57 protein-coding genes (2 of these 57 running past the window's edge) are annotated in these 57671 nt (G+C 39.1%); 44 read left to right on the forward strand and 13 right to left on the reverse strand.

Annotation, left to right across the window (positions count from 1 at the left end):
• The 7 genes from FZF09_RS06930 to FZF09_RS06960 form a co-directional block, all read left to right on the forward strand.
• Nucleotides 1-1069 carry the 3' portion of an AMP-binding protein gene (locus FZF09_RS06930; protein ID WP_158735850.1) on the forward strand. 566 nt of this gene lie to the left of the window's left edge, so only the last 1069 of its 1635 coding nucleotides appear in the window; its start codon lies off the left edge, out of view; the stop codon is at nt 1067-1069.
• Nucleotides 1070-1090: 21 nt separating this feature from the next.
• Nucleotides 1091-1801 carry a FadR/GntR family transcriptional regulator gene (locus FZF09_RS06935; protein ID WP_158735851.1) on the forward strand — a complete coding sequence of 237 codons (711 nt, stop codon included), beginning with the start codon at nt 1091-1093 and terminating at the stop codon, nt 1799-1801.
• A gap of 16 nt (nt 1802-1817) precedes the next feature.
• Nucleotides 1818-2759 carry a methylmalonyl Co-A mutase-associated GTPase MeaB gene (gene meaB, locus FZF09_RS06940; protein ID WP_158735852.1) on the forward strand — a complete coding sequence of 314 codons (942 nt, stop codon included), beginning with the start codon at nt 1818-1820 and terminating at the stop codon, nt 2757-2759.
• A gap of 17 nt (nt 2760-2776) precedes the next feature.
• Complete coding sequence (locus FZF09_RS06945) at nt 2777-4459, forward strand: acyl-CoA mutase large subunit family protein (protein WP_158735853.1); 1683 nt, start codon at nt 2777-2779, stop codon at nt 4457-4459.
• An 18-nt stretch (nt 4460-4477) separates the two neighbouring features.
• Nucleotides 4478-4882 (forward strand): cobalamin B12-binding domain-containing protein, encoded by a 405-nt coding sequence (locus FZF09_RS06950; protein WP_199256757.1) that lies wholly within the window; start codon nt 4478-4480, stop codon nt 4880-4882.
• A gap of 75 nt (nt 4883-4957) precedes the next feature.
• Entirely contained in the window at nt 4958-5695 is a 738-nt protein-coding gene (fabG, locus tag FZF09_RS06955; protein WP_158735854.1) for a 3-oxoacyl-ACP reductase FabG, read from the forward strand.
• A 210-nt stretch (nt 5696-5905) separates the two neighbouring features.
• Nucleotides 5906-7714 (forward strand): L-lactate permease, encoded by a 1809-nt coding sequence (locus FZF09_RS06960; RefSeq protein ID WP_158735855.1) that lies wholly within the window; start codon nt 5906-5908, stop codon nt 7712-7714.
• A 623-nt stretch (nt 7715-8337) separates the two neighbouring features.
• Here the strand turns inward: FZF09_RS06960 and FZF09_RS06965 are convergent.
• On the reverse strand, nt 8338-9699 hold the full coding sequence (locus tag FZF09_RS06965; RefSeq protein ID WP_158735856.1) for an aminotransferase: 1362 nt from the start codon (nt 9697-9699) through the stop codon (nt 8338-8340).
• Nucleotides 9700-9713: 14 nt separating this feature from the next.
• Nucleotides 9714-10847, reverse strand: a complete 1134-nt coding sequence (gene ald / locus FZF09_RS06970) for an alanine dehydrogenase (RefSeq protein WP_158735857.1) — start codon at nt 10845-10847, stop codon at nt 9714-9716.
• A gap of 296 nt (nt 10848-11143) precedes the next feature.
• On the opposite strand from ald, the gene FZF09_RS06975 reads away from it, so the two are divergent.
• The 6 genes from FZF09_RS06975 (at nt 11144) to FZF09_RS07000 (ending at nt 18081) form a co-directional block, all read left to right on the forward strand.
• Nucleotides 11144-11866 (forward strand): GntR family transcriptional regulator, encoded by a 723-nt coding sequence (locus FZF09_RS06975; protein WP_158735858.1) that lies wholly within the window; start codon nt 11144-11146, stop codon nt 11864-11866.
• A 245-nt stretch (nt 11867-12111) separates the two neighbouring features.
• A complete protein-coding gene (xsc, locus tag FZF09_RS06980; protein ID WP_158735859.1) occupies nt 12112-13881 on the forward strand; it encodes a sulfoacetaldehyde acetyltransferase in 1770 nt (589 codons plus the stop codon).
• 107 nt (nt 13882-13988) lie between these two features.
• Complete coding sequence (locus tag FZF09_RS06985) at nt 13989-14903, forward strand: selenium metabolism-associated LysR family transcriptional regulator (protein ID WP_158735860.1); 915 nt, start codon at nt 13989-13991, stop codon at nt 14901-14903.
• Between the two features lie 2 nt (nt 14904-14905).
• Nucleotides 14906-15247, forward strand: a complete 342-nt coding sequence (locus tag FZF09_RS06990; RefSeq protein ID WP_158735861.1) for a hypothetical protein — start codon at nt 14906-14908, stop codon at nt 15245-15247.
• 353 nt (nt 15248-15600) lie between these two features.
• A complete protein-coding gene (locus FZF09_RS06995) occupies nt 15601-17070 on the forward strand; it encodes an APC family permease (RefSeq protein ID WP_158735862.1) in 1470 nt (489 codons plus the stop codon).
• 216 nt (nt 17071-17286) lie between these two features.
• The gene (locus FZF09_RS07000; RefSeq protein ID WP_158735863.1) at nt 17287-18081 is read left to right on the forward strand and encodes an ATP-grasp domain-containing protein; all 795 of its coding nucleotides are present in this window, start codon (nt 17287-17289) and stop codon (nt 18079-18081) included.
• Nucleotides 18082-18084: 3 nt separating this feature from the next.
• Here the strand turns inward: FZF09_RS07000 and FZF09_RS07005 are convergent, their stop codons facing one another.
• The 6 genes from FZF09_RS07005 to FZF09_RS07030 all read right to left on the reverse strand — a co-directional run bounded on the left by FZF09_RS07005 (nt 18085) and on the right by FZF09_RS07030 (nt 25442).
• Nucleotides 18085-19437 (reverse strand): bifunctional folylpolyglutamate synthase/dihydrofolate synthase, encoded by a 1353-nt coding sequence (locus FZF09_RS07005; protein ID WP_158735864.1) that lies wholly within the window; start codon nt 19435-19437, stop codon nt 18085-18087.
• A gap of 321 nt (nt 19438-19758) precedes the next feature.
• Nucleotides 19759-21000, reverse strand: coding sequence for a M20 family metallo-hydrolase (locus FZF09_RS07010; RefSeq protein ID WP_158735865.1), 1242 nt, complete (start codon nt 20998-21000; stop codon nt 19759-19761).
• 70 nt (nt 21001-21070) lie between these two features.
• Nucleotides 21071-22543, reverse strand: a complete 1473-nt coding sequence (locus FZF09_RS07015; RefSeq protein WP_158735866.1) for an NCS1 family transporter — start codon at nt 22541-22543, stop codon at nt 21071-21073.
• Between the two features lie 62 nt (nt 22544-22605).
• Nucleotides 22606-23391 carry a carbon-nitrogen hydrolase family protein gene (locus FZF09_RS07020; protein WP_158735867.1) on the reverse strand — a complete coding sequence of 262 codons (786 nt, stop codon included), beginning with the start codon at nt 23389-23391 and terminating at the stop codon, nt 22606-22608.
• Nucleotides 23392-23476: 85 nt separating this feature from the next.
• Nucleotides 23477-23680, reverse strand: coding sequence for a hypothetical protein (locus tag FZF09_RS07025; protein WP_158735868.1), 204 nt, complete (start codon nt 23678-23680; stop codon nt 23477-23479).
• Nucleotides 23681-23729: 49 nt separating this feature from the next.
• A complete protein-coding gene (locus FZF09_RS07030; protein ID WP_158735869.1) occupies nt 23730-25442 on the reverse strand; it encodes a sigma-54 interaction domain-containing protein in 1713 nt (570 codons plus the stop codon).
• 211 nt (nt 25443-25653) lie between these two features.
• Here FZF09_RS07030 and FZF09_RS07035 point away from each other — a divergent pair, with 211 nt between their 5' ends.
• The 13 genes from FZF09_RS07035 to sda all read left to right on the forward strand — a co-directional run bounded on the left by FZF09_RS07035 (nt 25654) and on the right by sda (nt 37353).
• Entirely contained in the window at nt 25654-26529 is an 876-nt protein-coding gene (locus tag FZF09_RS07035; RefSeq protein WP_158735870.1) for a polysaccharide deacetylase family protein, read from the forward strand.
• Between the two features lie 81 nt (nt 26530-26610).
• Nucleotides 26611-26937, forward strand: a complete 327-nt coding sequence (locus FZF09_RS07040) for a hypothetical protein (protein WP_158735871.1) — start codon at nt 26611-26613, stop codon at nt 26935-26937.
• Nucleotides 26938-26952: 15 nt separating this feature from the next.
• Nucleotides 26953-27957 (forward strand): CobW family GTP-binding protein, encoded by a 1005-nt coding sequence (locus FZF09_RS07045; protein WP_158735872.1) that lies wholly within the window; start codon nt 26953-26955, stop codon nt 27955-27957.
• Nucleotides 27958-27970: 13 nt separating this feature from the next.
• Entirely contained in the window at nt 27971-28798 is an 828-nt protein-coding gene (locus tag FZF09_RS07050; RefSeq protein ID WP_158735873.1) for a methyl-accepting chemotaxis protein, read from the forward strand.
• 72 nt (nt 28799-28870) lie between these two features.
• A complete protein-coding gene (locus FZF09_RS07055; RefSeq protein WP_158735874.1) occupies nt 28871-30325 on the forward strand; it encodes a sodium:solute symporter family protein in 1455 nt (484 codons plus the stop codon).
• The gene (locus FZF09_RS07060) at nt 30318-30530 is read left to right on the forward strand and encodes a hypothetical protein (RefSeq protein ID WP_158735875.1); all 213 of its coding nucleotides are present in this window, start codon (nt 30318-30320) and stop codon (nt 30528-30530) included. The genes FZF09_RS07055 and FZF09_RS07060 overlap by 8 nt, the downstream gene beginning before the upstream one ends.
• Before the next feature lie 171 nt (nt 30531-30701).
• Nucleotides 30702-31817 (forward strand): zinc-binding dehydrogenase, encoded by a 1116-nt coding sequence (locus FZF09_RS07065; protein WP_199256758.1) that lies wholly within the window; start codon nt 30702-30704, stop codon nt 31815-31817.
• 179 nt (nt 31818-31996) lie between these two features.
• Nucleotides 31997-32638 carry a pyroglutamyl-peptidase I gene (locus FZF09_RS07070; RefSeq protein ID WP_158735876.1) on the forward strand — a complete coding sequence of 214 codons (642 nt, stop codon included), beginning with the start codon at nt 31997-31999 and terminating at the stop codon, nt 32636-32638.
• A 729-nt stretch (nt 32639-33367) separates the two neighbouring features.
• On the forward strand, nt 33368-34120 hold the full coding sequence (locus tag FZF09_RS07075) for an SDR family NAD(P)-dependent oxidoreductase (protein ID WP_158735877.1): 753 nt from the start codon (nt 33368-33370) through the stop codon (nt 34118-34120).
• A 27-nt stretch (nt 34121-34147) separates the two neighbouring features.
• Nucleotides 34148-35599 (forward strand): sodium:solute symporter family protein, encoded by a 1452-nt coding sequence (locus FZF09_RS07080; RefSeq protein WP_158735878.1) that lies wholly within the window; start codon nt 34148-34150, stop codon nt 35597-35599.
• Nucleotides 35600-35616: 17 nt separating this feature from the next.
• Nucleotides 35617-35796, forward strand: coding sequence for a hypothetical protein (locus tag FZF09_RS07085; RefSeq protein ID WP_158735879.1), 180 nt, complete (start codon nt 35617-35619; stop codon nt 35794-35796).
• A 269-nt stretch (nt 35797-36065) separates the two neighbouring features.
• A complete protein-coding gene (locus FZF09_RS07090; RefSeq protein WP_158735880.1) occupies nt 36066-37178 on the forward strand; it encodes an oxidoreductase in 1113 nt (370 codons plus the stop codon).
• Between the two features lie 16 nt (nt 37179-37194).
• Nucleotides 37195-37353: a sporulation histidine kinase inhibitor Sda gene (sda, locus tag FZF09_RS07095; RefSeq protein WP_158735881.1), complete on the forward strand. Its 159-nt coding sequence runs from the start codon at nt 37195-37197 to the stop codon at nt 37351-37353.
• A gap of 558 nt (nt 37354-37911) precedes the next feature.
• Here sda and FZF09_RS07100 read toward each other — a convergent pair.
• Nucleotides 37912-38823, reverse strand: a complete 912-nt coding sequence (locus FZF09_RS07100; RefSeq protein ID WP_158735882.1) for a MurR/RpiR family transcriptional regulator — start codon at nt 38821-38823, stop codon at nt 37912-37914.
• A gap of 203 nt (nt 38824-39026) precedes the next feature.
• On the opposite strand from FZF09_RS07100, the gene FZF09_RS07105 reads away from it, so the two are divergent.
• The 14 genes from FZF09_RS07105 (at nt 39027) to FZF09_RS07170 (ending at nt 50709) form a co-directional block, all read left to right on the forward strand.
• A complete protein-coding gene (locus FZF09_RS07105; RefSeq protein WP_158735883.1) occupies nt 39027-39347 on the forward strand; it encodes an NIPSNAP family protein in 321 nt (106 codons plus the stop codon).
• Between the two features lie 25 nt (nt 39348-39372).
• Nucleotides 39373-40272, forward strand: a complete 900-nt coding sequence (locus FZF09_RS07110) for an FAD binding domain-containing protein (RefSeq protein WP_158735884.1) — start codon at nt 39373-39375, stop codon at nt 40270-40272.
• Nucleotide 40273: 1 nt separating this feature from the next.
• Nucleotides 40274-40795 carry a (2Fe-2S)-binding protein gene (locus FZF09_RS07115; protein ID WP_199256759.1) on the forward strand — a complete coding sequence of 174 codons (522 nt, stop codon included), beginning with the start codon at nt 40274-40276 and terminating at the stop codon, nt 40793-40795.
• Nucleotides 40796-40800: 5 nt separating this feature from the next.
• Complete coding sequence (locus FZF09_RS07120; RefSeq protein ID WP_158735885.1) at nt 40801-43221, forward strand: xanthine dehydrogenase family protein molybdopterin-binding subunit; 2421 nt, start codon at nt 40801-40803, stop codon at nt 43219-43221.
• Nucleotides 43214-44251 (forward strand): ABC transporter substrate-binding protein, encoded by a 1038-nt coding sequence (locus FZF09_RS07125; protein WP_158735886.1) that lies wholly within the window; start codon nt 43214-43216, stop codon nt 44249-44251. The genes FZF09_RS07120 and FZF09_RS07125 overlap by 8 nt, the downstream gene beginning before the upstream one ends.
• Nucleotides 44252-44276: 25 nt before the next feature.
• Complete coding sequence (locus FZF09_RS07130; protein ID WP_158735887.1) at nt 44277-45035, forward strand: ABC transporter permease; 759 nt, start codon at nt 44277-44279, stop codon at nt 45033-45035.
• 10 nt (nt 45036-45045) lie between these two features.
• Nucleotides 45046-45786: an ABC transporter ATP-binding protein gene (locus FZF09_RS07135; protein ID WP_158735888.1), complete on the forward strand. Its 741-nt coding sequence runs from the start codon at nt 45046-45048 to the stop codon at nt 45784-45786.
• 15 nt (nt 45787-45801) lie between these two features.
• Nucleotides 45802-46827 carry an amidohydrolase family protein gene (locus FZF09_RS07140; RefSeq protein WP_158735889.1) on the forward strand — a complete coding sequence of 342 codons (1026 nt, stop codon included), beginning with the start codon at nt 45802-45804 and terminating at the stop codon, nt 46825-46827.
• Between the two features lie 17 nt (nt 46828-46844).
• Nucleotides 46845-47645, forward strand: coding sequence for an alpha/beta fold hydrolase (locus tag FZF09_RS07145; protein WP_158735890.1), 801 nt, complete (start codon nt 46845-46847; stop codon nt 47643-47645).
• 12 nt (nt 47646-47657) lie between these two features.
• Nucleotides 47658-48110, forward strand: a complete 453-nt coding sequence (locus tag FZF09_RS07150) for an SRPBCC family protein (protein ID WP_158735891.1) — start codon at nt 47658-47660, stop codon at nt 48108-48110.
• A gap of 20 nt (nt 48111-48130) precedes the next feature.
• On the forward strand, nt 48131-48886 hold the full coding sequence (locus tag FZF09_RS23000; RefSeq protein WP_158735892.1) for an XdhC family protein: 756 nt from the start codon (nt 48131-48133) through the stop codon (nt 48884-48886).
• Nucleotides 48861-49169: an XdhC family protein gene (locus tag FZF09_RS23005; RefSeq protein ID WP_255450413.1), complete on the forward strand. Its 309-nt coding sequence runs from the start codon at nt 48861-48863 to the stop codon at nt 49167-49169. Before FZF09_RS23000 ends, FZF09_RS23005 begins: the two co-directional genes overlap by 26 nt.
• A gap of 421 nt (nt 49170-49590) precedes the next feature.
• On the forward strand, nt 49591-50487 hold the full coding sequence (locus FZF09_RS07165; protein WP_158735894.1) for a hypothetical protein: 897 nt from the start codon (nt 49591-49593) through the stop codon (nt 50485-50487).
• Between the two features lie 69 nt (nt 50488-50556).
• Entirely contained in the window at nt 50557-50709 is a 153-nt protein-coding gene (locus FZF09_RS07170; RefSeq protein WP_158735895.1) for a hypothetical protein, read from the forward strand.
• On the opposite strand, the gene FZF09_RS07175 is transcribed toward FZF09_RS07170, so the two are convergent.
• A complete protein-coding gene (locus FZF09_RS07175) occupies nt 50681-51463 on the reverse strand; it encodes a dioxygenase family protein (RefSeq protein ID WP_158735896.1) in 783 nt (260 codons plus the stop codon). The two genes, FZF09_RS07170 and FZF09_RS07175, sit on opposite strands and share 29 nt — an antisense overlap.
• A gap of 174 nt (nt 51464-51637) precedes the next feature.
• On the opposite strand from FZF09_RS07175, the gene FZF09_RS07180 reads away from it, so the two are divergent.
• On the forward strand, nt 51638-52177 hold the full coding sequence (locus tag FZF09_RS07180; protein WP_158735897.1) for a helix-turn-helix domain-containing protein: 540 nt from the start codon (nt 51638-51640) through the stop codon (nt 52175-52177).
• An 84-nt stretch (nt 52178-52261) separates the two neighbouring features.
• Here the strand turns inward: FZF09_RS07180 and fdhA are convergent, their stop codons facing one another.
• Nucleotides 52262-53479 (reverse strand): formaldehyde dehydrogenase, glutathione-independent, encoded by a 1218-nt coding sequence (fdhA, locus tag FZF09_RS07185; RefSeq protein WP_158735898.1) that lies wholly within the window; start codon nt 53477-53479, stop codon nt 52262-52264.
• 236 nt (nt 53480-53715) lie between these two features.
• On the opposite strand from fdhA, the gene FZF09_RS07190 reads away from it, so the two are divergent.
• Nucleotides 53716-54093, forward strand: coding sequence for a winged helix-turn-helix transcriptional regulator (locus FZF09_RS07190; protein ID WP_158735899.1), 378 nt, complete (start codon nt 53716-53718; stop codon nt 54091-54093).
• 738 nt (nt 54094-54831) lie between these two features.
• Here the strand turns inward: FZF09_RS07190 and FZF09_RS07195 are convergent.
• A complete protein-coding gene (locus FZF09_RS07195; protein WP_158735900.1) occupies nt 54832-55269 on the reverse strand; it encodes a hypothetical protein in 438 nt (145 codons plus the stop codon).
• 334 nt (nt 55270-55603) lie between these two features.
• On the reverse strand, nt 55604-56326 hold the full coding sequence (locus FZF09_RS07200) for a helix-turn-helix domain-containing protein (protein ID WP_158735901.1): 723 nt from the start codon (nt 56324-56326) through the stop codon (nt 55604-55606).
• Nucleotides 56327-56506: 180 nt separating this feature from the next.
• On the opposite strand from FZF09_RS07200, the gene FZF09_RS07205 reads away from it, so the two are divergent.
• Nucleotides 56507-57661, forward strand: a complete 1155-nt coding sequence (locus FZF09_RS07205; RefSeq protein WP_158735902.1) for an FxLYD domain-containing protein — start codon at nt 56507-56509, stop codon at nt 57659-57661.
• Between the two features lie 9 nt (nt 57662-57670).
• Nucleotide 57671, forward strand: a 1-nt sliver of a protein-coding gene (locus FZF09_RS07210) for a S1C family serine protease (protein WP_158735903.1). Its footprint extends 1112 nt past the window's final position; a 1-nt sliver of its 1113-nt coding sequence is all that appears in the window; its start codon straddles the right edge of the window (only 1 of its three bases is visible, at nt 57671); its stop codon lies off the right edge, out of view.

A 57671-nucleotide genomic window follows, 5' to 3' on the forward strand; every position in this document is an offset into this window, starting at 1 on the left:
AACAGGGCCTTCAAAAGGAGTCGAATTGCCTTTTGGACTTGGGAATATTTTTGCCAGAGCAACAGCTAGAGCAGCAGAGTTAAATGAAACAGATGTATCTTATGTTTGTCACCCGCTGTTCCATGCTAATGCAAAATATATGCAGATTCTTCCAACATTATTTGCTGGGGGACGCTGCAGCATTTGGCCTGGATTTTCTGCTTCAAGATGGTTAAGTCAAATAAAAGAGTGTGGGGCGACAGTTACTAATACGCTGGGCGTAATGTGTGAATTCATTTACCGTCAACCACAGACAGAAAGCGATATAGATAACCCTCTAAGAGCGATGATCACTTTACCGGCTCCTAAAGATATTGCAGAAGACTTTGAAAAACGTTTTGGTCTGCAAATGTTAGAAGGATTTGGAATGACCGAAATTGGAATGGTAACTTTCAGAAAATTAAATGAACCTTTAAAACTGGGGTCTGCTGGTAAGCCATTAGATGATTGGTTTGATGTGCAAATTGTCGATCCGCACACAGATGAAAAGTTAGGGACTGACCAAACAGGTGAAATTGTAGTCAGACCTCTCATCCCATTTACCTTTATGAAAGGTTATCATAATGTGCCTCACAAAACCGTAGAAGCTTGGAGAAATTTATGGTTTCACACAGGCGATTTAGCCAAGATGGACGGCGAAGGCTACATTTACTTTGTTGATAGATTAAAAGACTCTATCAGACGCCGAGGGGAAAATATATCCTCAAAATCGATTGAAGCGGTTGTTGATAATCATCAAAAAGTTAAAGAATCTGCCGCTGTCGCAGTACCCGCTAAATTGGGAGAAGGCAGTGAGGATGAAATTAAACTTTGTGTGGTTTTAAAGGAAACAGAACATATAACAGAAAGGGAAATACACCAATATTGTGCAGATAACCTCCCTTACTTTGCCGTACCTAGATATATTGAAATTTTAGAATCTATACCCAAAACAGCGAATGAAAAAGTTAGGAAAGTTGTCTTACGAGAAAAAGGTGTTACGGACGATACTTGGGATCGTGAAGCGGAGGGAATAAAGGTAGAGAAATAGTGATTTCAGGATGTGAAGGGAATGTTTAAAACCGTAAGAAAAAAAAGAAAGTTTGAAGTGATTATTGACCAAATAAAAGATCTGCTAGTTCAAAAAAAAATTAAAGTAGGACAAAAAATGCCCTCTGAAGTTAAATTAGCAGAATCCTTAGAGGTCAGTCGTTCTTCTTTAAGAGAGGCTTTGAAAATATTAAGTTTCTTGGGCATGCTGGAATCCAAAACAGGAGAAGGGACGATAATCAAGGAAGCAAATACGGATAATTTAAGCAGCCTTATGTCACTCATTGCCGTATCTAAAGGGTTAGACACTTCTGAATTGTATGAACTAAGGGTGATTCTGGAAATAAATGCTGCTAGTTTAGCGGCAAAGAGACATTCAACTGAAGATTTGGAAGAAATAAAGAAATACCTCATGGGCATGAGCAGGGTAGGTATTGATAAAGAAACACAGGCAGAGTATGACCACTCCTTTCATATGGCTATTTCGAGAGCGTCAAAAAATGAAATGCTGGTAATGGTCATGGGATTAATTTCTGGTCTTTTGCAAGAGCAGATAAAAGAAACAAGGTACAAATTATCAGAGGATATAAGTACGATTGAAAGGTTTCATAATGAACATTGGAACATTTATACAGCGATAAAGGATTGTGATGCTGCGAAAGCGCATACAGAAACCTTGAACCATTTGACCCGTGCTCAACAAGACCTTGGTATTCAATTTAAAAATGAATAATAGAAAGGAGGTCACTATGGATAAGTTAATGGAAACGTTTGAGAAAAATGACCCTGTAGCACTCGGCAGGGTATTAAAAGAAGTAGAAAGTCAATCTGAAAAAGGCTATGAAATACTGAAACGTACCAATAAAGAGAAGGGAAAAGCTCATGTTATTGGGATAACAGGACCGCCAGGAGCAGGGAAAAGCACATTAACTAGTAAGCTATGTAAGCAATTAGTAAATAAGGGATTTACCATCGGAATCATTTGCGTCGACCCAACTAGTCCTTTTACGGGTGGAGCCCTCCTGGGAGATCGAATTAGAATGCAGGAATTAGCCAAACTGCCGAATGTGTTTATAAAGAGTCTGGCAACCCGTGGAAGTCTTGGCGGGATGGCACATTCCACCGCAGACATTGTTCAATTAATGGATAGTTTCGGGAAAGATATTATTATTATTGAAACGGTTGGCGTAGGTCAAGTTGAGTTTGACGTATTAGAGATTTCAGATTCTGTAGTATTAATTGGAGTTCCTGGACTAGGAGATGCCATACAGACTGTAAAAGCAGGAATCATGGAAATTGCTGATATTTACGTCGTCAATCAAGCGGATAGACCAGGAGCAGACGAAAGTGTAAAAGACTTAAAATTAATGATTAAAGAATCTGAAAGGAAGGACTGGAAACCTTCCGTATTAAAAACGATAGCCACTGAACAAGAAGGGATATCTGAATTAATAGATGAACTTGAGCGCCATAAAACTCATTTAATTACAACTAAGGCATGGGAAAAGAAAAGAAAAGAACGCAATTATAATCGGTTTGTTGGAAGACTTGATGAGATAGTCCATGAAAGTGTCGAAGGTCAATTCAAAACAAACCCGAAAACTCAAAGTATTATAGAGCAAGTAAAAGAAGGAACAATGAATCCATTTTCCGCTGCTAATAAAATAGCTGAATATATTATTAAATCCTAAAATCTGGAGGGGAAATTATGGGACAACTATTTAACAAAGAAGCAATCGAAGAAATAAAAAAAGAGAAAGCACGGTGGAAAGAAGAAACACTAAAAGACAAGTCCGGTGATAAAGAATACTTTACAGATTCGGGTATTCCTATGGATTTACTTTACACACCAGCTGACATTGAAGATATGGATTACTTAAAAGATAATGGTTTTTCAGGGGAGAGCCCTTTTACCCGCGGTGTTTATCCAAATATGTATAGAGGGAGATTGTTTACCGTTCGCCAAATTGCCGGATTTGGGGGACCTGAAGATACAAATGAACGTTTCAAATTTCTTCTTAACAATGGTGCAACAGGAACAAGTGTTGTATTAGACCTTCCAACGATTAGAGGGTATGATTCCGACGATAAAGAGGCCGAAGGACATGTAGGTGCTGCCGGGGTTGCAATTGATTCTCTGGATGATATGGAAGCTCTATATGACGGCATTCCCATCGATGAAATTTCTACCAATATTGTAACGCACTTACCAAGCACTACAGTAGTATTGATGGCTATGTTCGCTGCGTTAGCAGAAAAAAGAGATATCCCGCTAGAAAAACTATCTGGTACAAACCAAAATGATTTCTTGATGGAGACGGCTATTGGAAGTTCATTAGAAATATTGCCTCCTAAGCATTGTTTTCGATTGCAGTGCGATGCAATAGAATATGCATCCCAAAACCTGCCGCGTTGGAATCCAGTAAGTTACAATGGCTACAATTTAAGAGAGGCTGGGACTACGGCGATACAGGAAGTTGCTTGTGCATTAGCAAATGCTATTGCCACTACAGAAGAGTTAATTCGAAGAGGGAATAACGTAGATGCGTTTGCAAAAAGATTGTCCTTTTTCTGGAATCTATTTAATGACTTCTTTGAAGAAATTGCAAAATGTCGTGCATCAAGAATTGTCTATAAAGAAATTATGGAAGACCGGTTCAATGCAGAAGAGAAAAAATCTAAGCTCATGCGTTTCCACGTTCAAACGGGCGGAATTACTTTGACGAAAGTAGAACCTTATAACAATATTGCTCGATCTGCTATTCAGGGTCTTGCTGCAACACTCGGCGGAGCGCAATCTTTGCACATCGATTCATTTGATGAAGCATACTCAGCTCCAACAGAGGAATCGGCTTTAATTTCAATCAGAACCCAACAAATTATTCAAGCAGAAACAAACGTAGTTAATACGGTGGATCCATTGGCAGGTTCTTATTACGTAGAAAATCTCACAAATGAAATGGCAAAACGCATTCGGAATTATATTGAGGAAATTGAAGATAAAGGAGGTATAGTAAAAGTCGTCGAAAGCGGCTGGCTCCATCGTGAAATTTCTGATTTCGCCTATCAGATGCAGCAAGACATTGAAAGTGGAGAACGTAAAATTGTCGGTTTGAACCATTTCCCAACTGAAAAGTCAGATACAGAAGTAGAAGTATTCCGATATCCTGAAGAAGCAGAGAAGAGACAAAAAGATAAACTAGAAAAACTAAGAAACAAACGAGACAGCCAAGAAGTGGAAATGAAATTGAATGTATTACGAGAAAAATGTCACGAAGACACAAACTTAATGCCATATATTAAAGATGCTGTGAAAGCTTATTGTACGCTCGGTGAAATCGAAGAAGTGTTCCGTGAAGAGTTTGGATTATGGCAGTTTCCGTTAGCATAAAAAAGGTGGGATATAAAAATGGACAAAAAAATTAAAATTGTAACGGTTAAGTTAGGACTGGATATTCATTGGAGAGGGATTGTGGTTCTATCAAGAATGCTTAGAGACGCCGGTATGGAAGTTGTGTATTTAGGAAACCAATTTCCAGAGCAAATTGTTGAAGCAGCCATTCAGGAAGGGGCCGATGTTATTGGACTGAGCACCCTTGGTGGTAATCATATGTCATTAGGACCGAAAGTAGTAGAGTTATTGCGAGAAAAAGGAATAGACGACATCATGGTCATCATGGGAGGGGTTATCCCAGAAGAAGATGTTCCTGCTCTAAAAGAGAAAGGGATTGCAGAAGTATTTGGTCCAGAAACGAAAGTAGATTCTATCGTCTCCTTTGTGGAAAGTGAATTAGAGAAAGAAAACGTAAAATAACATACAAAAGATCCCTTGAGTATTTTAGCAAGGGGTCTTTAATAAAATCACCAGCTGAAAGTGGGAGGTCTATTCGTGAAATTAGACGGGAAAGTCGCGATAATAACAGGGGGAAGCAAAGGCATAGGGGAAGAAACAGCAAGAACGTTCCTTGACAACGGGGCTAAAGTGGTTATTGCAGATGTAGATCAAGAGGCAGGAGATCAACTGATAGAACAACTGAATGCAAATGGCCAAGCCTTATTTGTTAAAGTAGATGTTACTTCATCAGAAGAGGTTGAAAATTTGGTGGATGTAACGATGGAAAAATTCGGACGTGTTGATATTTTGGTAAACAACGCTGGCATTACGATCGATGGTTTCCTTACCGATATGCCTGAGGAACAGTGGCAAAAAGTTATCGATGTCAACTTAACAGGGGTATACAAATGCTCAAAGTTGGTTGCTGATATCATGATTAAGCAAGAATCAGGTGTTATTTTAAGCCCTTCCTCAGTTGTTGGCATATATGGAAATGTAGGACAAACTAATTATGCAGCCACAAAGGCTGGACTAATTGGTTTGACGAAAAGTTGGGCTAAAGAACTTGGTCCAAAAGGAATAAGAGTAAATGCAATAGCTCCTGGATTTATAGAAACCGATATGACATCTAAAGTACCAGAAAAAGTTTTGAATAAAATGAAGGAAAAAACACCTTTAAAAAAATTAGGTAAACCAAAAGACATAGCCGCAGCTTATTTGTTTTTAGCTTCTGACGATGCTTCCTATATTAACGGAACTGTTTTGAGTGTGGATGGAGGATTAGTCGTTTAATGGGTAACATTTAACATATTTATATGAATGTCGTGTTACTCGGTAAGTAACACGGCATCATTATAAAATGTATTGATAGCGCTTTCATTATAGACAATAAACAAAGGTTGATTTGGGTTTATATATAACTGAATATTCCAATTTATGTAAAAATTATGTCTATACAAGCAATATGTTTTACTTAAATAAAAACCATTAGGAGGTTTTGAAATGGGATTAGGTTTATTATGTCTGCTGGCTTTATTACCTATCTTAGTAGTGTTTAGTTTAATTGTATTTTTAAATTGGTCTGCGGCCAAGGCAATGCCTATTGCTTTAGTCTTAACAATCGCAGTGGCCATGGGGTTTTGGGGAACGGAAGGAAGTCAAATAGGCGGTGCTGTTGCAACGGGGATTATGAGTGCCCTGGAAATGCTTTTGGTTGTATTTGGTGCCATTCTTTTGTTAAATACTTTGAAAGAAAGCGGGGCACTGCAAACGATTCGACAAAGCTTTGTCAGCATTTCTCCTGACCGCCGTATTCAAGCTATTATTATTGCCTGGCTTTTCGGTTCTTTTATTGAGGGGGCGGCAGGCTTTGGAACTCCAGCAGCGATTGCAGCTCCTCTATTAGTAGCAATAGGTTTTCCAGCACTGGCTGCCGTGTCTGTAGCTCTCATCATTCAAAGTACTCCCGTGTCATTTGGTGCGATTGGACTGCCTATTCTTCTCGGAGTAACCACCGGATTAGAAGGACAAGAAAGCGTATTATCTGCCTTAAATAACCAATCATTCTCTGAGTACATTTATACCATTGGTGTGCAGGTAGCGCTGACACACGGAATAATTGGGGTACTTATCCCTCTACTTATGGCTGGGATTTTAACGCGTTTTTTTGGAAAGTCCCGCTCCTTTGCTGAAGGTTTTAAGATTTGGAAATTTGCAGTTTTTGCATCCTTGTCGTTTGTTGTACCGTATTATTTAATCGCAAGCTTTTTAGGATTTGAGTTCCCATCTTTACTTGGCGGAGCGATCGGCCTTCTCATCGTAGTTCCAGCGGCACGTGCGGGTTGGTTCCAACCAAAAGAATCCGAGGTATTTGATTTTGAAGAAAGAAGTAAGTGGGAGCCGGAATGGATTGGTGAACTCCAAGATGCATCTAAAAAGGAGATTCAAGGAAAAAGCATGAATTTATTTAAGGCTTGGTTTCCTTATGTACTGGCTGCCTTATTATTAGTTACTTCACGAAGCATTGCTGGTTTTGAAAACGTATTAACACAGTTTTCTATAACGTTTGAAAATGTATTTGGTTCAGGTATGACCGTTGATACGCAGCCTTTTCATGTGCCAGGTTTTCTTTTTGTCGTAGCATCCGTTGCGACGTACTTTATACACAATATGTCTGCCCGTAAAGGGGCATATAAGCAGGCGTGGACCTCTTCGTTGAATACATTAGCTGGTGTTGCCTTTGCATTATTGTTTGCTGTTCCGATGGCACAAGTATTTATTAACTCTGGTTCTGAAATGTATGCAAGTATGCCGTTGATGTTGGCAGAAGGTGCAGCTAGTATAGTTGGTCAGTTCTGGCCGTTTGTTGCTCCATTTATAGGAGCACTGGGAGCTTTTCTTGGGGGAAGTAATACCGTAAGTAATATGATGTTTTCTCTTTTCCAATTTGGTTCGGCGGAAGGCATTGGACTTGGCCCTTCGGGAGCTGCAGTAGTAGTTGCATTGCAAGCTGTTGGTGGTGCGGCAGGAAACATGATTACCGTTCATAATGTTGTAGCAGCAGCAGCAACAGTAGGGCTATTTGGTAAAGAAGGATTAATCATGCGAAAAACACTTATCCCGCTCGTCTATTATCTCATCACCGCCGGATTACTTGGTATGGCGTTTACCAGTCCAGGTTTCAATTTGTGGTATGTTGTAGCTATCGTATTCGTGACCGCTTATCTATTAATCTTATATAAAAATAAAGACAAGAATTATAATAGTCATGTCCATTATGATAACGAAGTAAAATCAGAGTCGGCTAAGTGATCATTTTACAAGTTAGTTAAAAATGTTGTCACTCTTCTATGAGAGTAGATTTCTGTTCAAATGCACAAAAAATGCCCATTAGGAAGCAGTCTAGGGACTACTAACCCAATGGGCCCAGATGCCGGTACACTTTAACAAAACAGAAAAAGCGGGTGAGTCCATTGCCATAGGGACTTGCCCGCACTTTTTGCATGATATTTTCTAACCTTACTTTTTTTATTAAAATTTTCTTGCTCAAACACAAGCATTCCATGCTCGGATTCTTTACTAATTGATCTAATGCTTTGACATTATCTTATAATCTTACCTTCGAACTGAAGAGCATCTTCCATGATCATGCATCGAAGATCCAAAGGAAAATGAGCTTCTCCTTGTACTTTTTACCAGCAGGGGAAGCTCTTTTTTAGCAGAAAAAATACTTGCGGCAGCCTCTATAATGCCTTTACGAATTGCCCTTCTTTTAAATTCCAACAATATGTGTTCTGATTTTTCAGGCAAATGGGTAACTAATCGTTGAATAACTCCAACTCGTCTAGAATACCGTTTAGCTAAACGAGTAATACTTCCGTCATATAAACACGTTTCATACGCATCGAGTTAATCGGCATAAATGAACTTCCTTATCACCTAGCATCGTTTAATGCTACTGTTAACGTTTGAACCAAAAACTGCAAATCTTCTTCTGTGGAGGTTAATGGCGGAGCAACGATAAGAACATTATTAAGTTGAGGGACGGTATCTCCATTCTTCCCGAGAATTAGTCCTTTCTTTTTACAAGTCCCAAGAATACTGCCGATATATGCGTCGCTTACTGGTTCTTTTGTCGTTTTATCTGCAACTAATTCCAATCCATATAGAAAACCGATGTCTCGTACTTCACCAACATAGGGGTGAGATTCTAACTCTTTTAACTGACTAAGAATTTTTTCATCAAGAGAGGCCACTCGTCCAACGATATTTTCTCGTTCAATAATTTCAATGTTCTTTAAAGCAACGGCGCAGGCTGCTGGATGACCGCCGTATGTGGAAACGTGACGGAAATGATTGTTTCCGTCGTTTTCTTTAAACGTTTCATAGATCTCATTTTTAATAGATGTAGCACCTAAGGGAAGATAGCCGCTTGTTAAGCCTTTTGCTGTTGTGATGATATCCGGCTGTACTCCTTTGGCGTGCATATACCCAAACATTTGGCCGGTGCGTCCAAACCCAGAAACTACTTCATCGATAATAAGAAGGACATTATATTTATCACAAATTTCACGAACTCGTTTTAAATAGCGGTCAGATTGCGGCTTAATGACACCGCCGCCTGATATATAAGGTTCCATAATAAAACCAGCAACGGTTTCTGCTCCTTCCCAAATGATCACTTGTTCAAGTAAGTTTGCAGCCATTTCATCGTCTTGTTCAGGATTGTTAAATGTACTGCGATAAGCGTAAGGAGGCGGAACATGCAGGAATCCTGGGACACCTGGGTCGTACTTGACGCGGCGCTGGGCTTGGGCAGTCGCACTCATGGCCCCCATTGTGGTTCCATGATAAGCACGATATCTGGAAATGAACTTGTATTTATCTGGGTTTCCGGTTTGTTTATGGTATTGTCTTGTTATTTTAAAGGCTGTTTCGTTCGCATCGGATCCTCCATTGGAAAAGAAAGTACGATACCCTCCGCCAAGCAGTTCACTTAATTTAGCGGAAAGTTCAATCGCTGGTTGATGGCTGAAGGTTAGCGGGAAATAAGCCAGTGTGTCCATTTGATTTTTGGCAGCTTCTGTAATTTCCGTTTGGCCGTGGCCAAGGTTTAAGCACCATAAACCAGATACACCGTCCATATACTTGTTTCCTTCCATATCCGTAAACCAGGAACCTTCACCGTGTGCTGCGATCATGGGGGGAGCATCTGGGTTGTATTTGTGCATGGCGTGCCAAAGATGGTCATGGTCTTGCTGGGCAAGTCTATTTTCTTCCGTTTTTTGTTGAACCATAATACGACTCCTCCTTATACTGTCATCGTTTTTGCTTTTAAAAAATCTTCATAAGGTTCATACGTCATGTCATGGGCTGCTGCAACAGCGGGATGGGCAATGCTTCCGTTTATGGTGTTTATGGCAGATGTTAGTTCTGGATGTTTGTTAATTGCTTCTTGAAGTCCAAGCGATGCAATGGCTTGAGCATAAGGCATCGTATTGTTTGTTAAAGCAAGGGTAGATGTTCGAGAGACAGAACCCGGAATATTGGCAACCGCATAGTGAACGACTCCATATTTTGTGTAAGTAGGTGCATCGTGTGTGGTAATGCGGTCAATTGTTTCAATCGAACCACCTTGATCTATAGCAACGTCTACAATAACAGAACCTTCATTCATGTCCTGAACCATGCTTTCTTTCACTAGTTTGGGTGCTCTTGCACCTGGTATTAAAACAGCACCTATTAGTAAATCTGAAGTCGTTACGGCTTCATAAAGGTTATGAGGGTTAGACATAATCGTCGTTACTTGCCCATTAAATTGATCATCCAGTTCCCGAAGGCGTTTAGAGCTGATGTCTAAAATGTTTACTCTAGCACCTAATCCAAGCGCCATTTTGGCCGCATTCGTTCCGACAATACCTCCTCCAACAATTGTCACTGCTGCTGGCGGCACCCCAGGAACGCCGCCTAACATAACACCTTTGCCGCCTTTAGAACCTTCTAGAAATTGAGCACCAATTTGAACAGACATTCGTCCAGCCACTTCGCTCATTGGAGTAAGCAGAGGCAAGGATCCGTCTTTAAGTGTCAACGTTTCATAGGCAAGGGCTGTGACTTTACTATCTCGCAACGCTTTCGTTAACTTAGGCTCGGCTGCAAGATGAAGATAGGTGAATAGTATAAGATCTTCTCGGAAAAACCTAAATTCTTCTTCAAGTGGCTCTTTTACTTTCATAACCATCTCACAAGACCAGGCTTCTTCTGCTGTCTGAACAATGGAGGCGCCGGCTTCCTGATAATTTTCATCGCTAAATCCGCTTCCTGCACCAGCCTCCGTTTCAATGATGATTTCATGTCCAGCCCGTAATAGGTTAGCTGCGCCGCCTGGCGTAATTGCCACTCTTTTTTCATTATTTTTAATTTCAGCTGGAATTCCAATTTGCATAGACGAAACCTCCTTTATTTAAACAACAAGCAATTGGTACGGACGACCTAACCACTTGATTTATATTTTCATTTAAACACAAAACATAAATTGTCACAATGTTTTAAATAAATTAATTTTTTTGTTTTTTTAATAATGATTATTTAAAATAGTAATAGATATGGAAATGTAAAGATGATAAACGATAACGAAAGAAGTGGATTGAAATAATAAAAGGAGGGAGTATTATTAAATCATTGGAAAAACAGTGATACCAATCTATAATGTAGACAAACGAAATAGAAATGAGGGATAAGATGAAACTAGATTATAAAAACCCATTGCCATTACATGCACAGCTTAAAAAGAAACTGTCAGAACGGATCAATAACGGATTTTATTCGGATCGTCTTCCAAGTGAAAGAGAGTTTATGGATGAATATGGAGTGAGCAGAAGTACCGTACGAGAGGCTATTTCATCTTTAGTTAAAGAAGGTCTTTTAATTAAAAGACATGGTGTTGGGACATTTGTTTCTCCTAAACCCATTCAAGACTGGCTCGGGAATTTAAAAAGCACGACAGAAACGATTACGGAAATGAATCTTCAACCCGAAGTGCAATTAATAACCCATGGGGAAGCACAGCCTCCAGAGCCGCTGCAAAATATGGTCGATGATGAAACGGTCTATTTTATTAAACGGCTTCGCTTTGCAGATGGACATCCCATTGCGTTAGAAAATGATTATTACCCATTAGACATAGGAAAGCAGTTAACTCAATTTGATTTGAACACAGAAACGATTTATGATTTGTTGGAAAATAAATTGCTGCTTCGGTTGAATAAAGCAAAGCAAGTGATAAAAGTAGGCAAGATCGAGAAAGAGGACTCAGAATTACTCCAATTGGAAGAAGATGAAAGCGTATTAATTTCAGAACGCTTTATTACATCGGCGGATGAGCAATGGATAGAATTTTCAAATAGCTATTTCCGTCCGGATATGTATTCTTTTTCGATTGATTTAGAACGTAAAAACGGTTAGGGCGCTAGTAAGTGCGCCTTCAATTATTACATTTTTTAATGGCTTCAATCACACTTCATAATAAGAAAAATAAAAATAGTTGTTTATTTTTTTAGAAAATTCTGTTTTAATAAAAGTGTACATTGTTCATTTCATTATATCATTACGGATGATGTGGTCCTGTCGTCCGTACCACTTCCAATGAAAGCGAGAAAGGAAACACGTTTTCATCTCTACTTATTTTTTATTTAAATAAAGGAGGAATCATGATGCAGACACAAACACCAACAGGCATTCATTTTGAAAAGAAGGTGAAAATGACACCAAGTGAAGCTATTGTAGAAACCCTTGTTGCTGAAGGCATTGATCATATGTACGGGATCCTGGGCTCTGCTTTTATGGACATGTTAGATCTGTTGCCAGAGGCAGGGATTGAGTTTATTCCAGTACGTCACGAACAAAGCGCAGCCCATATGGCCGATGGGTATACGCGTGTAACCGGCAAAGCAGGAGTAGTTATTGGCCAAAATGGCCCGGGAATCACAAACATGGTTACGTCGGTCGCAGCGGCTCATTTGGCGCACACGCCGATGGTGGTCATCTCCCCATCTGCCGGAACACCGACCATAGGTTGGGATGGCTTCCAAGAAGCAAATCAAGTGTCGATTTTTGAATCGATCACAAAAGAAACCGTGCAGGTTCCTCATGTCAGCAGGGTGGCTGATTGTCTGCGGACGGCGTTTCGGATTGCATATGCCGAAAAAGGACCGGTGCTCTTTGATATTCCGCGCGATTTATTTTTTGGTGAAATCGAAGAACAAATTCTGCAGCCGCATCAGTACCGCGTAACCAAACGTGGATTTGGAGATTCGGCAGCGCTTGATACGGCAGTTGAACTGTTAAAAGATGCGAAGAAGCCTGCGATTATATCCGGTCGCGGTGTTGTAGACGCTGATGCGATAGAGGATGTAAAAAATATCGCTGAACACTTATCGGCACCAGTGGCGACGTCTTATATGCATAATGACGCTTTTCCGTGGAACCATGAATTAGCAGTAGGACCGATTGGCTATATGGGAGCTAAATCAGCGATGCGCAGTTTACAGGACGCGGATGTATTACTAGCAATCGGCACCCGTCTATCGGTATTTGGAACATTACCAGCTTATGATATTGACTATTTCCCGAAAAATGCGAAAATTATTCAAGTGGATATCAACCACCGCAACATCGCACGAACCCATCCGATTGAATGCGGCATTTTAGGGGATGCCAAAGATGTCTCTGAAGAACTGTATACTCGTCTCAGCCAAGCAGATCCTAAACGTCCGGTCGACACCCAGCGCCGCCTGTCTATTAAAGAAGAGCGTCAGAAGTGGGTGGCAGAGATTGAAGAGCTCGCGATGGAGGATGGAGAACCGATGAATCCGCGCCGGGCTTTACTGGAGATATCCAACCTCCTTACCGATGATACGATCGTTACTTCTGATATAGGGAACACGTCGTCTACGTCCAATTCGTATCTGCGGTTTAATGAACCGCGGAAACACTTGGCGGCCCTTACATTTGGGAATTGCGGATTTGCTTACCCAGCAGCTATTGGAGCCAAAAAAGGAAACCCAGAAGCTCCGGTTGTTGCGATTGCCGGGGACGGAGCATGGGGGATGAGTCTGCATGAAGTAAGCACCGCCGTCGAACAAAAGATTCCAGTTGTTGCGTGTGTCATTAATAACGGTGCTTGGTGCGCGGAGAAGAAAAATCAGGTAGACTATTATAATAATCGTTTTGTTGGAGCGGATATTGAAGGGCCGGATTTTGCCGAAGTAGCTCGCAGCATGGGAGCTGCCGGAGAAACAGTGGATAATCCGGAAGATTTAAAACGGGCCTTTACTGAAGCGCTGCATTCAGACCGCCCTACCGTATTAAACATCAAAGTCGACGGCACGCAGCTCGCACCGCCGTTTCGAAAGGATGCCCTGAAAATGCCAGTGCGCCATCTCGACAAATATGCACATCTTGATCACCGTAATTGGTAACAAATAAGAAGTCCCTGGACGTGTATGTCATGTTCAGGGGCTGTTTCTTCTTAGTGCATATTATTATATTTTTGGTTTTTGATGCCATAAGAAAGGTGGGATTAGCTTTGAACCATGATCATTTAAAGACCTTTTTGACTGTTGCAGATCAAAAAAGCTTTTCCGAAGCGGCACGTATTCTTTATTTATCACAGCCTACCATTACTTCACAAATTAAGGCGCTTGAAAGTACGATCAATGCCACGCTATTTGTTCGGACTAAAAAGTATGTAGAATTAACACAAGCGGCTAAAACACTTTATCCATATGCAAAAGAAATTATAAACATTCAAATTCAAGCTCAAAATGACATTCACCAATTGCTAGGTGAACTGCACGGAAAATTGATCATCGCTAGCAGTTTAACGATTGGTGAAAATATTCTTCCTTCCTTGCTTTATGAATTTAAAATGAAGTACCCCCGAGTCGAATTAAATACAGAAATCATTAATAGTCAGTATATTGCGGAAATGGTTAAAAATGGAGAATTGGAAATTGGGCTTATCGAAGCTGAGCTAGAGGAGCCGGTTTTGGAAATGGAGCCTTTCATGTCTGATGAACTCTTATTGGTTGCTAGAAAGGGATACTTTACTGAACCTAAACAGATAATTACCATTGAAGAACTAAGTACAACTCCAATTGTTTTGAGAGAAAAGGGGTCCGGAACGCGTACGGTTGTTCATCAGCACTTGAAAAATAATGGAATCTCCCCAGAAGACTTACATGTTGTCCTTGAGCTGGGAAGTACGGAAGCTGTTAAAACAGCAGTAGAAGCAGGGCTTGGAGTGTCTATATTATCCAAACATGCCATAAGAAAAGAATTGTCTCTTGGTTTGTTTGAAACGTTTCCTATTCAAGGCGTCAAGCTCACCCGCTGTTTTTATTTTATTTATAAAAAGAATCAACCATTGTCTTTAGTGTCCGAAAAATTTCTATCGTTAATACGGAAGAATGATTCCAACCAACAAGTAAAGGAGGACTGAAAGTGGACTTTAAACAATATCAGCGTATAAAAGAAATGAATTTATATGTAACGGGGTTGTGCAGAGAAATAAATGAATCCACTATCGAGACATTTATTTCTGTAGCAGCAAATGCTGTAGAACAAATCAGCAGCGAATTCCTAGAAGACGCTAAAAAACTATCTTACCTTTCCTTGTATTTACCATTAACGAACTTATATAATCATTTACTTTGTGTGAGAACCTTTGCTCATAGAGGAGAGTTCACTACAGCCCGCATTAAAACAATAGAATGTTGCGAAGAGGTCATAGCAAATAGTAATGTGTACCTGCAAAAAATAGAATATAAGGAAAGAGGCATGTAAAGGACCGGTAGTGGTTCTCCTTTGCAATCTCATATCTGTTTCAACATAAGACTTGGCAAAATAACACCTATATCTCTAGCTACATAATCTCTCATAAAAATTTCAAATACAGCTCATTTAACATTTTTAATATTTTATTAATTATAAATAGTGCGATAATTCAAAGAATGTGGTTCAATTGTAACAAGGGGTTAGGATGTCCGTACCAATATATCTTTTGAAAAAGGAGGATAGGATGAGCTCGGTTTTGAAATGAGAGCACAATCTTCACGTGAAAGAGACTATGGGGGACTTAAAAAAATAAACAGTCAGCGGCCGCACTGTTATAAAAATGTGCAAAGGGGTTTTTGAATATGAGTGACAGACCTACTTTGAAAAAGTCATTTAAGCCACATTGGATTTGGGCGATTGCACTTGGTTCTTCCATTGGTTGGGGTGCATTTGTACAACCTTCTGTGTGGATGTCTGATGCTGGACCGTTAGGAGTTATGCTAGGTTTTGTTATAGGTGCATTATTGATGATGCTTATAGCAGTCAGTTATGGTGTTTTGATTAAATCTTTTCCTGTTTCAGGCGGAGAGTTTACCTACGCATTTATAAGTCTGGGGAAGAAACACGCCTTTGTATGCGGCTGGTTTTTAACCCTTGGTTATATTTGTATTGTTGCACTAAATGCTTCAGCCTTTGCTTTGATGTTTAAGTTTGTTTTTCCAAGCCTTGTTGAGAACTTGCAAATGTATCAGATTGCCGGATGGGATGTGTATCTATTTGAAATCATGGCAGCTACACTCCTTCTAGGGATTTTCACTTATTTCAACATAAAGGGCGGGGTCATTTCTGGAAGAATGCAATTCATTTTTTGCAGTGTAATGGTATTGAGTATTTTCACCCTTTTAATCACGGTTGGCTTCAATCCGGGGTCCAGCGTTAGTCATGTTGAGCCTTATTTTCCAACAGATAAAACAGCATTTGCAGCAATCATATCGATCGTTGCAATTGCACCTTGGGCGTATGTAGGTTTTGATAATGTCCCGCAAGCAGCTGAAGAATTTAAATTTTCTTCAAAAAAAGCTTTTTCTTTAATTATTTTTGCATTAATCGCTGCAGCTATTTTGTACTGTGCGATGGTTTATACAACCGCTTTAATCATGCCATGGGAGGAACTAGCAAATCAAAACGTTGACTGGGGGACAGGAGCAGCCGTAGTTGACATGTTAGGAGCTTTTGGCCTGACAATTTTAGTATTAGCTTTAACGATGGGGATATTTACCGGGTTAAACGGCTTTATCATGTCTGCCTCACGGTTACTGTTTGCCATGTCGAGAGCTAAATTTTTACCAAAAGGATTTTCAAAGTTACATCCGAAGTACAATACCCCTCACTTAGGAATTATTTTTACGACGATGATTGCCATGCTTGCCCCCTGGTTTGGAAGAGAAGTATTGCTGTGGATTGTTGATATGTCAGCCATCGGTGTTTCCATTGCCTATTTTTATACGTGCTATACAGCCTACTCTATGTTCAAGTGGTCCAATCATGACGGCAGTGCGCTTCAAGTAGAAACAGTAAGTCCTAGAAAGAAACTCATTTCCTTAATAGGGATGACCGCTAGTATTATTTTCATGGGGTTATTGCTAATCCCAAGTTCCCCAGCCTTTTTAGGGATGGAATCAAGAATAGCGTTAGTAGTATGGGTTATTCTGGGAGTAGTGTTTTATATGAAAAAACGGAAAGAATTAAATAATATATCAGACGACGAACTAAGATATTTAATATTAGGAGAAATACCAAACAGGGATGAAAAAGTAGAAAATATAAATTAAAGACAAGAAAGAAGCTGCTCCAAACGTGATAAATCACTTGGGGCAGCTTCCATCTAGTTTAATATCCCTTAGAAAGATATTATACCGCGAAGATATTCACATCTATATCTTTTTTTCTTTTCAAGTTTTTTGTATATTTTTGATACCATAGTAGTGTTGCTTTTAAAAGAAAATTTTTCGAGCAGCGTACAAAAACATAAAAGGAAAGAAGCAGACATGACAAACAGACCTTATTTATCGATGATTCAACAATCTGTCGCACATGATGGGATTACGTTTGAGGAAATTACGCCGGATTATCTTTATAAAGTGAAAAAGGGAGAAAAGACATTTTTGATGAATGACCTGGAAATGGGGTTAAATACAAGTTCTTCCGCAAAGCTTGCGGCAAGCAAAAGTGGAACGTATGATGTGCTCGCATTCCGTGACATTAAGGCAATTGAACATGTTTTTTTATTAAACAAACATTCAAGGTTTCAGACGAGCGATCCTTTTCAACAGGCGGAGGATCTGTTTTTTAAATTTAATGAAAACGTAGTAATAAAACCTGATAATGGGGCGCAAGGAAATAATGTGTTCAAAATTGACAATCTAGAAAAACTGAAAGAAACGCTCGATTACTTGTTTTCACTCCATGTCAGTGTGGCAATCTCTCCGTTTTACGCGTCTACCTTTGAATATAGAGTGATTACGTTATACGGAACGCCAAAACTCTTTTTAAAAAAAGAGCGGACAAACTCTTGGAAACATAATCTTATTAATGGGGCTCTTTCTAAGCATATGGAAAAAGAGAGGATGCCTTTTTTAGGAGAAATAGCCGGCAGAACCTCTCATGCCTTAGAGTTAAACTACTGTTCCGTTGATATATTGGATACGTCTCATGGGCTGTTCGTGTTAGAAGTAAATGATCAAGTGATGCTTGAAAACTATTTAAGGGACAACCCAGAAGAGAAAGAAAGCATTTCTGGAATATATCGAGAGGCTATCCACAAACGGTTTGAAACACTTTAACAATCATTTTCCTATATCTAATAAAGAGTGGCCTAAACATCGTTTGGCATTTCCAATGAAAGTTTGTGTCCCAACAACTAATATGATATCTGCTTCTGTTGACGTTTGAGCATAGTCGAGGGCTTCATTAAGGTAGGCAAATTCTTTGCTTTCCGGCAAGATGGTTTGAGCATATTCCAGTGCGTCTTTTGGGAACGTCAAATGAGAGATATCTGGTTTTGTAATGAATAGCTGCTGAGAAACGTCACTTAGTACCCGAATCACACCCTGGTAATCTTTATCTTTAGGAACACCTACAATCGAAATGATATTTTTTTCCCCGGATTTGTGTATGCCATGTATTACGTCCTTTATATACTTAGCAGAAGATTCATTAATGGCCCCGTCTAAGATGATAGTTGGTTCCTTTTTTACTACCTCGCATCTGCCGGGCCATTTTATATCCTCCATGCATTTTGTCAGTATGTCATCATCTATTGCCTGGCCAATGACATCCTCACAGACTTTGACTGCAGCCGAAGCATTGATGGCTTGGAATTCTCCTAGTAACGGGACTGTTACATTGTCATAGCTTCCATTTGTAGTGTGTACGTCAAAGGACGTTCCCTGTTCCTTTATGAAAACATTCTCAGAACGAAATTGTTGATTATAATAAGATATACCTTCTTTGTTTTTCAAAAGATTTTCTATGATAGGAAAGACGTCTTTTGTTTGTTTATTGATATACACATAATTAGTGCTGCTTTTTATAATACCTAATTTATGTAAGACAATGTCGCTCATGTCAGGGCCGAGCTGGTGAATATGTTCCTTCATTATCGGTGTAATGACAGCCCAGTTATTATCTAAAACATTTGTATCGTCATATTTCCCGCCTCTGCCGCACTCGATTACGTTAATGTCTGTTTTATTTTCTTTAAAATACAGCACAGCCAGGGCCAGGGCAATACCAATCGGGCCCTGGTATTGATCAGGCGGCAGTTCTTTTTCTATTGCGTCAAATCCATTTTTTATCTTGTTACTCATCCGGATAAAATTATCTTCGGGTATAGCCTTTCCATCTATTCGAATCCGTTCATTAAATTTTACTAAGTGAGGCGATGTAAATAATCCGACCTTAAACCCAAGATGGCTGAGTAAAGAAGAAATAAACCGCGACGTGGATCCCTTTCCTTTACTCCCTGTCACCAAAATATATTTTTCTCCTTTATCAGGAGAACCAGCATAATCAAGCAATTTTCTCGTTAGCTCTGGTTTTTTTGCTTTTTCATCACTATTTTCAGTTATGCTATTTATCGCTCGTAAATAAGACGCGTATATTAAATCTTCCGCTTCTTTTTGTGTATGAATTTTCATAAAAACTCCTTCGCTCATTTTATTGCTACCGAAAATGATATGTCGTTTGTCAGTAATATTGTACTCCTAAAGCAGCTGAGATTAAAATTTTTCTCTTACATCAATCATCTGAAGAAGGAAGGGCGTTGTTTGTCAAGAAAGTTTAAGCATCCGCAGCTGCTGAACCGAGAAAATGGTCAATAACAGAGGGCTGGGGAAAGGAAAAAAAGGACCTTTTAGCAGCGAAGGAAACGAAAAGGCCGGTCACCAAGAAGTGGTCTAGGTGACCGGCAAAGCGTGAAAAACAAGAAAATCCGAAGAATAAGTAGACAAAAAACAAACTCAAGCCTGGTTAAAACATTCTGTTTTCATATAATCTATTAATACCTTTGTCCCTTTTATTAGATGAATAATATCCGTATGTTCACTAGGTGCGTGACTAATTCCTTTATAACTCGGAACAAATAGGAGATTAGCCCGAACACATGAAGCAAGCACCATAGCATCATGATAAGCACCACTATTCATTACGTAACTTTTATAACCCAGTTTCTCACAAAGGTTTTTTAACTTTTCAACCCCTTGTTCATCCATTTTGGATGGGGTATCGTTACTTTGAATCGTGTATGAATACGTTAGGCCTCTAGCTGAGGTGATATCACGAATCTTTTCTAATAAACATGTTACTATTTTATCTTTTTTAACGGTGGTGGTGTCTCTAATATCCACAGAAAATTCCACGTGTGAAGGGATAACATTACTCGTTCCGGGAGTAACAGATATGTTTCCAATGGTCCCTACACTAGAGCTGCTTACTGATTTTGTTAACTCTTCTAACGCTAAAGCTGCTTCAGCAGCAGCAGGATAAGGATCTTTTCGTTCATCCATAGGAGTACTTCCGGCATGCCGCTGTTCCCCATAAATGATTACATTCATCTCGGTAGGAGCAGCAATCACATCAACAATTCCTATGTCTATATTCTTTCTTTCCAAAATAGGGCCTTGTTCAATATGCAGTTCTAAAAAAGAATGAATGCGCTCAGGTTGGAGCTTTTGGTATGGAATCTCGTCTATTTTTTTTCCTGCTTTTTTCAAAATCTCATCTAAAGAATGGCCATTACTATCTCGAAAGTTTTTTAATTCCTCTTTTTCGACCTTTCCGGTTAGAACTTTACTGCCCAAACAACCTATACCAAATTTCGTAGGCTCTTCAGCAGCAAATACAACAACGACTATGTCACGTTCTGGCTGCATGCCTTCCTGTTTCAAGTGATGAATAGCTTCTAGGGCGCTGATGACGCCAACTACTCCATCGTATTTTCCCCCATGAGTTGGGGCGTCAATGTGTGATCCGGTCCAAAAGGATTTCAGGGACGGGTTGGTACCTTTCCATATTCCGAATATATTTCCGATTTCATCTTCTGTGATCTCTAGTTGAAGATCAAACATTTTTTGTTTTATGTAATGCTTGGCATGCTCATCTTCTTCAGAATAGACGACGCGCGTGACTCCTTCTTCCGTGCTGGTATAGGTGGACAAGGTTTTTATATAGTCTTTTAAATTGTTTTCTATTTCTGCCGTCATCAAAATCTCTCCTTCATAAAAGAGGGCAGACCTAAAGTGGCTGCTTTAGGCCTGGCTCTTTCAACGATGTTTATGCCTTCTTAGGTTCGGAAGGTTTGACTGCTGGTTTGCTGTCTTCCCCTTCTGAAGCATTATTTAATTCAATAACCCAGTCTCTTCCTACCGTTGTACCTAGGTAATCATCCGAGTATTCTGACAAGACTTCTTTTTGAGGGTGTTTTTTTAAATACCAGGTTTTCATCAGAATGTAATATAGTGTAAACCCAAGCGGGAATCCGATGATATACATATAATCAATGAAAAAAACAGCAAGGGAACCTGCTATAATCCAGGAGATCATACCAGCCCAATTAACACCGGAATCATATTGAAATTGGCCATTTGGCTCATATAAATCTCTTACATTCAATCTTCGTTTGCGAATCACATAATAGTCACAAATAATAATCCCTGCTACTGCAGATAAAATCGCACCGTAATACCCTAAAAATAAGAATAACTGGTCTAAAATCGCCCATGGCTGAAATAAGGTGCCGATAATCCCAGCTAAAACAATACCAGTAACATAAGAAAGGTTTATTTTGGCTCCCGCGTTTACAAATGTAAGAGAGGCAGGTATTAAGTTAGAAGCTGTGTTGGTCGACCATTGAGCAAGCACAACCATGAGTAAAAGTATTACCATGACAATGCCGGCAGCTGTTTCTTGAATAACCTCAATTGGATTCCATAGCCCCGTAGCTAGAAGGCTGACTGCTCCAATGACACCCATAAACGTTTGCACTAAAGGAAGGGCAATAATATGGGGTAAATAATTGTTTTTGTTTCGCTTAAACCAGTTTCGTTCATGAGACGGGGCTTTAACATAACGTGTAATATTTGGAATATCAACGGCTAAGGCTGACCAAAATCCCATATTAGCAATCATGACAAGAAACCAGGTAGTAGATTGTTCGGTACCTACATAAGAAAATATGTTTATCCCTTGGTCTGCAGCCAAGTTTTCCATTCGAAAGAAAATCCAAATCGAAATGATGATGATGGAAGGAGCTGCAATGACAGCAAATCGGTCAATGGCTTTAATACCTAACGCAGTGTTGATGATTTGAACCGATGCAAATGCAACATACCAAAAAAACCAGGAGTCAAAACCAGTTAAGCTGTTCACTATGTAGTTAATGGCGGTTGCTCCAAGATACGTTTGGACACCAAACCAAATAGCGGCAACAATACCACGACTAATCGCTGGAAAATGGACCCCAGTTGAACCAAAAGGTGCTCGCATATAAGCAGCGAAAGATAGGCCATGTTCGATGCCGATATCTCCACTTAAACTGCCTACAACGGCAATAATGAAGTTAGCTATTAAAATGGCAGTAATTAAACCAAATAAGGACATGGAATCAATACCATTTGCCCCGATTTGAAATGTTGCAATAATAACAGCCATTCCAACCCAAATATTAAAAAAACCTAAACCAGAAATAACCCTTTGACGACCAAATGTTGGGACAATATCTTTTGATATCAAAGTATTCTTTTTCATTACATTACCCCCTTAAAAATATAACCAGGCAGCTGCAATAATCAAATAGGTTTCAGTTTCTCTTATTTTCTATAAAACAAGTCGTATTTTAAGTCTCGAAGGTAAGGAATATTCACGCGTTGTGTGGCGATCGATTTTTTATCTATGGAATTTACGATCACACCTTCTTCGGCGCCTGCTTCATTGAGAACCTCTCCTTGAGGGTTAATAATTTTACTGTGCCCTCCAAATTCCGTTTCATTTTTTTCTATTCCAATCCGATTGGCGGCAATAACATAACAGCCGTTCTCGAGTGCTCTAGAACGAGAGGCAATGTTCCAAGCGTATAATCTTTTCTTCCCAAAAGCGGATGGATATACAATGATATCCGCGCCTTTCGATGCCAAGATTCGTGAGCCTTCTGGGAAGCCGATTTCATAACAAATTTGCATGCCGATTTTATAACCTTCGACGTCAAAAACGGGAAACTCGTCTCCTGTTGAAAATCTTTTTATTTCCTGGTCCCAAAGGTGAACTTTCCTATACTTTCCGATCAAACCATTTGGACTAACAATGAAGGCCGTGTCATATACGTATCCTGTTATATGACTTGTCTCTAAAATACAAGCAATTAAAGTAACATCATATTGTTTTGAAATATCTTCAAGCCATGACGTAGTAGGTCCAGGAATCGATTCGGAAAGTTCGAAATCATTTTCTTCGACCCGATATCCCGTAGAAAAAAGTTCTGGAATGACAATAACTTTAGCGTTTTGTTGAACGGCTTCACTAATAAATCGAAGTGTTTTTTCTTTGTTCGCCTCCTTATTATTTAATTCTGGGTTCATTTGCACTGCTGCGACTTTCATAACGATCAACCTTTCTATAACTAATTCGTAGTTATTGAATTGCAAAAACCGTGCCAAGTTAGAAAATGTGCCATTTCCTTTATTTTCATAAGCGATAAAATAGAGGAGTTCGAATTTTTTGCATTTCGAAAAGGGAGTTTGCAATATTGCAAACTGAAGTAATAAGAAAAGCGCAAGCGCCTTGCTCACGAGCGACAAGTCCTGGAGGGGCGGCATATGGAAAGCTGATCTTTGCTTTCCATTGACGAACCGAAGGAATCTCGAGCAAGTAGGCGCTTGCGCTAGACATGTAAAACGCCAACTATTTATAATTTCTTACCTTTCAAAAAAAGAACCGCCTATTCAGACGGTTCTTTTATATTATATTTATTCAGTTTTCTGCTAATGGTGGAGGGGTTGACCTCTAAAGCCTGAGCCATTTTGGTCAACGTCCGGTATTTTTTACGAGTCATAAGGAGCAGCTGCTTCTCTGCTTCTTCCATACATTGTTTGTGAGGGACGATCCCTTGAACTGTAACCCCTAAATTTGAAGAATGAAGAGAAGTGATTTCTACGGGAAGATCCTGTGGCTCAATCGTTGTGTTTTCATTCATAACAACAATTCTTTCGATCATGTTTTGCAGTTCTCTTACATTTCCCGGCCAGGAATAATCCAGGAGAGCTTCTTTAGCGTCCTCTGAGAGTAAAACTCTACGAGCATAGTTGTGATTATAAAAATCAAGAAAAAATTGCAGCAGTGCTTCAACATCTTTTTTTCGCTCTCGCAGTGGCGGAATGGAAATAGGCACGACATTTAGACGATAATATAAATCCTCTCTAAAGTTCCCGTTGTTTACTTCTTTTAACAGGTCGCGATTTGTCGCTGTGAGGATTCGTACGTCTATCGGCAGAGGCTTTGCTCCACCGACTCTTATTACTTTGCGCTCCTGCAAAACTCGCAGCAGGCGAACTTGAAGCGAGTGATTCATTTCTCCAATTTCATCGAGTAAAATAGTGCCGCCGTTTGCTTGTTCGAAAACGCCCATTTTTCCTTCTTTATTAGCTCCGGTAAAAGCTCCTTTTACATAACCGAAAAGTTCTGATTCAAGTAGATTTTCAGGAATAGCGCCGCAATTTATTTTTACAAATGGCTTGTTATGCCGGTGACTGTTTTGGTGAATATAATTACAAATAACTTCTTTTCCGACACCCGATTCACCGTGAATAAGTACTGTAGATTCAACATTTGCTATACGATCAGCTAATTTAATCACTTGCTTCATTTTAGAACTGTTGGCAACTATTTTTGTCTCTTTATGCAGCTCTTTTCTATATTGTTGTAATTCAGAACGATATCCCTCAATTAACTTTCGCATCTCCTGAACTTCATCTTGCATTTTTGTAATTTCAGTTATATCCCGGGATGCGTTGACAACGCGCTCGATAGCACCAATTTTGTTTCGAATAGGGGTGCCTACTACCATTAGACGCCGGCCTGTGTGTGTCGTTTGAATGGAAGAAACTTTGGCATTTCTCTCTAATACTAAGCGCGTAACCGAGGGACTATAAACATTTTCTTTCTCCAGTTCTCGAACGTTTCTTCCAATCAGCTCTTCCCTTTTTTTTCCCCACAGCCTTTCACAAGATTGACTAACACGTAACGTATTGCCTTCGTTGTCTGATACGTAAATCACATCATAAGAAGAGTCAAAGATGGCTTTTAAATCTTCACCTAGCTCTTTGAAATATTGAGAATCATGACTTTTAATAGGGTCAATATAACCTATTAAAGTGGCAAACAGCTCTTCATCTATCTCAAAATGAAATAACTGGTAATGCTCTTGATTTATAATGACAACATCTGTAAATAGATCAGTCGGTGAGGAAAGGAGATCACTATCACTAGCGTTTATTGTTAACGTCCCTTTGAACTCCACCTCCTCTTCTATAGGATGTTTGATGTCTTTGTGCAAAATCTTTCCATCGTAATCACTAATATAAAGAGAAAGGGAACTAGAAGAAAATAAACGTGTCACTTGTTCTATTCGGTTAGAATCTTGCAGGTTATTCATTTAATCAGCCTCCTTGCTTTGCAAAAATGCAAAATATTTTGCAGAAATGCCACTTTATTTGTTGAATGATGATGAAATTTGAAAAAAAGTAAAATAATTATGTTTTTAATAGTAACATATACCCGCTAATATGTTATTTTTAATAGATAATTAGCAATTGGCACGAGATTTGCATTATTATTTTGCGACACTTATTTCAAGGAGGATAAAAATGACAAAAGAAATTTTAGTTGCTTATGGAGTAGACGTAGACGCAGTTGCAGGATGGTTAGGATCATATGGCGGGGAAGATTCTCCAGATGATATTTCAAGAGGTTTGTTTGCCGGAGAAGTTGGCACCCCAAGACTATTAAATTTGTTTGAAAAATATAATTTGAAAACAACATGGTTTGTTCCGGGCCATTCAATTGAAACCTTTCCTGAACAAACAAAAATGATAGTAGACGCTGGTCATGAAATTGGCGCACACGGTTATTCTCATGAAAACCCAATCGCTATGACCCCCAAGCAAGAAGAAGAAGTATTACTGAAATCTATTAATCTAATAGAAGAATTTACAGGGAAAAAACCAACTGGGTACGTAGCACCTTGGTGGGAATTTTCTAATGTAACCAACGAATTACTGCACAAGCATGGAATTAAATACGATCACAGTTTAATGCACAATGACTTTACACCTTATTACGTTCGAGTAGGAGATGAATGGACAAAGATTGATTACAGCAAGCCAGCTTCAGAGTGGATGAAGCCATTAGTACGCGGCGAAGAGACAAGCCTTATTGAAATTCCAGCAAACTGGTATTTAGATGACTTGCCGCCAATGATGTTTATAAAAGGATCTCCAAATAGTCATGGTTTTGTGAATCCGCGCGACATTGAGGATATGTGGGTAGACCAATTTGACTGGGTGTATGAAAACATGGATTATGCAGCCTTTACTATGACGATTCACCCAGATGTTAGTGGTCGGCCGCAGGTGCTGAAAATGCACGAACGTTTAATAGAACATATAAATTCCCATGAAGGGGTAAAGTGGGTAACCTTTGATGAAATTGCTGATGACTTCAAAAAACGTCAGCCTAAATAATATAACACTGCACCAAGACTGTCTCCGCTGCTTAATAATGTTTTGGAGACAGTCTTGGTGAAAGGTTAGGAGGAGTATATCATGTGTATCCTCTGCGGAGAGTTTGTCGAACAGATTCATTGGACAGATATGGAGAGAAAACAACTGGATACAGTGGTAGCAGGACAGCACCAAAGAGAACGGAAACGCTCGAGAAATTTGCGTACAAAAATATGCAACGATTTGCTCGAGTCATATGGGTTGACGTTAAAAGAATGGAATAACAGTAAATTCATTATTATGAATAAGAAAGGAAAAATGGCAGTCATCCAAGATTTAGGACAAATTTGGAAGCACGCTGAGGAACTCATTGGTCATCCAATTGACCCCCTTGATCCTTTGTTACTGCAAAAGTTGAAGTCTTCATAGATAAGAAGGTGCTATATGAGTAATAAAATTCCAATCACGATTGTAACTGGTTGTCTCGGTAGTGGAAAAACAACAGTATTAAATTATTTACTTCAACAAATAGATAACCGCCGTATTGCAGTTATTGTGAATGAATTTGGACAAGCAGGTTTGGATCATCATCTGCTCCGAAAGTCTCAAGAAAAAATTTCTCTCGTTAACTCGGGATGTATGTGCTGTAACTCTCGTGAAGATTTAGAAGAAGAATTAAAAGAATTGCTCTTTCAGCATGAGCAGCTAGAAGAAGGCTATAAGCGAATTATTATTGAAACAACGGGGCTTGCTGATCCCGCTCCAATTATTTTCACTATTCTTCACAATCCGCTGCTGCGAAATCATTTTGATGTGGAACTAATTTTAACAACAGTAGATGTCGAAAATGCTCAGCTTCAATTTGAGAACAGCCCGGAATTCGTAAAACAAATCAGCGTTTCCGACCATGTAATTTTAACAAAAAATGATCTAGTAACAGCGCAGCAGAAAGAAAAAGTGATTCAACAGGTTAAAAGTATTCATCCTTCCATTACCATTTTCGAAGGTAACAACGGTGTGGTAGATGTTAATGTTCTTCAAAAATTAAAAGTAGATGAACCTTTTTATAAGCAGCGGCCCCCGTCGTCTTTAAATGAAGCAGGAGTATCTTCTCAAGTTCAATCTATTTCGTTTCATTTTTCTGACGCTCTCGACTGGACGGCATTTACCTTATGGTTAAGCTTACTGCTTCACACTCATGGCGAGAATGTGTTGAGAGTAAAAGGAATACTGGATGTGGGAGAAGTGGCGCCGGTAAATTTAAATGGCGTGCAGCATATTATTCACCCACCAGAGCATCTTGATAAATGGCCGGTAAATGTGTCGCAGTCGTTTTTAGTATTTATCGTTAGATATATTGATCCTTGGGATATCCTTCGTTCATTAGAAGCCTTCCAACATTACATTGGAAGCGATGTGCAATTAATGGAATACCAAGAAAGCATTTAAGAAGGTGAATAATGTGATTGCTCAAAATGAAGGAGCTTTAAAGTACTTTATTAACATAGCGGAATACTTAAACCAAGTTAGCTTTGATGATGTAGCTATTTGTATTCAGGATCGTTCAAAAATTTTAAAGTATGTCCCTGGAAAAACCATAGACATCGGCATAAAAGACGGGGATCCATTAAAAGAACAAAGTGTTAGCCACCAGGCCATGGTAGAAAGAAAAAAAGTGACAAAAAAAGTGGGAGAGGAAGTCCATGGTATCCCATATGTTGCGGTAAGCCTGCCTCTCTTTAATGAAGAGGGGGAGGCGTATGCCTCCATCACTACCATCACGTCTATTGATCAACGAGAAAAAATAATGGAAACGTCAGAGAGTCTTCTTGCTTCAGTTGAAGAGATATCTGCAAGCATGGAGCAGACTTCCACCCAATCCCTTCATCTAAGAGAAGAGCAAGATAAGATTTCTAATTCAGTTCAGAATATTTTTAATTCAATGAACGACATTAAATACATTACAAAAACACTTAGTGATATTTCACGGCAAACGAACATACTTGGTTTAAATGCAGGAATTGAAGCCTCCAGGATCGGCAAGGAAGGTAAAGGATTTATGGTGGTAGCAAAGGAAGTCAAAAATCTGGCAAACGTCTCGAGTGAATCAAGTGTCGATATCGATGAAAAGATTTCGATTGTTTCTAAATCTCTGGATGATTTTCAGGAAATGAATGAGAAAATCAACAAGGTTTCAGTGGCATTGGACGAACAGATCTCAGATATTGAATCTACTATTCAACATATAACGGAAATAGCTGAAGACTTATCTCAAAAAAGCCAGATATAATGGGCATTCAAAGGAATAACCCTTCGAATAATAGTTTAATAGAAAGTGTTTAAGAATTTAGGGGGGAATTAAATGAGTTTAACTGCAGTAGTTGTAACAATTTATTTTTTTATATTGATAGGTTGGAGTTTATATAATTATATCAAAAATAAACAAAAGGGCGGAACGACATTAGAAGGTCAGTTTGTTGGTACTAGGTCTTACAGCGCAGGTCATTTGCTGGCTACTCTTGTAGCCGTTTGGGGATCCAACTATACTTTGTTGGCAGCAGCTGAGGCAGGTTATGTAAATGGAATTTCTGGTGTTATTTGGTACGCTTTAGGCGTAGCGTTACCGTTATTTTTCTTTTCTTGGCCTTTAAACATAGCTACAAGAATCCGAAAGCTTTTACCAAATGGTGTCACCATAGTTGAAGTTATAGGAAAGAGGTACGATGAAAAGTCCAGGTTAGTGGCGTTATCTATTTTAATTGCATCAAATGTTTTGTTTATCATTTCGATTGTACTTTCCATTGGTATTGTTTTAAAAGCATTACTAGGAACAAGTTTATCAACTGCTATCATTATTGGCGGCGTAGTGATGATTATATATACGGCGTTAGGTGGCTTTGAAGCTTTAATGTATGCGCATGTTTTTCAACTTGCATTAGCTGGCGGTGCTGTGCTTGTAGCGCTGTTTCTATCTATCTCCGAATTTTCTCTGTCAAGCTTGTTTTCCCAAATATCAGCTGATAGTACAGGAATGTTGAACGTAGTGGCCTGGGGTCCAAACAGCATGCTTGATTTCTTTCTTGGCCTGTTAGGTTTTACCATTGCCTCGCCGATTCTTTATCAAATTGCTTTTTCTGGTAAAAATGATAAAGAAGTAACTCGTGCTTTTCGTCTGTTCGGAATAACATGGGCTCCATTTGCAGTTGGAACTGCAATTATGGGTATGGTTGCTTATTTGCTTTATCCTAACATTCAAGGACAAGATGCGGCAACGACCTTGGTTACAAGTTTATTCCCGGAATGGGCTGCTGTTTTATTCTTTCTTGGGGGATTAGCATTAGTGTTTTCTACTGCTGATGCAACAGTAAACAATGTTGCATCTCTAATTATATTAGATATCTACAAAAAGTATAGTAATTCAGATATTACTGCAAAGAAAGCTTCTATATTAAGTATGACAACTCAAGTCTCTTTAGGTGTTATAGGAATTTTAGGAGCTTTGAATTTTGGGGATGGTGTCTTGCAGTTATTGGCTTTAAATGGCGCAGTTAATATTCCATTAATATTTACAGTCATCTTTGGGTTGTATTGGAAACGAACTCATCCTACAGCAGCTTTCTGGGCTATGCTTTTAGGAGTAATATCCGAATTCATCCTCTATTATGGATTTGATAAATCTATCTATACAAGTTTTGCTGGTTTAGTCCTATCTGTATTTATTTTAGTGGTTGGCAGTTTAATGCTGACTAGGAATAATACCGATTACCTAACCCCAATGGTTCATAAAAACTCAGAAGGTGGTGGGGAAGTTGCCTAAGGCCGTTAAAGGTTCGATTTTTGTAATAATTGGATACATTATTTTGTTTTTTGTTACAAAAAACCTGGAAGGAGCATCGCTGATTGTACCGGTAGAAACTCTATATATCCTCTTATTGTACGCTGGTATAGGTTGTTTAGTATTTATTTTTGTTTTGCCAGCGGTCTTAATTATAGAAGAAACCAAGAAGAAAAAGGATATTTAGATATATCGACTTTCCATTTTATATTCATATAAAAAAACTGATCACCCATAAAATTCAACTCACACTCTTTCCTCGTAGAAAGTGTGTGCAATCGGGGAGAATTATATCCCTTTTTATTACTCAAACGGAAAAGATTCCTTAAATTAATTTGTCTTTTTAGGAGGAAAAAGTATGAATATCTTAAGTGAAGATGTTAAAAAAGGAGTCCCAGCACCAGAGGGTTATATGAAAGCGGCTGTATATAAAGGTCATAAAGATTTAAAGTTAGTATATAAACCAATTCCTAAAGCGGAGCCTGGTGAGGTTGTTATTAAAACAACTTCAACCACCATTTGTGGAACTGACATTCACATTTTGCATGGTGAACATCCAGTTGAAGAGAATAGAACACTTGGCCATGAGCATGTTGGTATTATACATGAAATCGGGGAAGGTGTTGAAGGGGTCAATATAGGTGATCGTGTCATGTGTGGTTCATGTACCCCATGTGGTTCTTGTTTTTATTGCCAGAAAGGCCTGCCATCTCAATGTATCGGTCCAGAAAATGATTTTAGCTCTCCTGGCGGCTGGAGATTAGGCAATACAGTTGATGGAACACATGCTGAATATTTTAAAATGCCTTTTCCGCAATTTAATTTAACTAAAATACCAGATGAATTAACCGACAATGATGTACTAATGTTAACAGACATTGGTTCGACTGGTATTGCTGCAGCTGAGAATGCAAAAATACAAATCGGCGATATTGTGGCTGTCTTTGCCTGTGGACCAGTCGGTTTATGTTCTATTGCTGGTGCTCGTTTAAAAGGAGCAAGCCTAATTATTGCAGTAGACGGAAATCAAGAGCGTTTAAACATGGCTAAACAAATGGGCGCTGATATTGCATTAAACTTCACGGAAGTAGATGTGGTAGAGGAAATTATGAAACTTTCTCAAGGGCGTGGGGTTGATATTGCAATAGAAGCATTAGGAAAAGAAGAGACGTTCCAAAATTGTTTGAAAGTTATTCGAAGAGGTGGATGTATTTCGAGCGTAGGGATATATTCAGGGCATATTCAAATTCCTATTGAACATTTTGCATCTGGAATGGGAGATCATAAAATCGTGACTACTTTATGCCCAGGAGGACGAGAAAGAATGTCCCAATTATTAAGTCTCGTTGAACAAAGTCGTATTGATTTTTCACCAATGATTACACATAGTTTTAATATTGATGATGTGGAAGAAGCCTATTATTTATTTGAGAAAGCGGAAGATAACGTCATCAAAGCTGTGATTACTTTTTAACATGTAATACCTTCCCTAACATAAAACAATAACCACCCTGAAATAGTTGAAAAAAAGGAGGGCCTGTCTCCTTAACTATCCTTTAGGGTGGTTTGAAATGAGAAAGAGTTAATACATAGACAATGAGGTTTTACGTGAAAAGAGCTATGACTCTATAAAAATGAAAGAGGAGGTACGACATGAAGATTTTAGTTGTGGGATTTGAAGCTTTTGGTGATATGAACAGTAATCCAACAGAGAGACTTATGGAAGACCTTGCACTTATGCATTTTGAAGAAGCAAATGTTTTTACTAAATTATTACCTGTTAATTATGACGAATGTGTGCAACAAGCAGTTACTGCCATTGAGACTTTTGAACCGGATGTTTTTCTCGCTTCTGGTGTTTTTCCTGGACGAACTTCTATTTCCTTAGAGCGCATAAGCATTAATATGAAAGACACCTCAACAGAAAGCCCGTTCAGTGATAATCGTGGAATAAAACCAATGGAACAAAAAATTCATGAGGATGGCCCAGATGGAATCTTTACAACCCTTCCTAATCGTCACTTGGTGAACAGGCTTTTAGAATGCGACATACCTTCATATATTTCCAATACTGCAGGGACGTTTATTTGTAATAATACCCTTTACGGTGTCCTTCACTACATTAACCAAAACAGCCTGCCAATCAAAGCGGGTTTTGTTCACTTCCCTATGTCATCAGAAATAGCAGCCATCTCTCCTCTACGTCCTCATTTACCTTACGAGACGATGCTGACGGCATTAAATATATTAATTCAATCAGTGATAGAAAAAGAAAACACGAAAACCTTTAGCTAGAAGTTTTACTGTTACAGCGTAAAGATTAAAGCAAATCTATAATTTTATTATCTAAATGTATGAATCAATTTTATTTATCAAAAACGAACATTATATCGATTGTAACGGAAGGCGGCTTATTCTGCGGGATAAGCTTGAGCTGAAGTCTCGCAGGTAGCTTGCTGATGAGGAGGCTGAAGCCAAACCTGCGCAAAAAAGACACTACGATAATGAACAAAGTGAGTTGGAGTAGGTGTCGCGCTTGCGCCCCGAGGGTGAAAGCGTCCGCATGAAGAGAAAATCGAACGATAACGATTAAATTTATATAACGTTCGTTTATTATGATATAGAAATGAATGATGAAATTCCTTCGAGCTTTTCACTTTGCAAAATTGCAAATGATTTTGCCGAAATGCCTCGTTATTTTGGATGATATAAAACGTACAAAAAATGAAATAATTATGTTTTTTGATAGTTTAAACAATAAAAGGCATATTTTAAATGAAATTAAATGTTGGCACACAATTTGCATAATAATGTTACAAATCAATTTAAGGAGGAGGAATATGAAAAAAGAAATTTTAGCTGCTTTTGGAAGTAGACGTTGAAGCCGTTGCCAGGCGGTTAAGATTGGGCTTTGTTAGAGAAGCAGCACGTTAAGGATTCGCAATCTTAGGCTATAGGACAACCATAACGGAGCAGCTGAAGATTTAGCGAGCAGAATTAAAATATAAATAGAAGAGGTGTGTTATGAAACTAAAAGGAAAAACAGCGTTAATTACGGGAGCAGCGAGTGGAATTGGACGTGGAATTGCAGAAGCATTTGCGAAAGAAGGAAGCAGCTTAATGCTTAATTATTTTGGTAAAGAAAAAGAAGCTGTCGAACTTCAAAAGGATCTCACGTCTACCTATGATATAGACGTGCAGATTATAGAAGCAGATGTTAGCAACGAAGAGCAAGTTAAACATATGGTAGATACAGCTGTTCATCACTTTAATAAAATAGATGTTTTGGTAAACAGCGCTGGGATTTTAACACAAAAACTATTTAAAGATATGGATACAAAAACATGGGACCAGATGCTGCAAGTAAATTTAAGGGGACCTTTCCTTTGTTCAAGGTATGTGATTCCCTACATGATAGACCAACAATTTGGCCGGATTATAAACATATCTTCTCAGCTGGGCCAAATTGGCGGAGTGGAACTGACTCATTATAGTGCAGCGAAAGCGGGGGTTATCGGATTTACTAAATCGTTAGCAAGAGAAGTTGGCAGGGATGGCATTACTGTCAATTGTATCGCGCCTGGTCCGATAGAGACAGAGCTGATAGAAGGTTTGGATAATGAGTGGAAACAAAACAAGAAAAAGGAATTAGCACTTCCGAAATTTGGAACTCCTGAAGAGGTAGCTCCATCAGCAGTTCTATTAGCTTCTGATCCTGATGGCAACCTATTCACTGGCCAAACGCTTGGTCCAAATTCCGGAGATGTTATGTTGTAATGACCAAATAAAAAAGGAGGAAGATCTATGACAGTATTTCCAGCTTCATGGGCATGGGGAATTATTATTATAAGTGCCGTTTTAATGTTTGGGAGTTCATGGTGGATATATAAAAGATCAAAGATTAAAGATGCGGAAACATTTATGGTAGCAAGCCGAGGAGTGCGATGGGGTCTCATTGCAGCATCAATTGCAGCAACGGAACTTTGGGCCGGCTCTTTGCTCGGGGCTGCAGAAGGGTCGTACATATGGGGGTTATCCGGTTTGTGGATGTATTGGCTTCCCACACCTATCGCGTTCACCGTCTTTGCGTTTATTGCTATTCGGGTAAGAAAGCTCTTGCCAGAAGGTGTGACGATTGGTTCGTTTGCAAAAATGAGGTTTGGGACAGCTGGACATATCGTATTTTCCTTAATCGCATTATGGATAATGGCGTTGTTCACGATGCTGCAAATTATAGGAGGAGCTGCGTTCTTTAGCGGTATTTTTGAGATTAGCTATACGACGACTGCCATTGTTTTAGCAGCTGTGTTTTTAGGTTTCTATTTAATCGCAGGATTATGGTCGTCGTTAATTACAAGTTTTATTCAGTACTTTGTCGTCGTTTTGATTTTATTAGGGCTGGTTCCGATCGTATTTTATCAGTTGGGCGGGCCAGGAGCCGTGTATGATATGGCATTAACGAATTTATCTAATTCTGAGCCAGAAAAAATGGAATTATTCCGCTGGGATGCGATTGCTGGTTATTTTCTTGTTCAATTTTTCTCTTTTGGTGCCATTGCAACATTGTCGAACTATGCTTGGCAGCGGGCGTTTGCTGTTGAAAAATCAGGAGTGAAGAAAGCCTTCATCTGGGGAGGCTGGAGCTGGGCTCCTCTTGCAATGGTTAGTTCATTAGTTGGTTTTATCGGACTAGCGATTGGCTTATCACTTGATTATTCAACGGATGTATTTCCACAAGTTATCGCAAATGTACTATCTACACCATTTGCCATCTTTTTAGCTGTGGCAATCCTATTTGCGATTTATTCTACAGGTGCATCTTACCTGGGCGGCATGAGCTCACTCGTCACTAGTGATATATATGAGCAGTATATCAATAAGAATGCCACAAAAGAACAATCCCTTCGTTTTGTGCGGTTATCTTCTATCGTTATTGCAATTATTGTCTTAATTGCAACAATTCTCTTGCAGAAGGTATCCCTTTTAGCTGCCACATTAACAGTTGGCGGATTTGTAGGTGCGCCGTTCTTTCCGATTGTGCTTGGATTGTGGTGGAAGAAAACTAGCTCTGTTGCTGTTGTGACAGCAATAACCGTGTCTGTTGCGCTCGTTTCTTTCTTTTTGCTAACGGGAATTATTCCGCAATGGATTGCGTATCTAACATGTATACTGTTATCTCTTGTACTAACCGTGGTGATTTCTTTAATCAAGCCGGATAACTACGATTTTGAAAAATTAGAATCAGTAAAGGCCTAAAGAAGGGAGTCAGCTGAATGAGAGAATTATTTATATTTTTTACTTATTTTGCTTTTTCTACTTTAGCATTCACTTGTCTTGTCATTACTTACCAAATAGTTAAACATGGTATAGGAAAGACTAGTGGTGCTGCGGATGTAGATTCGACAGAACAAGAAATAAACTTGTCGAAAACAGAAGATACTACTATGAAGTAACATTTTGTTCATTTTTGTTTGGAGCAGGACTGTTTCAAAAGGTTGGTTTCGGGTATGGTGGTCTAGCATCTGGCATACGCAAGACTCCCGCGGGAAACAGGGCAGTATGAAGCCTCCCGCAGTGAAAGGGTTACTCACGAAGGAGGCTGAACTGTCGTCCTTCTGCCCTGAAACTGAAAGCGAATATGTTCTAGTTGCAAATGGCCGAGAACTGACTTTTGGAACAGCTTTCTTCTATTATATTTTGTAAAAAGAAAGGAAAGTAACGTATGTCATATAACAGTCTTTTTTCGGATTTTACTATTGCTGGTTCTAAACTGAAAAACCGTTTCGTTGTTGCACCTATGACCCGCGTCAGTGCAGAAGAAGATGGGTGCGCGAATGATCGCATGAAACAATATTACGAACGATATGCCAAAGGCGGATTTAGTATGGTTATTTCCGAAGGTATCTATTTGGATGAAAGCTACAGTCAAGGCTATTATAATCAGCCAGGCCTTGCTGCAAAAAAACATGCTGAGTCCTGGAAACCTGTAGTAGATGCGGTACAGCAGCACGGCTCTATTTTCATCGCACAGCTAATGCATGCTGGAGCTCAAGGACAAGGGAATGCGTATGCCGATGAAACGATTGCTCCATCAGAGATTGCACCTAAAGGTGAACAGTTGGAATTCTATGGAGGTTCTGGTCCGTTTCCAGTGCCTAGACAAATGACGGAACAAGATATTACTGATGCGAAACAAGCATTTGTGAATGGGGCTGTTGCTGCAAAAAATGCTGGATTTGATGGAGTCGAAATTCATGGTGCCAATGGATATTTATTAGACCAATTTTTAACGGAATATTTGAATACAAGAGAAGATCATTATGGGGGATCACTTGAAAACCGTCTTCGCCTTTTTCTTGAAATTATTCAAGACATTCGCACAGCGGTTGGGGATGATTTTATTGTTGGTATTCGTGTATCGCAAATCAAAGTTTCAGACGCTGAACATAAATGGAGTAAAGGAGAAACAGATGCCGAATATATTTTCTCTACACTAGGAAAGACCTCCTTAGACTATATCCACACAACAGATGGAGATGCAACGGAATCTTCCTTTGGAAAAGGAACGAAAACATTAGCAAACGCAGCTAAAACGTACGGGAAGCTCCCGGTTATTGCAAATGGAAAACTTGGTGATCCTGAAAAAGCAAACACCTTTATGGAAAAAGAAGAAGCTGATCTTGTATCTCTCGGTACAAGCGCTCTAGCAAATCCTGACTTTCCTAACCGGGTTAAACTAAACGTAAAACTGAACAGTTTTGACTTCGAAAACATTTTACTGCCAAAAGCCTTTGTCAAAGATCATGAACTGCATCAAGATATTAATATGGAATAAAGTATAGGATGTTTTAATGATTTTAGAAGGTATATCAACAAATATTGTTATGGAAGCATATAACAAAGCAATATTATTGGAACTAGATTATGAATTTGTTGTTTTGTTAAAAGAAGATCTAGAAAGACGTTTAGACAATGAGGAGTTATTCAAGCTAAACCTTATTGACTCGTAGAAAAGGATCTCATACCCAATGAGAATTTGGAAAAAGTAATTAAAAAAACATAAAACTTACCCTATAGAGTAATGACTGATAATAGGTCTGCCCTATAGGGTTTTTTACACTGATAATTATGGCATGGATGAATCATCGATGGCGTCAAAATCTTGAGAAAACGAGTATAAGTGCAACTAGGCAATCCGTTTCGCCTAAAGGCTTCGCGCTAGCCATGTTTTCTTTACACTTTAGGAAAGTTTAGCTTTGTTAAAGCATCAAACTATAGGAAAAGGAGAACGAGAAAATATGAAAAGGTCAACAAAACATTTTTTCTAAAAAAGAAATACATCATATTTTCTCCTCTTGTTCGTTCATGTAAAAACGAAAGGTGAAGACTCTATTAAATCTTAAGTTTCCATTTGAATCAATTTCATAAATGCTATTTTGATTATCAAAAACGAACATTATATCGATTGTAGCGGAAGACGGCGACTCCCTCGGAAAGCGTCAGCTTGAAGCGATAACGAGAAAATTTTAAATAACGTTCATTTATAAAGATATATGAAATTCATTCATCTAACTATTTTTTGCCTTCAAAAAATTCTCTTCCTCTACACCATTTGTCTCCATAGGTTGTCGTTTATTTTTCAAAGCATCTTTTACAGATTGAAGATTGCTTAATGACGTATTACCCATCTTAGCTGCTAGTCCCAAAAATATGATGTCAACTAAGTACATCATACTCATTCTTGAGGAAAGGGGCTCTCCTTGAAAAACTATTTCTTTATTAGCAGTACAAAGTGATATATCTGCAATTTGTGTAATAGGTGATTGTTCCCTTGTCGTAAGAACTATTGTAGTGGCACCGTTTTGATGGGTAATAGCGAGTGATTCCATAATCTCTTTGTTAGCTCCTGTGTGGCTGATCCCAATAACGACGTCTCTCGTATCAGATATAGCCCCTGCTACTGCCTGCATATATGAATCATTATAGACATAGCAAAGAATGCCGAGCTTCATAAGGTTATAAGAGAGATCAATTCCAGTAGAATAATTTGTTCCTTGGGCAAATATGTGGACAGCTCTTCCGTGTTGAAGAACTTGTATGACCTTTTCTAAAGCCTGTAAATCCAGCATATCTCTTGACTCAGTTAAAGCTTGGATATTTGCATAAGAAGAAACATAAGCCACTGTTTCTAAACTCTCAGAAATACTGATTTCTTCATCAACGTGAGAATTGTTATCGCCCAGTTCATAAGCAAGACTGATTTGAAGATCTCTGAAACCTTTATATCCCAACCGTTTTGATAGTCGAACTACAGCAGAAGTACTTGTACTGGATTCAACAGCTAGTTTATTTAAATTTTCGCGAACAATAAAATTAGGATTATTTAGTATAAAATGTGCGACTCTTCGTAACGCGCCTTTCAAAGATGGGAAAATTTCCTCTATTCGTCCCAACACTCCATTTGTATTATTATTTTTCACTGAGAACTCCCTCCTTCATTACATCTATTATAACATTCACCGCAAAATAAAAGAAATTTTTTGTTAAAATAAATTTTCAAAAACACCACTTTTAAGCTTAGAAATTCATAAATTAAGCATTTATAAAATAAAATGTTGAAAAAAATATTCACAACCATTATAATTACTAATAATTAAAAGATTCTGAAAAAAGGTGTGATTACATGATTTATGAATTGCGAGAGTATATTGCTGATGAAAATAAGGAAGAAGCTTTACAGAAACGATTTAAAAATCACGTTTTAAGCATTTTTAATAAGCATTCTATTGAAGTGGTAGGTTTTTGGAGGGAACATAACAACCCTGCTAAAACGATGTATTTGTGCCGTTTCAATAGTCTTGAAGAGAAAGAAAAAGCTTGGGATGCTTTTAAAAAAGACCCGGAATGGCAGCGAATAAAAAATGAAAGTGAAACTGAGGGAGCACTAACAAAAAGTATGACAAGCACGTTGTTAGAACCTGTTGATTTTTCTTCTCAACCTTAAACTCTAAGATATAGAGGTGATTTAATTGAAACCGGTTGATTTTGATTACGTTAAACCAAGCGATTTAAATGAAGTCCTCCAAACCTTAAATCTTCTGAAAGATAAAGCAAAAATTCTAAGTGGAGGCCAAAGCCTTTTACCAGTATTAAATATGCGTCTGGCTCGTCCAGAAGTTGTAGTGGATATAAATGAAGTGAAGGAATTGAATCATTTAGTTGTTGAAAACGATTATATAAAAATGGGAGCTGGTGTAAGGCATAGTTTTGCTGAACAATCGGCTATTATGAAAGACTATCTTCCTTTATTAGCCAAGTGTATTCCTTATATTGGGCATAGTCAAATTAGAAACAGAGGAACAGTTATCGGCAGTATTGTTCATGCCGACCCTTCTGCGGAAATTCCGCTTGTTGCACTCATATTAGATGGCCATTTAGAGCTTGTCAGCGAGGAGGATAAACGAACAGTCCCTCTTTCAGAGTTTTTCTACGGTTATATGATGACAGACTTACAACCTGAAGAAATGGTTACGTCGTTGAATATTCCGGTTAGAAGTATTCCAGTTGGCGGTTCAAGAGGCACTTCTTTTATAGAGATGGCGAGAAGAGAGGGGGATTTTGCACTAGTTGCTGCTGCAGCTCAATTGGAAATTGATAAAGAAGGATTCATCTATGACGTCCGTATAGGACTTGGGGGAGTTGGCCCCGCCCCTATAAGACTAGAGGAAGTTGAAAATTTTCTTCAACAAAAAGAACCGACAGAAGATTTATTCATAGAAGCATCACAATTAATAAAAAACTACTTAGAGGTTGACGAGGATCCTTTTGTACCAAAGGAGTACCGGGAACATGTAGCGTTTCGTTTTGTACAGCGTGTATTAAGTGAAGCTTTAGCTGATGCCAAAACTTCATATGAAAGGATGTCATAATTTGAGTAACCATAAAGTGCAAATAGAGGTGAATGGTAAAAATATAGAAGCAGAAGTTTCTGGGCGAACTCATTTGGCTGATTTTTTAAGGAATAATTTGAATCTAACGGGGACGCATATAGGATGCGAGCATGGGGTGTGCGGCTGCTGTACAGTGTTGATGGATGAAGAGCCGATTCGTTCCTGCATCATTCTTGCTGTACAAGCGGATGGCCATAAAATAAAGACTGTAGAAGGAATGTCTGAAATAAACCAAGAGACAGGAAAGCGTGAATTAAGTAATATTCAAAAAGCTTTTTGGGAAGGTCATGGACTTCAGTGCGGATTTTGTACGCCAGGGATGCTGCTTACCACAGAGGCCCTATTGGCAGAAAATCCTGATCCTACAGATCAAGAAATTCGTGAAGCTCTTTCAGGGAACATTTGTAGATGTACAGGTTACTTGCAAATTGTAGAAGCAGTGAAATTAGCAGCTAAGATGAACAAAAACTCTACTTTAGTCTATTTACCTGAGGAGGTATAAGCGCTGTGACAAAAAAAGAGCAACAAAATGTAACTCCATATAAATGGGTAGGAAAAAAGAATCCCCCTGTAGAAAATCATCGGTTTGTATTGGGAAGTGGAACGTATGTAGATGACATTAAAATGGATAATATGCATCATGCAGCGCTTGTGCCAAGCCCTTATGCCCATGCCGCCATTAAATCTATTGATACGAGTGAGGCCCTAAACGTTCCTGGCGTTATAGCTGTTGTTACTGGCGAGGATATTGTGCAAAGTACAAACCCTCTTAAACAATATCTAGAGATCCCGGGGGTCGATTGGTACCCGCTTGCTGCAGGCAGTGTGAAATATGCTGGGGAATGGGTAGCAGCGGTTGTAGCAGAAGATCGTTTCATAGCTGAGGATGCAGCTGAATTGGTTAAGGTTGAATATGAGCCGCTTCCAAACGTTTTAGATCCTGAAAAAGCTATGAGTGATAATGCGGTACCTGTCCATGATAAACATCCTAGCAACATTATGTGGCAACGAAAATTTACATGGGGAGAAGTTGAAAGCGATTTCAATGATTCTGACGATGAAATAGAGTTTCGATGCCGCTGGAACCGTAATTCAACTGTCCCTCTTGAAACGTTTGGAGTCATTACAAAGTGGGATGAGGGACGAAAGATATTAGATGTATGGGCTTCTATTCAAATGCCTCAATATCCTGAACAAATAGCGGAAGCCCTTAAAATCCCTCTTAATTGTGTAAGAGTTCATTATGACGTAGATGTAGGTGGAAGTTATGGTGTGAAGCGCGGAATTAAGCATACCGTATTAGTTGGTTATATATCTAAACGTTACGGTGTTCCCGTTAAATTAATAGAAGACCGCTTAGAAAACATGCGCGGCAGTGACATGCATGGCCCAGACAGAATATTTGATGTAAAAGCAGCCTTTGATAAAAATGGGAAGATAAACAGCTTAAAGATGAGAACGATTGATGATGAAGGAGCTTACCCGGGACGTTCCCCTTTGCAAATGGGAAAACCAATAGGTGCGATAGTAGGAGCCTATAAAATTAAAAGTGTAGAATATGAAGGAGTGGCAGTAACGACAAATAAAACAGGACAAGTTGCTGTTAGAGGTTTTGGCCAATCACCTACAAATTTTGCCATTGAAATGGCAGTCGATAAAGTTGCCAAAAAGCTTGGTCTATCTCCTATAGAAATAAGAAAACAAAATTTCATTCAACCTCAAGACTTTCCATATCAAATCCCTAGTGGTACGACTTACGATAGTGGCGATTACCCTGCAGTATTAAACAAAGCCTTGAAACTAGCAAATTATGAGAAATTATTAAAGTGGCAAGAAGAAGAACGTAAAAAAGGAAGAATGATAGGAATAGGAGTTGCGACCTGTATTGAGCCTGGAGGAGGAAATGCATTATTTGAACCTTTGCTCAATCCAAAAAACGATAAGACGACATTTCCTGAAAGCTGCCAAGTGAAAGTCGATCAAAAAGGTAAAGTGACAGCTTCGATTGCTTTTTCATCTGCAGGACAAGGACACCAAACCCTTGTAGCGACCATTCTTGCAGAAGAACTGAATATAGATCGTGATGACATACGGGTAGTATATAGTGATTCTTTATCCTCTTTGCCGTCACAATCTCCAGTCGCAAGCCGAATGGCTATTGTTCTAGGCGGTGCAACATCAGGTGCAGCTAGACGGATTAAAGATAAAATGATAAAAATTGCAGCTCATAACCTTAACGAGCCACCGGAACAGCTATATTGGGATGGGTCTACGGTTAAATGTAACAATAATTCTCATAAAGAATTAACTTGGGATGAAATTGTAAAAATTGCCCATATAACATATCACAAAATGCCTGAGGGGATGGATCCGGGTATTCAATCTCAATTCGTTTTAGAAGTTCCAACAGGCGGAACGCTTCCAACGCCTGATGGTAAAGTTCAGATGTATCCGTGTTATTCCTTTTCTGCTCACATACCAGTTGTAGAATTAAATCCTGATACCGGAAAAGTTGAATTTTTAAATTATTACATTGCAGATGATTGCGGTACTGTTATTAATCCAGATATTGTAAAAGGTATGGTTGTTGGCGGGGTAGCACACGGAATCGGCGCTGCACTTTATGAACAGTTTTCTTATGATAACAATGGGCAAATGATTGCCCAGACGTTTATGGACTATTTATTACCTTCAACAATGGAAGTTCCACATATAGACATTGTAAAACATTGTACACCGTCTCCGTTGACTTCTATGGGACAAAAAGGTGTAGGAGAAGGGGGGTATATGAGCGCTCCAGCAGCTATTGTTAATGCGGTGAATGATGCTTTAGTTCCGTTTGACTCAGAAATCAGCCATGTTCCAATCACCCCGTATGATGTTATCCAAAAAATATTTATCAATAAGGGAGGGACACATATTGTCTAAAAGGAAGATCGCACAAAAAAAATTAGTATTAATTCTTTTGTTAGCGCTTTCAATTATTTTGACAGCTTGCAGATCGAGTGAACCTTCAGATGCCCAAGGTGATAGTGATAATTCAAGTGAAAACGGTGAGGTACCCGTTGTAGAGATAGTCACATTTGAGCCGCCTTCTTTGGGAGCATTTCTTACCCCCATCATTGAGGAAAAAACATTAGATGAAAACAATGGCATTGATATTGAGTTTACGGAAAGGGCTCCGAGTGCTTACAATTCTGAATTTGCTAGCGGCCAATATAAGGTAGGAGGAAGTGCAGCCTTACTCTCTGAAGCACTAAGAATGGACCGTGATGTACCAGTAACATATTTATTTAACTTGTTTGATTACTGGGGAGCTCTTGTAACGGCCGATGAAAATATTCAAACCGTAAATGACTTAGAAGGAAAGAACATGGCCGCAGCAAAAAGCACCACTAATTATGCTATGTTTCAATACTTTCTTCAAAAGACGGGGGTTGATGTAGGCAATATTAATGCACAAGATGCTGCAACGTCGGCTTTAATGACCTATGCAGAAGCTGATCGCGCAGATGCTGTGCAATTATGGGAACCCGCTTACTCTACATTAACCCATGATAACCCAGATAAGTTTCATGAAGTAGATTTTGGTCTTAATAAGTGGGAGGAATATACAGGGAGTGAAAATATACCATATTTAGGTGTTGCAGCTCATCAAGACTGGGTCGAAGAAAACAAGGAGCTAGTTCCAAAATTATATAACACTTACATGGAGGCAGCGAAATGGACGCAAAACAATTCTGAGGAAGCAGCGAAGCTAATTGCGGAGCAGATTCCTGGTGGAAATGCTGATGTTATTCAAGGTTTGATTGAAGACAACGATCTTCTGGGACTAAATGTTATGCCAGCAAGTGAAATCACAGAAGATATTGAAGCTGTATTTGAAGCAGGACTAGAGAGTGATTATTTAGAGAGTTCACCTGACGATTCCATTATTTACAGTGAGACATTAGATTAAATAAAAATAAATGGAGGTGAGCAGAATGAGCATCAAAAAAATTAATTATAAAGGTATTCTGGCTGGCTTGGTGTTGCTCGCTATATGGCAAGGAGTATCGCTAGTAACACCAAGTTACCTTTTCCCACCGCTTCAGGAGATTGGAGTGGATCTCTTTTATATCATTTCAAACGGGGAGACATTGCAGCATGCCTTGACTACAATGGCAAGGATTTTAGTGGGATTGGTTATATCTTTTCTAATTGGTACTTTATTAGGGCTAATAATGGGGATGGAAGATTCCATTAATGACATAGTCCGGCCAGTATTAAGCTTTATACAAGGGGTGCCAGCATTATCTTGGGTAGTTATCGCAGTCATTTGGTTTCAACAAGTTGAGCTTAGAATATTTTTCATCATTTTAATAACGGCATTGCCTAATTTTTCATTTCAAGCTTTTGATTCGTATAAAGCCATATCAAAAGATTTAAGAGAAATGATGTTAGTGTTTAGACCAAGGTCTAATCAAATGTTTCGTATGCTGATTTTTCCTTCCATCATACCTGATTTATTTACTGCTTGGAAAGTGAACTTAGGTAACTCTACGCGTGTTGCTATTGTCGCTGAATTGGTAGGTGCTACCGTTGGTGTTGGATATCAACTGTCATCTGCCCAGTCCTTATTCGATTTACCAATGGCGTTAGCATGGACATTAGTTCTCGTAATCTTTGTTATTGTCATGCAAATTGTCCTCGGAAGATTTGAAAATTCGCTTCTGTCATGGCGGCCAAAAGCTGAGAGATAGGGGGATCACAATGACAAAAGATGCTATTGTATTTAAAAATGTTTGTAAAGAATTCTCTCCAGGTGATTTTGGGGTGCGAGACTTGGATTTTCAAATAAAAGAAGGAGAAATGGTCGCGATTGTAGGAAAAACAGGATGCGGAAAATCAACAGCTTTCAATCTGCTGCTTGGTTTGACCAAACCTACATCGGGTCAAGTAAAAGTTGATGGGCTAGATCCGTATCAATCTTTTCAAGAGTTCAAAGGAAAACTAGGGATGGTATTCCAAAATGACAGGTTGCTTCCATGGAGAACGGCACTTGAGAATGCAGCGATTGGTTTAGAAGTAAATGGTTTAAAAGAAAAAGAGAGGAACAAAATTGCAATGGAATGGCTAGAAAGATTAGGACTTTCAGGATGGGAAGATAAATTTCCGCATGAATTGTCAGGCGGGATGAAACAAAGAGTGTCAATTGCCCGTGCTTTTTCTGTCGATCCTAAGATCATTCTATGTGATGAATCCTTTAGTGCATTAGATGAATTAACAGCTATTAAGCTCAGAAAAGAATTTGTTCATCTTATAAGAGAAAATAATAAAACCGGTGTCTTCATTACTCATTCCATTGGGGAAGCAATAGAAATGGCTGATAGGGTTCTTGTGTATAAAAAACCTGGGCACGTAGCTAAAGAAATAACGGTACCGAGTGAGATAGATGTGAAAAAAATGGAAGAGTTAAGGAAAAATATCTTAAATGGAATGGATATCGCATAAAGAGGAGTGATTGATTTGAAAGCGATAGATGTACACGCTCACTACTTACCGCCTTTGTTAGTGAAAAAATTGAAGGAAAACCAGCAGCAATATCAATTTGTTGAGATAGAAGAAATACCTAAAGGAACTGTTCGTTTTAAAGTAGGGGATGGAGAATGGACAAGACCTGTCCATCCTGATCTAATGAACCTAGAAAAACGTAAGGAAAGCTTAATAAAAAATAAGATTGACTTTCAAATAAATGCAGGCTGGTTGGACATATTTGGGTATAACCTCCCGTCTGAACAGGGTGCTAAATGGAGCCGGTTTTTAAATGATACGCTTTTGGAAGATATTGGGAACGAAGGGGACAATATGTTTTCTACTCTTGCTACTGTTCCATTACAAGATGGCAATCTTGCAGCTGAAGAGCTAGAACATGCAATGAATGAAGGTCATCTTGGGGTCATGATTGGAAGTTTTGTAAATAAGGGAAAGGAAGGCTCGTTTGATTTAGATCACCCGTCTTTAGATCCATTTTGGGAAAAAGCTTCCGAGTTAGAGGCACCAGTTTTTCTGCATCCCGTTTTTGCAGCAGAAGATGCGAGGACAAAAGAATATGGCATGATTAATACTGTTGCGCGGCCGGGAGAAACGACCATTGCATTGTCAAAGATGTTATACTCTGGGATTTTGCAAAAGTATCCGGGAATGAAACTTATTGTGTCTCATGGAGGAGGGTCTTTACCTTTTATATTAGGGCGACTAAAAAGAAATTATCAAATACTAAGGGAAAAAGGGGAAGAAATCTATGACCCTGTTATTGGATTCCATCAACTCTATTTTGATAGTGTCGTTTTCGAGCCAAAAGCGTTGAAATATCTAATAAGCTTGGTTGGCGAAAATAAAATTTTGTTAGGTTCTGATGATCCATTTCCAATTCGTGACCCAAAACCAAAGGATATCATTGAATCTAAAGACAGTGAGTTAAACGATAATCAAAAAAATACCATTTATTATGAAAATGCCTGCGACGTTTTTTCCCTTAAGGTGAAATCTTAGCAAGAAGGAGTTTGCACATGCCATTTTTAAAAAGTTCTAAGGAATCTATATATTACGAAGTTCATGATGGAAACACGTTTTCTTCTAGTGTTGATGGAATTATTCTTATGCATAGTTTAGGAACAGACCATAGAATGTGGAGATATCAAACAGAAGAAATAAAACAGTATACAAACAAAGTGGTTCTTCTTGATGCACGAGGACATGGAGCTTCAACCGCTAACACTGGTATTACTGCTAATGATTGGGCAGAGGATATAAAAAACTTGTGTGATGTTTTAAATATGAAAAAAGTTATTCTTTGCGGTGTCTCAATGGGTGGAATACAAGCATTAGCATTTTCGGTTTATTATCCTGATTATGTAAAGGGATTAATTTTAGCGGATACCTTTGCAAAAATTACACCTAACGAAGTCGGTAATAAAATTAACCTCACTGCTGGAAAAGCTAAAGAAGAGGGGATAAAAAAATATGCTAACACCTATTTAGATCAAACATTATCTGAATCGAGCAGCGCAGTAGAAATTCGGCATGAATTATATGATGCGATTGCCAATATGAATGTTGAGAATTACCGTTTGTCTGCTGAAGCTTGTTTTTCCGCTGATTTCGAAGAGGAGTTAAAAGAAATAGATATCCCATCTTTAATATTAATTGGGGAAGAAGATTATAAAACACCAATAGAATTTGCAACGATTCTTCGTGATGAACTTCCGAATGCCATGTTATTAACGATTCCTAATGCTAAGCATTTATCAAATATAGATTGTCCAGATAGATTTAATCGCTTAGTGACAGGGTTTTTGAAGCTGTTATAAGGAGGAAATACTATGAAACTGCAAGGAAAAGCCGATTTTCAAGCCCCAAAGGATTTGGTATGGAAAGTAATGAATAATACGGATTCATTGAAAGCTTCTACCCCGGGATGTAAAGAACTGATAGAAACGGAAGCAGGTGTATATGAGGCATCGTTAGAAATGGGAATAGCAGCAATAAAAGGTCATTATGACGGAGAGATTATATTAAGCAATAAACAACCAACCGATCACATGACATTAAATATAAAAGCTGAAGGATCTGCTGGCATTGTTGAAGCGACAGCACAGTTAAACTTTAGTGAAACAAATAGTGGGACGACGATAGATTACAATGGCGAGGGAAATGTAAATGGATTGATTGCTGGGGTAGGTCAAAGGATGTTAACAGGTGTGGCCAAAATGTTGGTAGGACAATTTTTTAAATCAATAGATAAAGAAGTAAAAGCTGTAGAAACCAACCCTTGATGTTGGAGGTGTACACTTGGTTGAATAATTTTTTAAATTTTTTAAACGTTATTAATCAACAACCTTATAAAGAATTCTCGTTAGTTACTGTAATTAAGGTTCAAGGTTCAGCTTATCGTCACGAAGGAGCAAAAATGCTATTTCGCAGGGACGGTAAGCGATTTGGCACCATTAGTGCTGGATGCCTAGAGGAAGATTTGTCTTATTATGCTTTAGAAGTAATTAAAAATAAAAAATCTAAAGTTTTAACTTATGATTTGAGAGCGGAACATGACGCGTTATGGGGACAAGGAGCAGGATGTAATGGGGCAATAACTGTTTTTATTGAATATGTTTACAGTCATACAGATAACGTTTGGTTGAAAATGGAAAATGCGTTAGACCAGGGACAGCGTTTACTATGCTCGCGGTCAATCGATAGTTCTTTCAATCGAATAGAAGTAATCAATAAAGACACAGGTGTATGTTTTGGAAATACGACACAACAAAGTTTATCTTTTCGTGCTGCTCAGGAAAAAAAATTAAATATATACCATCAGGAAATATATGGGGAGGTGTTAATAGAAAATTTTGAACCTAAAAATAATCTATATATTTTCGGTGCAGGTCCAGATGTGAACGCAGTAGTAGATTTGGCGGTCCAATTGGATTTTTCTGTTACTATAATAGATCCTAGAAGTGATTTATGCCATAAAAATAATTTTCCACGTGCTCATACTTTAGTTATTCAGCATCCTGAAACGTTCTTACATGACAATAGGTTCCCCCCCCGATAGTTATGTGCTTGTAATGACTCATAATTTTCAGTGGGATCAATCAATCTTAAGCTACTTTATTCATCACCGACCTTTATACCTAGGTGTATTGGGTCCAAGAAGAAGAACGAAGCGATTATTATCCAGTGACACTTTACCTCAATGGATCAGCTCTCCAGTAGGAGTAGATATTCAAGGAGAAGGAGCTGAGGAAATAAGTGTAAGTATTGCTGCAGAATTAATTCAAGTAAAAAATTCACGAATGACTGACTATTATAACTTGAAATGTATGACTCACAGATAATTTGAGAGTTAAGATAAGAAGATTCTATTCGTTTTTCATTGGGAGAATCCAAGCAAATAACGGAGCGATACCAAGAAGATAATCAGTTGTAATTAAAGATGGCCGATATCTATTGCCAAGGTTTAAATTCGTGTTAACGAGACGTATAGCTAAATTAAAGGAACATATCAGTTATCGGAGCTTAATTTAATCAGTAACACAAAGAATCTGCCGGAAAATGGCAGATTCTTTTATGTATAGTTTATTATATCAAACAAAGAATGGGAAGTCCCGGATGGTTTTTTTCTTTACAGTGCCACAACTAACCAGGCAAATCAATTTTGTGCATCTTAATAAATTATTAATACTTCACTTGAAGGAAAATTCTGTAATCCTTTCGAATAGTATAGTGTCACAGCTCAAACTAATGGAGGTAGGCAGGATGAGTGAAGAAATCACAATAGCCGATGAGTCAGTAGTAGTACGTAACCCAACCCCCACTTTTTTTGAAGGAGAAAAGGGTATGGTAATAGCTGGTTTTTTAGGATTTATTCTGGGCGGGATTTGCACGATTTACAGTATTTTTTTTGGGGCTGTTATTCCGCCTGAAGGAGATCTTACGAAAGCCATTTCGTTTAATTTTGCCATCGGACTTTTTCTATTAACAACAGCAGCTATAATTCCTTTTGCCGGATTACGTCCGGGGAGAAGCCGTTTTTTTACACGTTCTTATATCATTCTAGCTTTGTATAGTTACGGAATAGAAACAATTCAGCACTTCAGGGGCTTGGACCCGCGCTTTTCCCAGCATGGGCAAGTATGGGATTTGGTGTTTGGAGGAATCTTTGCGCTTGTGGCGATTTTGATGATTGTTTATTATGCGTTCTTTGGGTGGACGTTTTTTCGAGAAGGGGCAATGAAACGACGTTCATCCATAATACTTGGGATACGCTATGGGATGATTACGACGATGATGTCGTTTGCTGCAGGGCTGTGGATTATTGCTATTCAAAGTCGGTATACGGGAGTAGCTGGTAATATTATTTGGGTTCATGGTTTAGGCTTCCATGGGCTGCAGCTTGTACCTTTGATTGGCTGGTTGTTGGAGAAGGGAATCTCGGGAAAACGTAAAAACCGCTTAATCCATGTCACCGGCATAGCCTGGATCCTTGTCGTACTCTGTATTGGAGTGCAAACGATAATGGGACACTCCATTTTTGACGTATCTATTATGATGCTTCTAGCGTATAGTTTTGTCTTGGTTTGTGTTGTGACTTCGATCACTGCATTTTTTCAGTTTTTGCAAAACAGAGATATGCCAAACGGTTTAAATATGTAAAAAAAGTGGTACCCGCGCAGGGGACCACTTTTTTATAAGGTAAGAAATTATAAATAGTTGGCGTTTTACATGTCTAGCGTAAGCGCCTACTCGCTCGAGATTCCTTCGGTCCGTCAATGGAAAGCAAAGATCAGCTTTCCATATGCCGCTCCTCCAGGACTTGTCGCTCGTGAGCAAGGCGCTTGCGCTTTTCTTATCCAAACTGCCATACAGAATGGCTGAGGTTTCTATACCGGTAGCTTTGGTGCCGCAGGTTTGCTTTTTGGTTGTTATCTGCTGCACCCATAGCATAGAACAGCGGAATGAAATGTTCTTTTCCAAACGGAGGCACTGCTTTGCTTGCATGAGGAGCTTGGTCTTGATAATTAAACAATGCGTTCGTGTCCCAGTTCTTGACTGTCTGATTCAGCCATTCATCAAACTCCAGCACCCATTCTTCAACCTGGTCGTCATCTTTGTCCATTCGGATGATGGACAAATTATGGACGAGGCCGCCGCTGCCGATAACCATCACGTCTTTTTCTCTTAACGACACCAGTGTTTTTCCAATATTATATTGTTCCTCCGGGGGGAGGGCAGGGTTTACTGACATAGATATGACTGGAATATCCGCGTTTGGATAAAGTAATTTCAACACGACCCAGGCTCCGTGATCTAATCCACGTGTCGTATCCACGTGATACGCAATCCCGTGATTGCTGAACGTATTTTCTATTTCTTTGGCAAGCTCTGGATCACCGTTGGCAGGATAGTGCATGCGAAACAGCTCTTCTGGAAATCCACCGAAATCATGGATGGTTTCATATTCTTCGACTTCACTAACCATCTGAGCTGGGGACTCCCAGTGGGCAGAAAACAAGACAATTGCTTTTGGGCGAGGCAGTTCTTGGCCTAATTGATGTAAAAATTGTGTATAGCTGTTATCTTCTAAGGCTAATAAAGGTGCACCGTGAGCGATAAAAAAAGACGGCATCATAAATAAAAAGCCTCCTTATTATAGATTGGCAGAGTCATTTTGAGTGTGGTATTGTTTTCTCATATGAAACTTTATTATCTAAAAGATAACAAAAGGGCGAAGAAGCGTCAATCTATATGTTTGTCTTATATAGAATTAAGTTTCTTATTAGAAAACAAAAAGGGGTGAACTGCCTTGGATATCGGCTCTGCCGTTCGGTCCATCCGTAAAAAGAAAAAAATCACCATTGCTGAAATGAGTGAAGGAACAGGCCTTTCTAAAGGATTTATTAGTAATATGGAAAACAATAATACGTCTCCATCGATTAACACGTTGCAGACCGTTGCTCATTTTCTAAAGGTGCCGCTTCCGTATCTACTCTTAGAAAAAAAACAGAAAATACGAGTACTGCGTGAACATGAGCGCCAGCATACGATTCATAACAATCAAAATGTAAAAGTGGAACATTTGACACACAAAGGAGGACTGCGGATGCAGCGCATCGATATGCCGCCCGGTGCCTCCACAGGCGATGAACCTCATGCTCATGAAGGGGAAGAGTGTCATATTGTTCTGCAAGGAAAAATTCTTGCTGAACAAGGGGAGGATTCGGTCATTTTAGAAGAAGGAGACTCCTTTAGCTGGAATGCAAGTGTCCCCCACTACGTCAAAAACATTGGTGACAAATCAGCTATCCTCCTTATTGCTATTTACTCAGAAGAAATAGATATGTAGTAAGATTTCACGTTATTTTATGAAAAGTGTAAAAATATAATTTCTATAATAAAAGCATCTGCCAAAAAAGCAGATGCTGGATAACTATTTATTGAACATGTTATGGGGGTCAATAACAAATTTCTTAGCGACACCGCTGTCAAATTCGCTGTAACCTTGCGGAGCTTCATCTAAAGAAATAAGAGTAGCGTTTACAGCTTTTGCAATGTCTGCTTTTCCGTGAAGAATCGAGTTCATGAGCGAGCGGTGATATTTCATAACCGGGGTTTGACCGGTTACAAACGTATGGGCTTTTGCCCAGCCTAAACCAAAACGTATGCTGAGAGAGCCTTGTTTTGCAGCTTGATCTACTGCTCCTGGATCCTCGGTAACATAAAGGCCTGGGATACCTAGTTTCCCGCTTACTTTAGTGACATCCATGATAGAATTTAAAACTGTGGCAGGAGCTTCTTTGGCATCTTGCCCGTGGCCATGCGCTTCAAAACCTACACAATCAATGGCACAGTCAACTTCAGGTATTCCTAAAATCTGTTCAATTTGTTCACCTAAATTATCATGGTCTCTAAGATTCACGGTTTCGCAGCCAAAGCTTTTTGCTTGCTGAAGTCGTTCTGGTATTAAATCCCCAACAATAACAACGGCAGCTCCAAGCAGCTGTGCAGAGTGAGCTGCGGCCAATCCTACTGGGCCGGCACCGGCAACATATACAGTGGACCCAGGTTTTACCCCTGCGCTGTATGCACCGTGAAATCCTGTAGGGAAAATATCAGAGAGCATGGTAAGGTCAAGGATTTTATCCATTGCTTGATCTTTATCTGGAAATTTCAATAACTGAAAATCAGCATAGGGAACCATGACATACTCCGACTGACCTCCAACCCATCCTCCCATATCAACATATCCATAAGCTGATCCAGGACGGTCGGGATTTACATTGAGACACACATGGGTATTTTGTTCCTTACATGCCTGGCAGCGTCCGCAGGCAATGTTAAAAGGAACAGATACTAAGTCTCCTTTTTTGATGAATTCTACATCTCGACCTGTTTCAATTATTTCACCAGTTATTTCATGACCGAGAATAAGACCTTCGGGTGCTGTGGTTCTGCCTCGCACCATATGTTGATCACTTCCACAGATGTTTGTTGTAATGACTTTTAAAATAACGCCGTGTTCACACTTTCTGCCTACATTAAGTGGGTTAACCCCTGGGCCGTCTCGTAAAATCAGTTCTGGGAAATCGGTATCTTTCACTTCTACTGCACCAGATCCTGCATAAGCAACAGCACGGTTTCCTGACATATTTTTACCCTCCTGTATCCTTATTAGGAATGTTCATGGGGACTGTACAATTGATGTTTCAGTTGACATTGCTTAAACTAGCAATAAGCAGTTAAAAAAAGGAATTGTAACGTAAACCATAGTTTCGATGTGATTCCTTAAGTAAATTCTATAAGTTCAAGTAAGTTGTCGGAAAGTACGCACTTTTAAGTAAGGTAGTAACCTATAGGATACTATGGAAGGGAAGTGGGTTCTGAGTGGAAGATTTACGGAAAGAAGTGTTAAAGAAGGTTAGAAGCGGCAGGTTTAATTGTGAAAAAGAATTTACTCTTTCATTAATAAGCGGAAAGTGGAAAATCACTATGCTCTATCATCTCGGAAAGGATGGTACAATGCGCTTCAATGAAATACGACGAATTTTTCCAAAGATCACCCACAAAGTATTATCAACACAATTACGAGAATTAGAAGAAGATGGCCTTTTGCATCGGGAAATCTACCCAGAAGTTCCGCCAAGAGTGGAGTATACCCTAACTGAACGAGGAAAAAGCTTGATGCCGATTATTGATAGTATGTACAAGTGGGGTCAGGAGCATATGAAATATTATACAGAAGAAATTATGGTAGAGCATTGAACTACCCACCATTTAATTTCTGGAGAAACGTGAAGTGGGGGAATTCTGCGAACACCAGTGCAGCCACCAGTTATATTAGCAGGCTTTAGCCGTACTATAACCTCATATCCCCAGTTTTCAAAGAGCAACTTGTACAGGAATGTAATATCACGCAAACATATGTTTCGCTATGCAAATAGGCGGTTCACCCCCCTTATTTTTAGATTGCACCCTGCACAAAATGGAAGAGGGAGCCTTCTCCTTAAAATGGATTGGTTAGCGAATAGAATTTTCTAAATTATCAAAACTTAAGAGGACGATAAGGCGGCAGTAGCTGTTGCTGTGAAAGGATACTAGACTGTGCAGCTTGTTAGAAGCAAAAGTATGTATATGGAACGACCAACTCCTGTTGATTCTAATGCAACGTTCAACAATAACTAAACATGTTGGTGAATAAAACATGTTAAAGAACTAAACACAGTGTGAATCCATCAACCACAAATTCTATCATAGAAATCTCGATCGAACGTCAAGAGAGAATTTTAGTGTCCGAAAAGTCCTTAACCCCACAGAAGACAACAAGTTTAACTGTCAGCAAGGAGAAACCTCAGTACAAACAAAGATAACTACTGGAAAGGTCATCACAATCACTGTGGTGACCTTTTAAAAAATTCAATTGTCTACAGGAATGGGAAAAGAAAGATAAAGGGTTCCGGCATTTGAACATATATGAAAATACCTCCATATTTCATTTACGCGTTAGCAGCGCCACACATAATAACGATAGACTAAATGAAGGGCTGCTAAATATGCAAGAAAGGTTTTCATTAGATTCCACCCATTTCGATACGCGGCCCACCCGCATAACTTAGACGTAAATTCAAACACGGTTAACAGGCACGTAAACACTAATATCCAAGAAGATGGCCGTTCTCTGCTGTTTTTTATAATGTAACAGATTAATGCGCTCAGTATAGGGTATAACCCATAATTCAACGGCATCGTCGTTAAGTATTGTCTTTTCTTAAGAACGGGCTTTAATATCCAATAATTATGGTATTGGCCCCATAAGTCAATCACGTTTGCTACTGCCATCCCAAAAGGAAACATGCGCAAGAAAATGGTTTTGTCCCTTTTGAATAACCATATTCCAAACATCCAAGGGAATAGTAAGAATAATAAGATATTAACGACCATGTCAGATCACCTCACATACATTGTTGGATCCCCAGTAAACATATATACTTTGGAAAATAACTGGGAATTAAATGGGTAAAAGGTTCAGGGGGAAGTAACTGTTTCTTAAAATGAATTCAGTTTAATCCAACAATCTACGATCTTTTCAGATAATCATCAGTTCAACTTGCTGAACACTTTAGCTGAAAATCGGTGGATCAGTCACCAAACGTGGGTGGTGATCAGGCTGGGGTGTGAAAATTTGTTAAACCAGTTACCAAGAAAAGCCGGCAAGACCGCGGCGGCAAAAGCAACCAACAAGTGAAGAATTCGTTTGCATCGAGCTCTTTCGTCATTACTCCCAATCCAGCCAGGTTGTGCGTTCTTGAAAGTTGCTGTAATCCGGTTCGTTCAGCCAATCATAAGCAGGTTTTTCAAAGGGGAGCAATTGTTTTTGGAGCTCCCGTTGTTTTTTGGCATAACGAATTTTCTTATGTTCGTCCATTAATGTTTCTACGACTTTTTCCATGTAGGAAGAGCCGTATTGTATGTTTTTGTCTTTCCATTTGGATTTAATTAACCAGGCAAATTTTTCAACACTTGTATATATATTTTCTTGTTTTAAAGATTCTAAAGAAAAAGATTCTGTTTGCGAAAAAGATGCTTCAGACCTTGACGCAAAAGCGGTTTCAGGGGATGGACGGTCGGCAATGGACGGTCTGCAGCTGCGGGGTGAAAAAGGCAGAATCGCAATGAGATTACTGCTGTTGCCGCCTTTTGTCTCTCTCATTACCGGAATGCGCTGAATGATCTTTTTCTCTTCTAACGATTTCAGGGCGTAACCAACAGTACGAACACTTTTGCAGACCGCTGCAGCGATGTTTTTAACTTTTATCCAGCTTGTCCCAGGATAAGTTAATGAGCGCTTTGCAAGAAACATAAGAACGTCGTTTTCAGTAGACCCCCGCCGTAATGTTTCACTGTGATGGGAAACGTGATAGTTCATTTCTTCTACTGTAGAGAAAAACGAGTGCGTTTTTGCTTCTTTCAAATGATTGGTGGATAGAATTGTTTCCATGCTTTCTTCCCTCCAAAAAAAGAATTCATTGTATATATGGAAAGAAGAAAAGAAAAAGGGGGAAATGGTTTAAAATTAATTTCCTCCCTTAATCAAATGTTTGATTAACAGCTCAAAACACCTGTTTATAAATCTATTATCATGGTAAAATAGACTCAATACATATACAGGTGATGAGAAATGATTTGTAAAACATGTAAATCAAAAAACGTCGAAAACAGCAAATTTTGTTCGAATTGTGGAGCGGAGCTGACTGAGAGAAAAACAAGGTATTCAGTGTCTTCCGTTTCAAACAGCTGGAAAGCCTTTTGTTTTGTGCTCCCGCTCCTGTTTTTTCTTGGCGGGGGAACTTTTTTGTTCTTTGCTTATGAAAAAGAACAATCTATTAATCAGGATGTTTTGCAGTTACAAGAAAAAATGATAACAGCGATGAGAGATGGGGAAATCGAAGAAGCTTTGACGCTAAATGAACAGGCGATGGCCTATCGTCCGAAAGAGAACGCCCTGCAAGAAGATCAGAAACAATTGGAAGAAGCTGCAGACTGGTTTAATGAACAAGAAGCGGTATTAAACCAAATTGGTGATCTAGAATTTGATAAAGCGGCACAGGATGCAGCGTCGCTAAGTGAGCAGGCGGCAGCATTTAATGAACCACTCGCCGGTGTGCTTGATATGTCACTGCAGGAGACGGAAACGATATTATATCTAGCCCGGACAAGAGAAGAAATTAAAGCACTCGAATCAGTCGAGGAGCTTGGCAGCAGGTTGTCATCTCTTGAAGACTATGACGGAGAAGAAGCAGAGGCGCTAGTAAACGATATTCACTCGCGCATGGAAGGGATTTCATACGATCAAGCTTCACGGCTTCTGTCGGAAGGAAACATAAACGGGGCCCAGCAAACCTTAAACCAGGGACTGGACTATCTTCCGGAAAGTGAGCGGCTGCTATCATTACAAGATAAGGTTGAACAAGAGAAGCTCGCTGCCGAACAAGCAAAGCAAGCCCAAAAAGAGCAGCAGTTAATGCAAGCGGCCGCAGAAGATCATGAAAATGAAACCGAAGCAGCTGAAATACTGAATCTTGATGCGTCGATTGATGATTTTGGTGATTTAAATATTGAAGGGGAAGTAGAGAACAATGGAACGGCACCAATTTCTGATATACAGGTCACCTTATCGGTGTATGAAGAAGATGAGTACTTAGGGGAGACTTATATGGATGTGCTTCCTTACCAATTGCAGCCCGGAGAAACCGGAAGTTTTTTCGACTTTTACATTGGGCCGTATGAAGAAGTGGATGTAGAAATTGAAAATATTAACTGGTATGTGAATTGAGGTGAAACCA

It is taken from the genome of Alteribacillus sp. YIM 98480, assembly GCF_009765375.1.
Lineage (GTDB): Bacteria > Bacillota > Bacilli > Bacillales > Marinococcaceae > Alteribacillus.

Coding starts and splice junctions, on each gene's coding strand:
- FZF09_RS07070 (WP_158735876.1), top strand. CDS start 31,997: ATGAAGATTTTAGTTGTGGGATTTGAAGCTTTTGGTGATATGAACAGT.
- FZF09_RS06960 (WP_158735855.1), top strand. CDS start 5,906: ATGGGATTAGGTTTATTATGTCTGCTGGCTTTATTACCTATCTTAGTA.
- FZF09_RS07205 (WP_158735902.1), top strand. CDS start 56,507: ATGATTTGTAAAACATGTAAATCAAAAAACGTCGAAAACAGCAAATTT.
- FZF09_RS07170 (WP_158735895.1), top strand. CDS start 50,557: ATGTCTAGCGTAAGCGCCTACTCGCTCGAGATTCCTTCGGTCCGTCAA.
- sda (WP_158735881.1), top strand. CDS start 37,195: ATGATTTTAGAAGGTATATCAACAAATATTGTTATGGAAGCATATAAC.
- FZF09_RS06950 (WP_199256757.1), top strand. CDS start 4,478: ATGGACAAAAAAATTAAAATTGTAACGGTTAAGTTAGGACTGGATATT.
- FZF09_RS07175 (WP_158735896.1), bottom strand. CDS start 51,463: ATGATGCCGTCTTTTTTTATCGCTCACGGTGCACCTTTATTAGCCTTA.
- FZF09_RS07105 (WP_158735883.1), top strand. CDS start 39,027: ATGATTTATGAATTGCGAGAGTATATTGCTGATGAAAATAAGGAAGAA.
- FZF09_RS07010 (WP_158735865.1), bottom strand. CDS start 21,000: ATGACGGCAGAAATAGAAAACAATTTAAAAGACTATATAAAAACCTTG.
- FZF09_RS07135 (WP_158735888.1), top strand. CDS start 45,046: ATGACAAAAGATGCTATTGTATTTAAAAATGTTTGTAAAGAATTCTCT.
- FZF09_RS07000 (WP_158735863.1), top strand. CDS start 17,287: ATGACAAACAGACCTTATTTATCGATGATTCAACAATCTGTCGCACAT.
- FZF09_RS07040 (WP_158735871.1), top strand. CDS start 26,611: ATGTGTATCCTCTGCGGAGAGTTTGTCGAACAGATTCATTGGACAGAT.
- FZF09_RS06935 (WP_158735851.1), top strand. CDS start 1,091: ATGTTTAAAACCGTAAGAAAAAAAAGAAAGTTTGAAGTGATTATTGAC.
- FZF09_RS23005 (WP_255450413.1), top strand. CDS start 48,861: ATGACAATAGGTTCCCCCCCCGATAGTTATGTGCTTGTAATGACTCAT.
- FZF09_RS07090 (WP_158735880.1), top strand. CDS start 36,066: ATGTCATATAACAGTCTTTTTTCGGATTTTACTATTGCTGGTTCTAAA.
- fdhA (WP_158735898.1), bottom strand. CDS start 53,479: ATGTCAGGAAACCGTGCTGTTGCTTATGCAGGATCTGGTGCAGTAGAA.
- FZF09_RS07035 (WP_158735870.1), top strand. CDS start 25,654: ATGACAAAAGAAATTTTAGTTGCTTATGGAGTAGACGTAGACGCAGTT.
- xsc (WP_158735859.1), top strand. CDS start 12,112: ATGATGCAGACACAAACACCAACAGGCATTCATTTTGAAAAGAAGGTG.
- FZF09_RS06975 (WP_158735858.1), top strand. CDS start 11,144: ATGAAACTAGATTATAAAAACCCATTGCCATTACATGCACAGCTTAAA.
- FZF09_RS06945 (WP_158735853.1), top strand. CDS start 2,777: ATGGGACAACTATTTAACAAAGAAGCAATCGAAGAAATAAAAAAAGAG.
- FZF09_RS07015 (WP_158735866.1), bottom strand. CDS start 22,543: ATGAAAAAGAATACTTTGATATCAAAAGATATTGTCCCAACATTTGGT.
- FZF09_RS07030 (WP_158735869.1), bottom strand. CDS start 25,442: ATGAATAACCTGCAAGATTCTAACCGAATAGAACAAGTGACACGTTTA.
- FZF09_RS07165 (WP_158735894.1), top strand. CDS start 49,591: ATGAGTGAAGAAATCACAATAGCCGATGAGTCAGTAGTAGTACGTAAC.
- FZF09_RS07020 (WP_158735867.1), bottom strand. CDS start 23,391: ATGAAAGTCGCAGCAGTGCAAATGAACCCAGAATTAAATAATAAGGAG.
- FZF09_RS07200 (WP_158735901.1), bottom strand. CDS start 56,326: ATGGAAACAATTCTATCCACCAATCATTTGAAAGAAGCAAAAACGCAC.
- FZF09_RS07025 (WP_158735868.1), bottom strand. CDS start 23,680: ATGTCTAGCGCAAGCGCCTACTTGCTCGAGATTCCTTCGGTTCGTCAA.
- FZF09_RS07130 (WP_158735887.1), top strand. CDS start 44,277: ATGAGCATCAAAAAAATTAATTATAAAGGTATTCTGGCTGGCTTGGTG.
- FZF09_RS07150 (WP_158735891.1), top strand. CDS start 47,658: ATGAAACTGCAAGGAAAAGCCGATTTTCAAGCCCCAAAGGATTTGGTA.
- FZF09_RS07195 (WP_158735900.1), bottom strand. CDS start 55,269: ATGGTCGTTAATATCTTATTATTCTTACTATTCCCTTGGATGTTTGGA.
- FZF09_RS07145 (WP_158735890.1), top strand. CDS start 46,845: ATGCCATTTTTAAAAAGTTCTAAGGAATCTATATATTACGAAGTTCAT.
- FZF09_RS07065 (WP_199256758.1), top strand. CDS start 30,702: ATGAATATCTTAAGTGAAGATGTTAAAAAAGGAGTCCCAGCACCAGAG.
- FZF09_RS07055 (WP_158735874.1), top strand. CDS start 28,871: ATGAGTTTAACTGCAGTAGTTGTAACAATTTATTTTTTTATATTGATA.
- meaB (WP_158735852.1), top strand. CDS start 1,818: ATGGATAAGTTAATGGAAACGTTTGAGAAAAATGACCCTGTAGCACTC.
- FZF09_RS07080 (WP_158735878.1), top strand. CDS start 34,148: ATGACAGTATTTCCAGCTTCATGGGCATGGGGAATTATTATTATAAGT.
- FZF09_RS06965 (WP_158735856.1), bottom strand. CDS start 9,699: ATGGTTCAACAAAAAACGGAAGAAAATAGACTTGCCCAGCAAGACCAT.
- FZF09_RS07075 (WP_158735877.1), top strand. CDS start 33,368: ATGAAACTAAAAGGAAAAACAGCGTTAATTACGGGAGCAGCGAGTGGA.
- FZF09_RS06995 (WP_158735862.1), top strand. CDS start 15,601: ATGAGTGACAGACCTACTTTGAAAAAGTCATTTAAGCCACATTGGATT.
- FZF09_RS07085 (WP_158735879.1), top strand. CDS start 35,617: ATGAGAGAATTATTTATATTTTTTACTTATTTTGCTTTTTCTACTTTA.
- FZF09_RS07045 (WP_158735872.1), top strand. CDS start 26,953: ATGAGTAATAAAATTCCAATCACGATTGTAACTGGTTGTCTCGGTAGT.
- ald (WP_158735857.1), bottom strand. CDS start 10,847: ATGCAAATTGGAATTCCAGCTGAAATTAAAAATAATGAAAAAAGAGTG.
- FZF09_RS07005 (WP_158735864.1), bottom strand. CDS start 19,437: ATGAAAATTCATACACAAAAAGAAGCGGAAGATTTAATATACGCGTCT.